Origin of the sequence: Reichenbachiella carrageenanivorans, from assembly GCF_025639805.1 — a bacterium.
GTDB classification, from domain to species: Bacteria; Bacteroidota; Bacteroidia; order Cytophagales; family Cyclobacteriaceae; genus Reichenbachiella; species Reichenbachiella carrageenanivorans.
The window spans coordinates 4749703-4807373 of record NZ_CP106735.1; the positions used below are offsets into that span (position 1 = coordinate 4749703).

The 57671-nt window shown below is 41.1% G+C and carries 45 protein-coding genes and 1 tRNA gene (2 of these 46 only partly in view); 21 read left to right on the plus strand and 25 right to left on the minus strand.

Annotated features, from left to right (window positions below):
* From N7E81_RS19025 to N7E81_RS19050, 6 genes are all read right to left on the minus strand, one after another.
* A protein-coding gene (locus N7E81_RS19025; RefSeq protein ID WP_263051183.1) for a DUF6443 domain-containing protein crosses the window boundary here: on the minus strand, positions 1 to 7032 show its 5' portion. It extends 153 nt beyond the left edge of the window; only the first 7032 of its 7185 coding nucleotides appear in the window; its start codon is at positions 7030 to 7032; the stop codon falls past the left edge of the window.
* A gap of 12 nt (positions 7033 to 7044) precedes the next feature.
* Positions 7045 to 10092, minus strand: a complete 3048-nt coding sequence (locus N7E81_RS19030) for an RHS repeat domain-containing protein (protein WP_263051184.1) — start codon at positions 10090 to 10092, stop codon at positions 7045 to 7047.
* 244 nt (positions 10093 to 10336) lie between these two features.
* A complete protein-coding gene (locus tag N7E81_RS19035; RefSeq protein ID WP_263051185.1) occupies positions 10337 to 12211 on the minus strand; it encodes a DNRLRE domain-containing protein in 1875 nt (624 codons plus the stop codon).
* Positions 12204 to 13019, minus strand: coding sequence for a hypothetical protein (locus N7E81_RS19040; protein ID WP_263051186.1), 816 nt, complete (start codon positions 13017 to 13019; stop codon positions 12204 to 12206). The genes N7E81_RS19035 and N7E81_RS19040 overlap by 8 nt, the downstream gene beginning before the upstream one ends.
* 9 nt (positions 13020 to 13028) lie before the next feature.
* On the minus strand, positions 13029 to 13970 hold the full coding sequence (locus N7E81_RS19045; RefSeq protein WP_263051187.1) for a hypothetical protein: 942 nt from the start codon (positions 13968 to 13970) through the stop codon (positions 13029 to 13031).
* A 526-nt stretch (positions 13971 to 14496) separates the two neighbouring features.
* Positions 14497 to 14964 carry a hypothetical protein gene (locus N7E81_RS19050; protein WP_263051188.1) on the minus strand — a complete coding sequence of 156 codons (468 nt, stop codon included), beginning with the start codon at positions 14962 to 14964 and terminating at the stop codon, positions 14497 to 14499.
* 198 nt (positions 14965 to 15162) lie between these two features.
* On the opposite strand from N7E81_RS19050, the gene ffh reads away from it, so the two are divergent.
* Complete coding sequence (ffh, locus tag N7E81_RS19055; protein WP_263051189.1) at positions 15163 to 16491, plus strand: signal recognition particle protein; 1329 nt, start codon at positions 15163 to 15165, stop codon at positions 16489 to 16491.
* Positions 16492 to 16494: 3 nt separating this feature from the next.
* Positions 16495 to 17181 (plus strand): class I SAM-dependent methyltransferase, encoded by a 687-nt coding sequence (locus N7E81_RS19060; RefSeq protein ID WP_263051190.1) that lies wholly within the window; start codon positions 16495 to 16497, stop codon positions 17179 to 17181.
* Here N7E81_RS19060 and N7E81_RS19065 read toward each other — a convergent pair.
* The 4 genes from N7E81_RS19065 to N7E81_RS19080 all read right to left on the minus strand — a co-directional run bounded on the left by N7E81_RS19065 (position 17168) and on the right by N7E81_RS19080 (position 20393).
* On the minus strand, positions 17168 to 18508 hold the full coding sequence (locus tag N7E81_RS19065; RefSeq protein ID WP_263051191.1) for an MATE family efflux transporter: 1341 nt from the start codon (positions 18506 to 18508) through the stop codon (positions 17168 to 17170). The two genes, N7E81_RS19060 and N7E81_RS19065, sit on opposite strands and share 14 nt — an antisense overlap.
* 56 nt (positions 18509 to 18564) lie before the next feature.
* Entirely contained in the window at positions 18565 to 19113 is a 549-nt protein-coding gene (locus N7E81_RS19070; RefSeq protein WP_263051192.1) for an NUDIX domain-containing protein, read from the minus strand.
* Positions 19114 to 19181: 68 nt separating this feature from the next.
* Positions 19182 to 19784 (minus strand): TIGR00645 family protein, encoded by a 603-nt coding sequence (locus N7E81_RS19075; protein ID WP_263051193.1) that lies wholly within the window; start codon positions 19782 to 19784, stop codon positions 19182 to 19184.
* 144 nt (positions 19785 to 19928) lie between these two features.
* Positions 19929 to 20393 (minus strand): RDD family protein, encoded by a 465-nt coding sequence (locus N7E81_RS19080; RefSeq protein WP_263051194.1) that lies wholly within the window; start codon positions 20391 to 20393, stop codon positions 19929 to 19931.
* Positions 20394 to 20432: 39 nt separating this feature from the next.
* On the opposite strand from N7E81_RS19080, the gene N7E81_RS19085 reads away from it, so the two are divergent.
* Entirely contained in the window at positions 20433 to 21449 is a 1017-nt protein-coding gene (locus N7E81_RS19085) for an SRPBCC family protein (protein ID WP_263051195.1), read from the plus strand.
* Positions 21450 to 21515: 66 nt separating this feature from the next.
* Here the strand turns inward: N7E81_RS19085 and N7E81_RS19090 are convergent, their stop codons facing one another.
* Both N7E81_RS19090 and N7E81_RS19095 read right to left on the minus strand, forming a co-directional pair.
* Positions 21516 to 22370 (minus strand): transglutaminase-like domain-containing protein, encoded by an 855-nt coding sequence (locus N7E81_RS19090; protein ID WP_317624056.1) that lies wholly within the window; start codon positions 22368 to 22370, stop codon positions 21516 to 21518.
* Positions 22371 to 22470: 100 nt separating this feature from the next.
* Positions 22471 to 24099 carry an acyl-CoA carboxylase subunit beta gene (locus N7E81_RS19095; protein ID WP_263051196.1) on the minus strand — a complete coding sequence of 543 codons (1629 nt, stop codon included), beginning with the start codon at positions 24097 to 24099 and terminating at the stop codon, positions 22471 to 22473.
* 413 nt (positions 24100 to 24512) lie between these two features.
* Here N7E81_RS19095 and N7E81_RS19100 point away from each other — a divergent pair, with 413 nt between their 5' ends.
* From N7E81_RS19100 to N7E81_RS19110, 3 genes are all read left to right on the plus strand, one after another.
* The gene (locus N7E81_RS19100; protein ID WP_263051197.1) at positions 24513 to 24920 is read left to right on the plus strand and encodes an acyl-CoA thioesterase; all 408 of its coding nucleotides are present in this window, start codon (positions 24513 to 24515) and stop codon (positions 24918 to 24920) included.
* Positions 24917 to 25879 carry a YihY/virulence factor BrkB family protein gene (locus tag N7E81_RS19105; RefSeq protein ID WP_263051198.1) on the plus strand — a complete coding sequence of 321 codons (963 nt, stop codon included), beginning with the start codon at positions 24917 to 24919 and terminating at the stop codon, positions 25877 to 25879. Before N7E81_RS19100 ends, N7E81_RS19105 begins: the two co-directional genes overlap by 4 nt.
* A gap of 90 nt (positions 25880 to 25969) precedes the next feature.
* A tRNA-Ser gene (locus N7E81_RS19110) sits at positions 25970 to 26054 on the plus strand.
* 101 nt (positions 26055 to 26155) lie between these two features.
* Here N7E81_RS19110 and N7E81_RS19115 read toward each other — a convergent pair.
* Positions 26156 to 28675 (minus strand): TonB-dependent receptor domain-containing protein, encoded by a 2520-nt coding sequence (locus N7E81_RS19115; protein ID WP_263051199.1) that lies wholly within the window; start codon positions 28673 to 28675, stop codon positions 26156 to 26158.
* A gap of 74 nt (positions 28676 to 28749) precedes the next feature.
* The gene (locus N7E81_RS19120) at positions 28750 to 29565 is read right to left on the minus strand and encodes an AraC family transcriptional regulator (RefSeq protein WP_263051200.1); all 816 of its coding nucleotides are present in this window, start codon (positions 29563 to 29565) and stop codon (positions 28750 to 28752) included.
* A 142-nt stretch (positions 29566 to 29707) separates the two neighbouring features.
* Between N7E81_RS19120 and N7E81_RS19125 the strand changes: the two genes are divergently transcribed.
* From N7E81_RS19125 to N7E81_RS19140, 4 genes are all read left to right on the plus strand, one after another.
* Positions 29708 to 31066, plus strand: a complete 1359-nt coding sequence (locus N7E81_RS19125; RefSeq protein WP_263051201.1) for a DUF1800 domain-containing protein — start codon at positions 29708 to 29710, stop codon at positions 31064 to 31066.
* Entirely contained in the window at positions 31060 to 32244 is a 1185-nt protein-coding gene (locus N7E81_RS19130) for a DUF1501 domain-containing protein (RefSeq protein ID WP_263051202.1), read from the plus strand. The genes N7E81_RS19125 and N7E81_RS19130 overlap by 7 nt, the downstream gene beginning before the upstream one ends.
* An 81-nt stretch (positions 32245 to 32325) precedes the next feature.
* Entirely contained in the window at positions 32326 to 32862 is a 537-nt protein-coding gene (locus N7E81_RS19135) for an RNA polymerase sigma factor (protein ID WP_317624057.1), read from the plus strand.
* The gene (locus tag N7E81_RS19140) at positions 32859 to 33647 is read left to right on the plus strand and encodes an anti-sigma factor (RefSeq protein ID WP_263051203.1); all 789 of its coding nucleotides are present in this window, start codon (positions 32859 to 32861) and stop codon (positions 33645 to 33647) included. The genes N7E81_RS19135 and N7E81_RS19140 overlap by 4 nt, the downstream gene beginning before the upstream one ends.
* A gap of 295 nt (positions 33648 to 33942) precedes the next feature.
* On the opposite strand, the gene N7E81_RS19145 is transcribed toward N7E81_RS19140, so the two are convergent.
* Both N7E81_RS19145 and N7E81_RS19150 read right to left on the minus strand, forming a co-directional pair.
* Positions 33943 to 34371 carry a PIN domain-containing protein gene (locus N7E81_RS19145; RefSeq protein WP_263051204.1) on the minus strand — a complete coding sequence of 143 codons (429 nt, stop codon included), beginning with the start codon at positions 34369 to 34371 and terminating at the stop codon, positions 33943 to 33945.
* Positions 34361 to 34618, minus strand: coding sequence for a DUF6364 family protein (locus tag N7E81_RS19150; protein ID WP_263051205.1), 258 nt, complete (start codon positions 34616 to 34618; stop codon positions 34361 to 34363). The genes N7E81_RS19145 and N7E81_RS19150 overlap by 11 nt, the downstream gene beginning before the upstream one ends.
* 1070 nt (positions 34619 to 35688) lie before the next feature.
* Here N7E81_RS19150 and N7E81_RS19155 point away from each other — a divergent pair.
* Both N7E81_RS19155 and N7E81_RS19160 read left to right on the plus strand, forming a co-directional pair.
* Positions 35689 to 36708, plus strand: coding sequence for an IS110 family RNA-guided transposase (locus N7E81_RS19155; RefSeq protein ID WP_263051206.1), 1020 nt, complete (start codon positions 35689 to 35691; stop codon positions 36706 to 36708).
* 199 nt (positions 36709 to 36907) lie between these two features.
* Positions 36908 to 38782, plus strand: a complete 1875-nt coding sequence (locus tag N7E81_RS19160) for an N-6 DNA methylase (RefSeq protein ID WP_263051207.1) — start codon at positions 36908 to 36910, stop codon at positions 38780 to 38782.
* On the opposite strand, the gene N7E81_RS19165 is transcribed toward N7E81_RS19160, so the two are convergent.
* The 4 genes from N7E81_RS19165 to N7E81_RS19180 form a co-directional block, all read right to left on the minus strand.
* Positions 38779 to 39456 carry a hypothetical protein gene (locus N7E81_RS19165; protein WP_263051208.1) on the minus strand — a complete coding sequence of 226 codons (678 nt, stop codon included), beginning with the start codon at positions 39454 to 39456 and terminating at the stop codon, positions 38779 to 38781. The genes N7E81_RS19160 and N7E81_RS19165 overlap by 4 nt on opposite strands.
* Positions 39453 to 39683, minus strand: coding sequence for a helix-turn-helix domain-containing protein (locus N7E81_RS19170; RefSeq protein ID WP_263051209.1), 231 nt, complete (start codon positions 39681 to 39683; stop codon positions 39453 to 39455). Before N7E81_RS19170 ends, N7E81_RS19165 begins: the two co-directional genes overlap by 4 nt.
* Before the next feature lie 996 nt (positions 39684 to 40679).
* Positions 40680 to 41036: a hypothetical protein gene (locus N7E81_RS19175; protein WP_263051210.1), complete on the minus strand. Its 357-nt coding sequence runs from the start codon at positions 41034 to 41036 to the stop codon at positions 40680 to 40682.
* A gap of 283 nt (positions 41037 to 41319) precedes the next feature.
* A complete protein-coding gene (locus N7E81_RS19180; RefSeq protein ID WP_263051211.1) occupies positions 41320 to 41991 on the minus strand; it encodes a hypothetical protein in 672 nt (223 codons plus the stop codon).
* A 1060-nt stretch (positions 41992 to 43051) separates the two neighbouring features.
* On the opposite strand from N7E81_RS19180, the gene N7E81_RS19185 reads away from it, so the two are divergent.
* Positions 43052 to 44596: a beta-N-acetylhexosaminidase gene (locus N7E81_RS19185; RefSeq protein WP_263051212.1), complete on the plus strand. Its 1545-nt coding sequence runs from the start codon at positions 43052 to 43054 to the stop codon at positions 44594 to 44596.
* A gap of 408 nt (positions 44597 to 45004) precedes the next feature.
* Here the strand turns inward: N7E81_RS19185 and tpx are convergent, their stop codons facing one another.
* The 4 genes from tpx to N7E81_RS19205 form a co-directional block, all read right to left on the minus strand.
* Positions 45005 to 45505 (minus strand): thiol peroxidase, encoded by a 501-nt coding sequence (gene tpx / locus N7E81_RS19190; RefSeq protein ID WP_263051213.1) that lies wholly within the window; start codon positions 45503 to 45505, stop codon positions 45005 to 45007.
* A gap of 141 nt (positions 45506 to 45646) precedes the next feature.
* Positions 45647 to 46984, minus strand: coding sequence for a M16 family metallopeptidase (locus tag N7E81_RS19195; RefSeq protein ID WP_263051214.1), 1338 nt, complete (start codon positions 46982 to 46984; stop codon positions 45647 to 45649).
* 4 nt (positions 46985 to 46988) lie between these two features.
* Complete coding sequence (locus N7E81_RS19200) at positions 46989 to 48362, minus strand: M16 family metallopeptidase (RefSeq protein ID WP_263051215.1); 1374 nt, start codon at positions 48360 to 48362, stop codon at positions 46989 to 46991.
* A 238-nt stretch (positions 48363 to 48600) separates the two neighbouring features.
* Positions 48601 to 49011, minus strand: coding sequence for a hypothetical protein (locus N7E81_RS19205; protein ID WP_263051216.1), 411 nt, complete (start codon positions 49009 to 49011; stop codon positions 48601 to 48603).
* 99 nt (positions 49012 to 49110) lie between these two features.
* Here N7E81_RS19205 and xerA point away from each other — a divergent pair, with 99 nt between their 5' ends.
* From xerA to N7E81_RS19240, 7 genes are all read left to right on the plus strand, one after another.
* The gene (gene xerA / locus N7E81_RS19210; RefSeq protein WP_263051217.1) at positions 49111 to 50289 is read left to right on the plus strand and encodes a site-specific tyrosine recombinase/integron integrase; all 1179 of its coding nucleotides are present in this window, start codon (positions 49111 to 49113) and stop codon (positions 50287 to 50289) included.
* A 37-nt stretch (positions 50290 to 50326) separates the two neighbouring features.
* Positions 50327 to 50944, plus strand: a complete 618-nt coding sequence (locus N7E81_RS19215) for a hypothetical protein (protein WP_263050244.1) — start codon at positions 50327 to 50329, stop codon at positions 50942 to 50944.
* A gap of 230 nt (positions 50945 to 51174) precedes the next feature.
* Complete coding sequence (locus N7E81_RS19220; RefSeq protein ID WP_263051218.1) at positions 51175 to 52194, plus strand: hypothetical protein; 1020 nt, start codon at positions 51175 to 51177, stop codon at positions 52192 to 52194.
* A gap of 379 nt (positions 52195 to 52573) precedes the next feature.
* Positions 52574 to 53191, plus strand: coding sequence for a hypothetical protein (locus tag N7E81_RS19225; RefSeq protein ID WP_263050244.1), 618 nt, complete (start codon positions 52574 to 52576; stop codon positions 53189 to 53191).
* Positions 53192 to 54113: 922 nt separating this feature from the next.
* Positions 54114 to 54404, plus strand: coding sequence for a hypothetical protein (locus N7E81_RS19230; protein ID WP_263051219.1), 291 nt, complete (start codon positions 54114 to 54116; stop codon positions 54402 to 54404).
* A 9-nt stretch (positions 54405 to 54413) separates the two neighbouring features.
* Entirely contained in the window at positions 54414 to 54845 is a 432-nt protein-coding gene (locus tag N7E81_RS19235) for a hypothetical protein (protein WP_263051220.1), read from the plus strand.
* Between the two features lie 212 nt (positions 54846 to 55057).
* Positions 55058 to 55441 carry a hypothetical protein gene (locus N7E81_RS19240; RefSeq protein ID WP_143520027.1) on the plus strand — a complete coding sequence of 128 codons (384 nt, stop codon included), beginning with the start codon at positions 55058 to 55060 and terminating at the stop codon, positions 55439 to 55441.
* Between the two features lie 272 nt (positions 55442 to 55713).
* On the opposite strand, the gene N7E81_RS19245 is transcribed toward N7E81_RS19240, so the two are convergent.
* Positions 55714 to 56610: a hypothetical protein gene (locus tag N7E81_RS19245; RefSeq protein ID WP_263049949.1), complete on the minus strand. Its 897-nt coding sequence runs from the start codon at positions 56608 to 56610 to the stop codon at positions 55714 to 55716.
* Between the two features lie 269 nt (positions 56611 to 56879).
* Here N7E81_RS19245 and N7E81_RS19250 point away from each other — a divergent pair, with 269 nt between their 5' ends.
* Positions 56880 to 57671 carry the 5' portion of a DUF4268 domain-containing protein gene (locus tag N7E81_RS19250; protein WP_263051221.1) on the plus strand. It continues 405 nt past the right edge of the window, so 792 of the gene's 1197 nt are visible here — the first part of the coding sequence; it begins with the start codon at positions 56880 to 56882; its stop codon lies beyond the right edge, outside the window.

The following is a 57671-nucleotide window of genomic DNA, read 5'->3' on the forward strand; positions in this document are numbered from 1 at the left end:
ATTAGGTTGCATGGGATCTTCCTGTAATTGCTGCCGTTGAACAGGGAATTGATGTGGAGTTTCAGTATGCTCGACCCAATCAGCAGGATTTCCTAGCGGATTTGAGATGTCCTCAAGCTTTGTGTCTCCAGTTAAAGTTAATAACGCCAATGGTGAGAATCTAAATACAGTAGCAGCTACTTCTATTCCTACTGCTTCCATAGCTGCACCAGCTCCAACATACCAAGGTAACGCTAAGGTAGAAGCCTCTTGAACATCACTCCCCCCATTTGTTTGTGTGACTTCCACCTGTTTATCTTCAACAGTCATTTTTGTTAACATGACCAATTGCTCTGTTCCATCACCCACATCTACCCAGTCATATGAATCCTGTGATTGACGTTCATACTTATACACTTTCCCTCCCTCTAACACTACTTCTGATTGTTGCACTCCGTATTTCTTTTCAAAAGTACTCCCACTCATTAGAAAGTAGTCTCTCGCTGAATCACTAAACTCATCGCTCCAATGATTACCCGACCCAGGAGTAATGTGTCCTACGCTTCCTCCTCCGCTTCCTCCTCCGCCTCCACTCAATATTCTACCTGCCTCAGTCCAGCCTTTAAACAGTCCCTGATACATCAGCCCTGTAGGGTCATTACCCATCACGGGATTGTTCCCAGCAAAATGACTTGGGGTCATACTACTATACATACTCGCCATAGCATCCACACCATGAAAGCGCCCGATACTTGGGTCATACTTTCTGAAAGGCGTACTGTACCAGCTGGTCATCTCTTCTAATTCGCTGCCTGCGTTGAACTTGAAGTTTTGCGCAGTCATTGCTGCTCTGCTGTAGGAACTAAATGACAAACCAAAAGGATAATAATCATCCTTCTGTACCACTGGACTATGGGTCTGGGTCACTGTAAAATCGTCAAAGAATACATCCACTGGTGTTGGGCTTTCATTCGAGAGATAAATATATACATATCCGGGTTTATCTATCAAGATCGTGTGACTCAATTGTTCGTGAGCCACATCTGTACCATTCTCTTCTGCTGCCGTACTGATCTGTTGGAAGCCTGTCTTCTCTACGATGAGTTGATAGTTTTCGTCAAACACAAAGTAGTTGAGGTAGGCTTCGGGGGCATCTCCAGTATCTCTATGGCCACTCAGGAAGTCCACGAAGGGCAAGCCACTAGCTGCATGGGCTGCTTCATAGACTACACCTGGCGCACCACCTGATATTTCGGATGCCACGGTATTGAGCAGGGCTGTCCAGCTGGCTGCATTGTCCTGCTCATAATACTTAGCAAAGACCTCCATGTCGATCACATCTCCTGGTTTTACCATGAGAGACTTGGCTAGTCCGATTTGCTTGTCGGCACTCCCGTCGAGCCATATCGCATAGCCCGTAGAGTCTGTGGTATGATCGAATAAGGCCGATTTGATTCTGGTCACCTCATCGTACTTCTCGAAGTACTCTGCTTCGGTGGCGGATTCGGCATCTTCTACCGTAACTAGGTATTCGTCCTCATCTATATCTGTCTTGAAGGTCACTCTCACATTGCCCAAATGGTCGGTAAGATGGTATTGGTATTCGAAGCCTTCGAATGTGCCTGTATGGTCGCGCGCTGCGACAATCCGTCCTTCGCCATGACCGATCAGCTGAAGGCTATCGTTTTCATAGATAAAGCCACCGATATAGTCGGTCACTTTTTCAATAGATCCGTCCACCAGTCGTTGGGAAACTTTCGATGCCCCTGCATAGGTGTATTCCATATATTTGTTGGCATCGTAGATCACCTTGGTCGGTTGGTTTAGGTGGTTGTATTCTATAGAAGTAATCCCTTTGTTTTTATCTTCGATCAGGTTGCCATTGGCATCGTAGGCATAGTCGTCGCCTTCGGTATTGCCATCGTCAAACCCACTAGACAGGCCAGAAGCATCCGTTACGCCTTTCAGACGGTTGGTATTTTCTTCATACATATAGGTGAGTTGATCTATGGTCTGATTGGTGGATAACTCGTGTGTCCCTTTCCTATCCAGTTTCAGGATATTGCCATTTAGATCATAGCTGATTGCGGACAAATCATGATCTGTGGCTTCGCCTGTACCTGTAGCAGAGGTGATACGGTTCATCTCGTCGTACTGATAGTCGAATCCATTGGCACTAGATTCGAATGGGTTTTTCCATACTACTTCGCCTATCGTACCGTCATACTTAGCATGTGTGGCATCTTGGTATTTAAACGCCATTTCGAATAGATGATCATCATCATCATTGGGATTGTTGATCTGAGTGATCCATCCTCGAATATTGTAGGCATAGTCGATTTCTTCAAAGCCATCCGCCAAGGACTTATTTTGCAGTTGCCCCAAAGAATTGTAAGTATAGCTGGCTATCGTTTGCGCTGGTTCACTATTGATTTGATGGGTGGTGGTCAGCGGCCTACCCATTCGGTCGTATGTGTACTTCTGCGTGATACTCAAGTTTCCAATTTGCGCATCAGGACTCTGGTGTTCTATGTAGGTTTTCATAAGTAGCCCCCGCCAATGATACTGAGCGGTCATACGGTCTGTGCCTCCTTTGTGGTTTTGGGTTACCGTTTGTACCACACGGTATTCATTATCATAAAAATTGACCGTACTTACAAACTGATCTATAGTACCTAAAATCTTAGTCAAAGTCCCTGTAGTGAGACCTTTCACACCAAGGCTGGTCTGATGAGGTATAATTTTATATTCGCTACTATCAAACACACCAGCCGGAAGCTGAAATGCTTCCATGCTGTGTTGATAGTGGTCGTAGTAAGTCACCAATAGTATATCCTCGATAGTAATGCCCGTGGGATAGGCATTGTTCGTGTATTTGACCAAACCACTGGCATCGAAGGTCTCAAACCATACGGTATTATTTGCCACTGCTTCGCGGATAGCTTCTAGCTCCCCCTCGATCACTCGCTCACCATTAATAATAGGCCTGTTGAGTTGATCATATTTTACAAAAGACCATTTGTTGCTTAATCGCTGATTAGCATTCTGGGTCAGTACCAGACGGTCTCGTTTGTCATAGACCATATATTCCCACCCAGCTCCTGGTACTCTCTTGGCAATCAGACGATGGCGGTGATCATATTCATATTGGAAGATTTGATCCAAAGAATAATTTTGTCTGACCCATGATTGAGGAGGCGTATCATCGAAAAACTGAATGTCAGCTCCTGCCTCTACAGTAGTTCCAGCATTGATCGTAACCGAACCAGTAGAAGTAAAGACTATTTTACCTCCTGTTTCATTTACTACATCGGCATAATCTACAGGAGTCGTCACTTTATAAAACCCTTCAGGAGCTGGAATACTTCCAAATTCACCAGAAGAGTCCTCAGTCAAAGCTCCGGGTGGCAATACATAACGTAGTCGGCCTTGTTTGTCATAGACGCTGTAGGTCTGCACCCAACTACCTGAATCCAACTTCACTTTTTTGAGCACTGTTTGACCTACTTTATTGGTGTAAACAATTGTCTCATGGTTTTCTTCATCAGTACTAGTGGTTTTATACAATTCTCCTGTAGTATAAATGCCTGTTTGTGTGAGTACATCATCTATCACTTGCCAAACAGCAAGTCCCTCTGCGGCAATATTGGTTTCGTAAGCAACTTCGCTCTTACGATCTTCGTCATACCACGCCTGCCCCAAACCCCGTTGACTTTTGACTCGATTTACTGGCGATGGTTCATAAACAGTCTCTGTATACGGTCTCGAATCATTAACATTTTCAAGCGTTTGGTAAAATGTCACCTGTTCGGCTTTAGAATCCGTCTTAAGTGCTCCATCAGTACCTGCTACATACGGCATATACTGTTTGGTCATTCGTCCCAAATTGTCGTATTCATAAAAACTCACTACATCTCGCTGGTCTGGGGATGCTTGCCTTACTACCGACTGGAGTGGCCTTCCGAAAACATCTGTATAGGATGTAGAAATAAGTGCTTCTTCTAAAGTAATAGGGTGATCGTCTGGATCTTCGGTTGGCACAATATAACTAGTAGATTGAGAATAATTCATTGTCTCATCAGGCTCTATCACTACAGTACCTACCATAGTGGTGGTACATGATCTACGATCGGCTACTACTTCATACTCGCCATTATCTACCATAACATATGATCTGGCAAAACCACCTGTCCCTTCGAAACTGGACACTAAACCTTCCCCAGACCGATACACCAAATAGGTTACATCTTTTTCAGATTCAAGCAAATGCATTTTACGATAGTTTATAGGGTCGTCAGCATATTCTACAGCTAGACCACGCAAAGTATCCGTTTTGGGATACGATATCACATCAGGGTCGAAAGACACAGGCTTACTCCAACATCCTTCGTCAGTCCGCGAGCGAATATAGTATGTACCCTTACTATTCATTTGGTAAGAATTAACAGCTGGATCAGAAATAGAAGTGGCTAATGAATCCTGACCCTGCCAAAAAAATTGTTGCCCACTAGGTACAACTTGTGTAGTCAATGCCGTCTTTGGCCCACAGTTATTTGAAGACAAGACAATTAAGCTTGTATCTGGTATCACTTGAAATGGCCCTGGGACAAGTTCCGTTGCATCTATTGTGATCGCCCGGCTCCAACAGGTTTCTCCCGATATTTCACCCTTTGCTTTGACATAATAGGTGTCTGGCTGGTTGATTATTGTACTAGAACCTATCAGTGGTGCATCAGGATAGTCCTGTGCTGTACCTATATGCCAAGTAATTGGGTAGTTATAATTATTAGGTGCTTCATTATCTCTTGAGATTATCCAATTTCCACAGTTTGGTTTTTCCCAAGATATGGAAATTGGTGCAGGTACCACTTTGATATTTACACTACCATGCATAAAATCAGAATAACCAGTGGATGAATTTATGGCTTGTACTTTATATTCACCAGCGATGCTATGCTCGCCGAAATTTAAGCTACTTCCCGTACCAGCTAACACACTACCTACAATCTGTCCATCACGCTTCAAGCGATAATAGACCCCAATTTCACTGGACTCTAGAGTGATCCTACTTCCGGCACATTTATCACCTGAATCGGTAATATTGAACTTGATTACATCGCCCAATGAAACATATACTGGAGAAGCAGAACTCCATAAATCCTGATTCTCATAATAGGCTCTGACATAATAAGTACCCGTGCTATACACCGTTATCCCAGCCGTAGTGAACAACTGATCATCATCGGCACTATTAGGATCTGTCCCTTGCCAATACCACCTATAGCCTGAAGTTGGATGAGGTTCTACTGATCCGCTACCGCCTCCTTCTCCTGAGCCAGGATGAATATCACCTGGCCCGCCATCATCGCCTCCATTTCCCGGATCAGGTTGACTCCCTGACACAGCAGCCACTATGACAGCACCACTCCCATTATCCGAAAGGGTATAAAAATTACCAGAAGGGCCGGCCAAAGCAGTATTTGCTGTAATGATTTGTGAATAAGCAGAATTATAATCAGGCCCTTTGGATTTTAGCTGATAATAATATTTTCTACCTGTTGGCAACCCCCAAAGTAAATGATTCGTGCTTGATATGATTTTGCCATTATAACCATCGATATGCTCATTAAAGTCAACACCATTTATAGATGTGACTCCATTGGCCGATACATACAATAAATAATCTGACACGCCACTTACTCCGATCCAATTGGCTTGAAATGAGCTCTCCGCTTGATGTGTATCATCTAGAGCTACGGGAGCATTGATGGCCGTACTGGCAGTAACCGTTGATGAGTATTGTGTAGTATACGCAGAACTATACGCTCGAACCCTATAGTAGTACTTTTTACCAGGTACTAGCCCTGTAACTATTTTACCAGGGCCAAATACTACTAGGTCGTCATATTCAGGCAATTTGGAACTAAAGGTGCTACTAGTAGATACATCTAAATAGTATGAATTAGCCCCAGTAACCATAGCCCAATTTGCAAAAAATGATGTCGTGGAGCCATTAGTCGATGCCGATACACTTGGAACAGCCATAGTTGTATTAGCCGTCACAACTCCCGAATAGCCCGTAGTGTAAGCACTACTTGTAGCCTTGATCCGGTAGTAATAATAGGTTCCTGGAGAAAGCCCTGAGACAACAGCAGTTGTTGCTGTTACCGTCTTTCCATTATACCCAGATACATGACTGCTAAAATCACTACTGCTTGAAACGTATAATTTATAGGATGTGGCACCAGAAACACTATTCCACCTAGCCCGAAAAGAATTAGGGATTTTACTATCTTCACTTAAAGAAGTAGGAGTAGACAATGTAGTGTTAGCGGTTATTTTCCCCGAACTATAAGATGTACAGCCATAGTCATTATTTCTCACCCTATAATAGTAGTTTTTGCCAGGACTCAAACCTGAAACCGTTATACTCGTACCTGTAACCGTCTTATTGTTAAACCCAGAAATTTTAGATGAGAAATTGATATCTGTCGCCACATCTATACTATATGAATCTGCACCAGAAACACTATTCCAATGTGCGCGAAAAGAAGAGGTCGTTTTGGAGTCTTCTTGCAATGCAGTTGGCTTATTCGGAAGAGGTTTGACATAAGATACAGTAAATGCTACATAACCTCCCCATATTTGATTATACATGTCGTATGCCCTCAAATAATAAGTACCTGTAGACGACACGTCATAAGAAGGGCTATTGTTTATTGTAGTACCGCTTGGGCTTGATTGCCATGTCCAATAAACCCCTGACGGAGGGTATGACGTCCTTGTTACTCTAGTACTTCCACAGTTGTTGGTAAACGTAAAGCTTGTTGAAGGAGACGCTGGAGGATAAGTCCCGCCACCCCCTCCGCCTCCGCCAGGCGGAGGGGCAGCTGCAGGAGCGGCCATCATGAGTGATTTAGCCGTTTTCTCAGGGTTTACATCAATTACTTTTTCTTGTGCATAAGAAATTTGGGCAAAAAAACATAATCCAATGATAAGCAGGTTGATGTTTTTAATACCAATTGGATGTTTGGCAGAATCTATTTGGTTCATAGAGGCTTAGGCTTATTGGTTAGAAACTTGGCTTTTATTATGGTATAGGCTTGCACTTCTTATATTGCCATCCTGATCTTTGACATATTTTACCCTACCTGACTCGTCATATTCATATGTCATGACTCGCCCGTTTGGGTCTGTGACCGACTCCACTCCATACCCTAACTTGTAGGTGTAGGAGGTAATAAAAGCAGCAGGTAATTCGCTTCTTAGCGCATCTACCTGATCTACAGACAAACCACCAGCACCAGCATTCAAATCACTACCTAAAAGTGGTAATATGCTCATTACATCTCCTACAGTAGCATTGGTAATATTAGCGACTACTAGCGTTTGATCATATCCCCTAATTATTGTGTTTACAACATCATCATGGGCACGCCAACTAATCACCTGACCGTAATTGTCACGACTCAGAATTTCTTGCTTTTTCTGATAAGAAGAAAAATTGACCCCATCGATAGACGCTGAAAACTGAGATCCACTATTCTCATAAGAATAAGCTGCATTAGGTACGATAGCCTCAAGGGTTGTATCATAAAGATATTGAGTAGCATTTGCTCCAATTATCTGGCCATTTACATCGTTAGTAATTTCAATAGGCACTCCTACAAGGTTTTTATTCATCATAGCTTCAATCACAGCACTAGCACTTTCATCATAATCCTGAGGATATTTATAACTGGTTGTAAATATCCCCTCTACACTTGCATCATTATCTTGTGAGGTAAGTTGGGCATGTTCTGGGTTGTCATAGTGAAAGTTCGAAATAACCACTATTGGATTTTGCCCATTTTCATCGTACTTAGTCGATTTTGTAGATTGTAAATAATACCAAAAGGAATGATTTTGATACTCAGCAATATCCACATTATCTAACGCCCTTGGTAAAACAATTTGTTCTCCAACATGGCCATAGCATGGAGGGGTATATGTCACCTTCCAAAAATTATCATTCCCCACAGCAGTGCACTCTTTGGTAGGTGCTAGATCATGAACATGATTCGCTCGACATATGATCATGAACCGTTGTTGGCTGTTTTCCTCTGTACATTGAACTTGCTCTGTAGGATTGCAATTGTTTTTTTCGTCTGTTCTTTGAATCACCGCACCCGGAACCATAGCATTTCGGAGGGGATCAGGAAAGTAAACATTCTCAACCTTGCTTAATGACAAAAAACTACCTTGACCGTTTTTCTTGAAAATTTCTACAGTTTTTAATAGTCCATTGTCCCACCCAACGTTATTAAGAGGAATGCCATTGATCCTTTCTCCGAAAAGTGGAGCTGAAGAGATATCATTCGAAACTATATATTCATATTCAGTAGCACCGTTCTCAAAATCATATCCTTTTGATACAGTCACATTGGAATATGTAATGCTATGTCCACTTGTATTATATAATGTATTCAATGAATTGGATTGTATTGAAGCATATGTATTCTCTATATATGAACATGAATCAGTTGAATGCTTAATACTATTAGTGAACTTTGAATAATAAGACCAAAAGCTAGGTTGATATTGTTGATGACCAGACGACTCCGTTAGGTTGGCCAACTTATTGTAATGATAGTTAGTCAAATCTTTCTGGCCTGAAATAGGATCAATATTGGATATTTTAGCCAATCGTAGCCCCCCAGTTTCTTTGTTATTGGATAACCTGTTAGGCTCATACTCAATCATTGTAATTGCCCCCCTCGGGTATACTACACTTTTGAGCATTCCATATTTTGCAAATTTTCCGTCTGGTTCCCTAGTAGTTCCTAAGTGATCGAAACAACCATTGTAATCACTAGAAACACCATCTATGCTGGCGTTATACTTTGGAAGTAACTGACCGTTGGACGAACCTTTACCGTTAAAATATCCGAAATGGTCTTGAGCATTTGATAATCTAGGCGGCAAAGAATGAATATTATAATAATCAAATGAATGAACCGCATCTTGATTACCGTTCTTGTCACATCCCTTTAGCAGAGCAAGAAACATTCTGTCACTGTTTGAATATTGATATTCCAAGCTTATACTTCTTTGTTTCTCATTATTCTTGTTCCTAACAATAAGACTATCTAATCTAATGTTTCCGACATCGACACGTTGAGATCCACTTAGCGTAATACTACCATACCGTTCGGACGAAATTTTGTTCAGCAATAATTCTTTAACTGTAATGTTCGTTTCACAAATAGAATATGAGTAATACTTTCCAGAGTAATTGTGATTAGAAGAGCTAGTACTAATAAAGTCATATACCGTCTGTGATTTTCCAGCTACATATGTGAATTCATTAGATTGATATTCAAAATCTACTTCATCGCCTAGCGGAGGGATTATTTTCTTTAAATACCACGACGTTTTAATGAAATCGTGATAGCCACCAGAGGCATTGCACTCATCACCACTATTCCATGATTTTGAAGATTCGATGGCACCTAATCCACCAAAAATATATTTTATCCCATCTGGAGTCGTAATATGAAAATAATCCAAACTGTCATTTGTTTCAAAATGAAGATTTTGATAAGGCATGACTTGCACTTCACCATTTGAATCAAAGACAAATGATCCAGAATAGCCTGAGAAATTAAATGAAAACATATCTGGTTCAGTATCAATATTTTGATTCGGGTCAAGAGCCCCCGCGATAAAATCAACTACTGAATTGCTCGAAAAATCATCTATATCTGAAGGATATGCCATACTCGCTATTTCATCTCTTTTGCCTCTAACAGTTCGGGTTATTGCTCCTCCAGCTTGCAAAGACCATCCAAGGCCAACATTTGAAGCCAATTGATCTACCTTGGTTCCAGTTGAGTAATAATATAATGAAAGGGGTACTGACAAATAATTAGTTGAAAAAACAGCTAGTGGAATAGACACACCAGTCATGCCGTGAGCTAACTCCCCAGACGATGCCCCGAGGACGCTTGCACTAGGAGAAGGTGGTAAAAAATTATTATAGCCAGTGCTGATCGACTGGCTGTCAGCTACATTGATATTGGTGAGGATTAAAGCTAAGCTCCAAATTCTCCAAATATATTTATTATCTATCATGGTATAAAGTTGAAAAAATAAACTCAAATATGATGAAACAGACTCCATACCTTCATTAGCTCAGAAAAAAATAAGCCATCAAAAATAAGAGAACGATTAAATTATTTAAAATACAAGCCAGTTATTATGGTTCACTGTTTTCCTTTCCTAAATATTCTAGACGATCAGACATAGTTTGATATTTGTTTTTGCATGTATTTTTGATACAAAGTCAGTTCCTCAATTTTCTTGAGTAAAAGCATATTCATTGTTCTAATACTTTTACACGCCCACCTTGCTCCACTATTACTTTGCTCTTTTGACCTTCATCTGAAGCACTTTCCGTTACTCTTAAATATTCATTCAATTCAAGATAACCGCCATCTTTAATCAGTAGTTGACTTGGCTGGCCATCTATGTTTTCACCCACTTCTAGGGATTGATTATTCACCTGGGTAGATAAAGTCACTGAATTTCCTACAAGTCTCACACGGTCATTTGGGCCTGGCACGACTCCTCCTGGCCAGATGTTAGGATCGTCCCAATTTCCATCTGTAAGTAAAACAATAGGACATGACACACTATATTCAGCACCAGAATCAATTGAACTGATTGCATTTTCAATGTTAACTTCTTGATTTTCATATATGAGCACGCATGATAATAGATCATTATCTATTACATCTAATAAGTTTAGAGCAGACAAGGCAGAAATATCTAATTCAATCAGCTCATTACTCGAACAATTCAGTGATGAAAGTTGAGTGTTTGCTGATAAGTCAAGTGCTTCGATATGATTATTGGATATATCCAGATGAGTTAATGCAATGAAATGTTCAATGCCGCCCAAATCATTAATACCCTTACCAGAAACATCTAATACAGTAATTGTATTAGCAATGTGCTCGAAAACTTTCCCATCTAGTTTAAAGTCATATCCCAGATCTTTCAGAGCCTGCTCAAAGTTATTATCCGCAATTGGCAAGGAAGGAGGTTCGGATATAGATAAATTATCAATAGCTATATCGCTTTTATTCCCAGTACCTGTTGTTGCTACAAATTGCAATCTGATCGGTGAAGAAATGTATTGGGATAGATCCAGACTGACCTCATTCCAACTATCACTCTGGTCTCCATTCATAACCCAAATTGATGACCAATTAGATAAACTATCAAGTTTTACTTCCAGTGACAAACTTCCCATGTCCCTACCATACATATGGTAGTTGAATTTTAATTCGGGTTTGCTAAATGTGTTCAAGTCATATATCGGGCTTGTCAATAGCCCCACTTTTTTTCTAGGAAAATCAGTATTACCCTCGATATAATAATACCCTACACCCTCTATTGCTTCTGTAGGTCCTGTCTTAAATGAAGGAGTCGGACCAGTTATATATGTCCAATCAACATGAGCACCGGATCTATGCCAATTCGAAGAGCCTTCAAAATTTTCCACATATGGCATCTGAGCCCAATCAAGTTCTGTAGCATAAGTAATATTTATAACAGGCCCATAATTATCATTGTCTACACTGCCATATTTCCGTACTCTTTTTGCTCCATCCATTTCATCTTCCAACAACATCATAAAACCATAATTTGTAGTTGGATTGCTTACAAATTCCTGAGTCATGTCGGTTATATCAACAATCCTAGTCTCATATTGATCATTAGTCTCCTCTACTATCACTCTATTCTGATCAGTTCGAGAAGGTTGATTGCTCCATATAACACTACCTAAAACCCATGGCTGGGTAATTTTTTCCAAATAAATGCTATTATCTAGTGTGGAGTCTGCGTAGTGATTCGCATTATTTTCTGACCAACTTTTGTCAGTTCTAAATGTAATTGTGGCGTAAAGCACTAAACTTTCAGGCGGGATGGATCTACAGTCAAATATCAATAAACTTCTAAAAATTCTAGAACCTCTACTGCTTAATGAAGCACTAATATGATCAGCTCTCCATTGTGGGCTATTACTTGCTGCCCCACTGGATTGAATGACGGTATCAAAAATTTCACTCTTTTTAGAGAGGGTTAAGGTTGTTTGTGCAAAATTTGAGTAACTACTCATTAAATAAAATAGTGTAATACAAATTTTGACTTTTGTCTCAGCACATGCTTTTATTATGTCAATCATGACTCAACCTTTTTAAATATTGGATCTCCTTTTGTTGCCTTCTTAACGTTTTCGATTGACTTTCTAGCTCCTTCTTCATCTCTTGATTTTCTTTATTCTGCTCAATCACATACAGTGTCAGCTCCTCAATTTTCTGAAGTAGCTTGGCTTGCATTTCTTGGAGATCAACTCCGTTGGCTCGGGCCTCTGATTCACTTGGAATATCTGGCAGATGATTGTTTTTTTTGATGTACTTTTCTACTTCTGAGAGTGGGGCAAGTCTATAGTCGTCTTCGAAGACATAATCGGCGTAGGTATTAGTATTGGAGATAAAGCGATTGGCACGTGCATCACCGTTGACATGGAGTTTGTAAGAGGGGGAAGTGGTTCCGATACCGACGTTTCCATTCGTAGCTACAATCAATTGTGGTATTCCTGGAGCAGCTTTTAATCCAATGTTTTCATATCCATTATTTTCTGGATTCGAAGCCATTATATAATTGCCATATGTTGGATTCGCTGTAGTTGGCCCTTCTGATTTTATTTTAATAATTCCTTCTTGAGATCTAAAAAGAGCAACCGTTCCTCCAACTTCTTGATATATATCCAATTTAGCCTCTGGATCAGAAAAACCTATCCCCACATTCCCATGCTCATCAATCGTCATTCGCTCACTGCCTCCTGTATAAAACCGTAAGAAGTTTTCTTCCACCACAATTCGGGTATTGGTGGCTTGCTGGTACTCAAGAGCTGAGGTAGGATCAGACGTGTTGGCCAGTGTAGCGAATGAGAAAAGCATAGTTAGGATGGATAAGCAATTAGTTTTCATCGATAGTAGTTATTGGTCTTTCAGTTTTTCAATTTCTTTTTGCTGAATTTTATTCTCTTTCTTCAACTCAATCACATACAATGTTAATTCTTCAATCTTCTGAAGTAGCTTGGCTTGCATGTCTACAATGTCTAAACCATTTTTTCTGACCTCTGCTGCACTGGGTACGTCTGGAAGATGATGATTTTCTTCAATGTATTTTTCTACTGCTTGTAGCTCATTCAATTCGTAGGTGTCTTCGAAGACGTAGTCAGGCCAGTTGGGGGGATTGGACGCTGAAAAAGTAGTAGCTCTAACCGTTCCCTCTACTTGGAGCTTATAAGCAGGGTCTGTCGTGCCAACACCTACATTTCCAGTATCTTCGAAACAAGCGATCATCTCGTTTCCAGCAAGTATCCTTAATTGATCATTATGATTTCCATCAAAAGAGGGTGTTAAATAAAAAACGTTTTCAATAAAGTCATTACTGGTTCGATCCAAGGTTATAAAATCTAAATAATTATTTGAGACTATATGTAATTTTGAATAAGGACTTGTAGTACCGACTCCTACATTTCCTGAATTAAAAAAAACATCTCCATAGCCTCTGATATTTACTGTAAGGTTCCCATTTTCATCCGTCACTCCCAAATAGCCTCCAGCTCCATTTACACCTAGTTTTGCAAATTGGCTATTTAACTCTGCCCGTACTTGTGAACTTCCTCCAGTATTAATATGTAAACTGTAATCAGGGTTTACTACCCCTACCCCCACATTCCCATGCTCATCAATCGTCATTCGTTCACTTCCTCCAGTATAGAATCTTAAGAAATTTTCTTCCACCACAATTCGGGTATTGGTGGCTTGCTGGTACTCAAGAGCTGAGGTGGGCACCTCACTACCCCAGGCAGAACACAGAGCAATGACACACAACGGTAGGAAAAGAAGGAATTTAGTTTGGACAGAAAGCATAGTGTTGAGAATAGACCCACTCCATTTAACCTCTAGTATTCTAGTTGAGGTAATAAAAAGTCAATCAGTGTATATAAATATTGGAAGAGCTTTTCGAGGTTTCAAAAAGCGACGGTTGCATTTGGTTAGTCTATATGGTTAGTGTTAAAATTCGTCTTAGTCAAAATAAAACTTGATAAGGAATTTTTCTCATTGTGCTACCGCAAGTGTACTCACAAAATCTAATTTCTCAAAAAAAACATTATTAATTACGGTTTTAAAGATGTGAAATTGTAGCCTTCCCCACTATTAAGTAAGCTTTGCATACAGCTCAAACATGTTGTATCTTTTTTGTGCCCCAAACTCTTCGTTCGGCTTAAATAATTGATTACAAATCAGATATAAAGTTTGTTTCTAATTCTAAATGGATCACAAAAAATCGCCGATAATACTGGCGGCAATTCATAGTTCGGAATGTATCATGTTATGACGGACACAGTCCAGTAGTGTAGCTGTCATCCCGATTTTGAGTTTGAAAGATCAGGGATCAATCTACACGAATCAAATACACAGAAGCCTCATCATCTAACGGACGACCATCTTCATAGACAACCAGTCTACCGTCTTCAAATATCAAATACTCCTCTCCATCCATCTGAAAAGAATCGGAATCGTCGATATACAACTTACCATCATCACTAATCTCCCAACGGGTATATTCTACCTCTTCTTCACCAAAAGCCGAGACATACACCCGACACTCATGATCATCTCTAAATTCTATTTCAATTGCTATTTCATCTAGTATGCCCTCCACCAAATTTCCTGCAGCGGCAAGTACAAGCCTCGCAAAGGCATTGTCCTCTCCCTTAATTTCTTCTTCTAAAATTCCATCTTCAAGTGATATTTTCATTTTCCAGACACCTGCTAAGTCTCTTTCTTTGACGCGGCCATTTTGAGCAATAGCCAACTGAAATCCGATCAATAGGCTAATCAATACAATAAGTTTATTCATGAGTTTATATTTTTTAAGTTTACTATTATGCAATACAAGGTACAAGCCTTTGTATCATACTGAATCAATCATCAAAAGGTTGCACATACCAGAAAGTTTCACATATAACACCCCTCAACCCTAACATTCAACAAATCCCTTTCGCTCATTGCAAGGGAATCATTAGCTTTGCGCAATATTTAATACGAATCAAGAATTATGTTTGATAATCTTAGTGTAAAGCTCGATAAAGCCTTTAAAAACCTAAAGGGACAGGGAAGAATTACTGAAATCAACGTGGCTACGACCGTGAAAGAAATCCGACGGGCGCTGATCGATGCCGATGTGAACTTCAAAGTAGCCAAAGATCTCACCGATACCATCAAAGAGAAAGCACTTGGACAAGACGTATTAATAGCCGTATCTCCGGGTCAGCTCCTCACCAAAATCGTATCTGAGGAACTCACCAACCTGATGGGCGGCAAAAGCGAAGACATCAACCTGAAAGGAGATCCAAATGTAATTTTAATCTCTGGTCTACAAGGATCTGGTAAGACCACTTTCTCTGGCAAACTAGCCAGACACCTCAAAGCACAAAACAGAAACGTACTTCTGGTAGCTTGCGACATCTACCGCCCCGCTGCAATCGACCAGCTAAAAGTACTGGGCGAGCAAATCGAAGTGGATGTATACGCCGAACCTGAAAACAAGGACGCATTAAAAATTGCTAAAAACGCGCTTAAGTACGCGAAAGAAAACAACAAAAAAACCATCATCGTGGATACCGCTGGCCGACTGGCTGTGGACGAACAGATGATGAATGAAATCGAACGTCTCAAAAAAGAACTCAATCCTGCAGAAACTCTATTTGTAGTGGATTCGATGACTGGTCAGGATGCAGTAAATACAGCCAAGACCTTCAACGACAGACTAAATTTTGACGGCGTAGTCCTCACCAAACTTGATGGTGATACGCGTGGTGGTGCCGCCCTAACTATCCGCAAGGTGGTAGACAAACCCATCAAATTCATCAGTGCTGGCGAAAAGATGGATGCGCTGGACATCTTCCACCCTGACCGTATGGCCAATAGAATCCTAGGTATGGGTGATGTGGTCTCTTTGGTTGAAAAAGCACAAAATACCTTTGACGAAGAAGAAGCCAAAAGAATTCAAAAGAAAATCCGAAAAAACCAATTCGGGTTTGATGATTTCCTCTCTCAACTAGAGCAAATCAAAAAAATGGGAAACCTCAAAGACTTGATGGGTATGATCCCTGGCGTGGGCAAAGCCATCAAAGACATCGACATAGACGACGATTCGTTGAAACCAATTGAAGCCATTATCAAATCTATGACACTCAAGGAAAGAGAAGAGCCGGAATTGCTCAACGGCAGTAGAAAGCAGCGAATTGCCAACGGAAGTGGCACTTCTATCCAAGAGGTAAACCAACTACTCAAGCAATTCGAACAGATGCGTAAGATGATGAAAACCATGAATAAGATGGGAGGAGCCAAACGTGCACTCTCTGGAATGAATATGTTTAAATAAGCCGTGAAAGACGTACACGGAGAAGCCATATTTGATTTTTACAAGGGCGACCACGATGTCGTCCTCACCACTTACAACTCTTACGGAGACCCTGAAGAAATGCCTGTAGAGGTTTTTTTTAGGGATCATCAAGACTTTACAGAATTAGAAAATCTAGCCATCACTTGCTGCGAAGGCAAAATCCTCGATGTGGGTGCTGGCGCTGGTGCTCATGCGCTATTCATGCAGGCCTTCGAAATGGATGCCACTGCACTGGAAAACTCCCCTGGCTGCATAGAAACACTTCGACACTCGGGTATGGAGAAAATCGTAGAAGAAGATTTTTTTGCTCATACAAGCCAATACGACACCCTCCTATTTTTAATGAATGGATTGGGGCTAGCGGGTAAGCTCGACAACCTCCCCTACTTTTTTAAACATTGCGGACAACTTCTCAACCCTGGAGGACAAATCATTATAGATTCGTCTGACATCTCATATTTATATGAAGATGATTTGCCCAAACCGGACCATTATTTTGGAGAAATCAGATACCAATATGAATACAAAGGGAAAAAAGGGGATTGGTTTGATTGGCTCTATGTAGATCAAGCTCACTTAATCAAAGAAACAAAAGCTTTAGGGCTACAGACAGAAATCCTGATGACAGATGAGTTTGACCAGTACTTAGCCAAAATCACTGGTTTTTAATTATATACCGCTTTGATAGCACATGGAATCTTGCCAAATGCAAGACAGCCGCCAGTGTCAGCCCAATGAGCAAAGCCACCCATATGCCTTTGGCTCCCCAGCCCAAATATATCCCAAATAAATAGCCCAAGGGAATAGCCATAAGCCAGTAAGCGAAAAGTGTCACCAAAGTAGGCACTTTCACATCGGCAATCCCTCTCAGCACTCCCAAACCCACCGCCTGCACACCATCAGAAATCTGAAAAAATGCAGCTATAATCAATAGGCTTCCAGCCATTTGGATCACATCAGGATCATTGATGTACCACGTAGGCAAATAGGTATTTCCAAAAATAAACCCCGTACCAAAGAAAGCCATCATCACTGCAGCCATAGCAAAACAAGTCATGCCTGCTGTACGTAGCGTCCGATAGTCCTTTCTCCCCAGTTGATTGCCCGTACGTATGGCGCCTGCGGCAGAGATACCTGTAGCTGTCATATAAGTGATCGCCGACAGATTAAGTGCGATCTGATGTGCGGCTAGCGCTTCGGCTCCAATCCAACCCACCATGACTGCCGCCATGCTAAAGGCTCCTATTTCAAAGATATATTGTAAGCCAGATGGCACGCCGATACCCAATATGCGTCGCATTACAAACCCACGAATTTTGATCTTGGACCATAGCATCACGTATCTGCGCAACCGCTTATAGCTCAATACAAACGTCACCATCGCAATAGCCATAATCACTCGTGAAATAAGGCTAGACCAGCCCGCTCCCACCATGCCTAGCGCTGGCATACCTAGTTCCCCATAAATCAACCCATAGTTGAAAATCACATTGAGCAAATTGCCCGACACAGAGATATACATGGCCTGGCGCGTCATGGATAGGCCTTCTGCAAATTGGCGAAAAGCTTGAAAAATCATCAAAGGAAACAAACTGAATACTAGCGTATAAAAGTAAGGCAACGCACCCGCCAGCACCGCAGGATCTTGATCCAACCATCCCATACCGCGCCCAACCAACAAGCCTACAAGCACCAGCATCACGCCAAGAATGGCGCTGAGATATACACCATGTTTGAAGAACTTGGCCCCCTGACGTTTGTCATTGGCGCCATCGGCAGCTGCGATAAGCGGCGTCATCCCATAGGACACACCAATGCCAAAAAGCATAATCACAGAAAACACGCTATTGGCTAGCGACACAGAGGCCAGCGGCACCGCGCCCAGCCGACCCACCATCATACTATCCGCCACTGCCACGAGGATATGCCCCATCTGGCTCAGCATCACTGGGTATGCAAGTGTGATATTGGTTTTATAATGTTCTTTTAGTGTCAAGGAGTGGGAATATCATGTTGATTTAAAAAACGAAATATAGCTTAAATACTTCGACTTCAGAGCTTGCCTTCGTCCAGCAAAAGCTTAGTCTTTAGTAATCCTGCAATACTTAAACTATCCGTTATTTCATTACTCATCACCAGCCTAACGGCTTCGCTCAATTTGAGTTTCCTTATTTTCAAATCTTCTGTATCGTCAAATGCTGTTTCACCTTGTGTGAGGTCTTTGGCTACAAAAACAAACCCTTCTTCGTCTGTCACAGAATTGGAAGTATGTATACGGAGTATGTTTTGCCAAGAGGCTGCGACCAAACCTGTCTCTTCCTTCAATTCTCGCTTGGCCGACTCCAAAACATCGACATCTATAAGCCCACCTCCCATAGGAATCTCCCAAGTATATTCATCTAGCGTATATCGGTATTGGCCTACGAGCCAAGTATTGAGCTCGTCGTCTAACGGAACAATACCTAATGCCTTATTTTTGAAGTGCACCTTTCCATAAATACCTTCATTGCCAGATGGGTTGATGATTTGATGCTCCTCGACTTTGATCCATGGGTTATCATAGATTTCTTTGTCTGATATTTTTTTCCACGGGTTTTTCATTGCTGCTACAGTATGACCATAAAAAAAGTCCCGATAAATCGGGACTTCAATATCTTAATTAGAAATCATTAAACTTCCTCTTTATGTTCTTTATGTTCATCCTCTTCGTGCTCCTCTTCATGGCCATGCCCTGTCAATCCATGTGGATAAGAGTGAATGATTTTCTCCGTATAACCCAACAATAGCGCAGAGAAGATGAAAACCATATGAATTACAATCTCGATAATAATACCTTCAGATCCTGCTTTCTCAGCAGCTTCTCTATAGTTTACAAATGTTTTCAAAAGCTGTACCCCAGAGATAGAGGCCAAAGATGTTGCCAACTTAATCTTCAACATACCTGCATCCAGCCCTTCTAGCCATAGGGGCTTATCATCGTGCATGTCTACATCGATCTTACTAGTAAAAATAGAGTAGCCACCAATTGTAACCATTATCACTAGGTTCATTACCATGGAAATGTCCACTAAGCTGAGTAAGGTCAGCATGACTTTGGATTCGATATCTCCACCGATCACTTGATGATACATATGTGCCAACTCTTGGAAGAACTTGACCATATACAAAAATGCACCGATGATCAATCCACCATACATTGGGGCTTGCACCCATCTACTCCAAAAAATAAATCCCTCAAAGAAATTTTCAAATCTATCAAAAAAGCTTTTCATACTTGATTAGTGCTTATGCGAATGGGTTTAACCAAATTATATCAAGTGCTAAAATTAAAATTAATTTCCGTACCGTATAAGGATTAGTTCACATTTTTTGTCGGCTTTCGTCTAATAATCAATTTTACCTGAGCCACTACCTATTTAGCCCCTATAAACCACGCATGTTTTCATCAACAGATCATGCAAGCCTCTTCGATCCGACCGAAAGTAGATCATGAAAAAACCGCAAAAAAAGAGCAGTAATGATACGTTTTTTAAAAGAATTCTTAAAAACGCTTGAGAAAAACTTAATTGATTGCCATGGCGATCGACCACTTGCAACTTTCCCATTCTCTTTCCTACTGTCCCTTGCCAAGAAGAACTTTCAAACCCCGCATGATACAAGCACCCTGTCACCAAAAAAACACACCAAAACACCCGATCATCCGCTATAAATAAGACCATGGGCACCAGTAGCACTAAAAAAATGGTAAGGTCAATATTGAAAGCCAATAATCGCTGAGCGAAGGTAGCATAAGACACTTGAGAAGGGCGGTTCATAATTATTTGTTTGTCTGCGGACAATTGCCAATACACATCATAAGTGCTATTGAATAGCATCTGCATATTTGGTAACTTGTCTTAACAAAACTAATACTCTAAACTATGAAAATACTAAAAAAGGTTCTTTTGGTGCTGGTCATACTGATCGCGCTAATTGCAGTAATTGGCCTCATGCTACCCAGAGAGGCTCGAGTAGAACGTACTACTACTATCAACGCTAGTCCAGCTTCTATCTATGAAGAGGTAAACAACCTCGAACGTGCCAATAGTTGGTCTCCTTGGTTTCAAATTGACCCTGAAGGCACGGTTTACACTTTTACTGGCCCTTCCTCTGGGGTAGGCAACAAGATGGAATGGAACAGCGATCACCCAGACGTCAAACAAGGCTCACAAGAAATCATTGAGGCAATTCCAAATCAAAAAACTCGCAGCGTCATGTACTTTTCGGAAGGTGGGGATGAACCAGCCTATGCTGAAATTATCCTCCAAGAAGAAGCAAATGGCACGCTGGTCACATGGACTTTCGAAGCCGACATGGGCGGCAACCCTATCAATCGGATCTTTGGAATGATGATGGACACCTTCATAGGCCCTTACTACGAAAAAGGATTGGCCAGCCTTAAGACGAGAGCAGAGTCTAAGCCTGTCTTTTCTATAGAAATCATTAAAATGGACACAGAGCCCATCAACTATCTAGCAATCCGAGAAACCTTCGATGCGACCAAACCTGAAGATATAGGTCCTAGAATGGAAGAAATCTACACCCAACTCATAGGATTCATCAATAAAAATGGCGTGATGGGTATGGGACAACCCATGTCTGTTTATCTAAACTATAACGAAACAGGCTACGAAGCAGATATTGCCATTCCGGTAGCAGATGCCAGCGGCGTAACAGACGAAACAATCTTGATAGGCCAAACGACTGGAGGTAAAGCCGTAAGAGGTGTACACATGGGAGACTATCACAAACTGGACGATACCCATAAGCAACTACAAGCCTATATACAATTCAACAATCTGGAAGCCAATGGCGAAGGATATGAGGTGTATGTGACTGACCCTACACTGGCAGATACTGCCCAATGGAGAACGGACGTATATTATCCAATCAAATAAGTTAATGAACAAGAGGCTGTTTAGAAATGACTTATTTTAAACAGCCTCTTGTTTATCATTGCCCATTCAATAGGTCATTTCGTCTACCGACTGAAGAAGCATTTTGATGTCGTCAGCCTTTTTATACTCTCCCAGTTTCTCGAATGAGGAAATCAAATTGCGCAGTGCACGCGCCACAATATCTACATGGCTACAAGGCTGGTAATAGATCTCATTTTTAGCCAACTTAAGTTGATCTATATAATTGTTGATATCCTCAGTGGTGAATATGATGCCGTTATTAAAGACATTAATATAAAACTGCGTCTCCTTGGTCTTATAGGTCAGAATGAACAAATTAGGCAAATTCACCCCATATATCGGCATCTTTAGTCGCTGTGCCAATAGCATATAGACCACACACAAACTGAGCGGATTGCCACGCTTAGACTCTAACACCACATTGATCATGCCGTTGGCTGGCGAATGAAAATTCTTGGCATTGGGCCTGAATTTCATCTTATTAAAAAAGACATCGTTGAGCACTTTGATTTGCTCCATGGGAGACAGCTCTTCTGAAAATTCGCGCCAAGCATTATGGTAATATTGCTCAAATTTTCTAGTTAAGAATTTGAGATTGAGATCAGGGTATTGATAATTGGCAACCAGCATCATACCCTCAAGAAGATCCTCTGCACCCGCCTCTTTCCAGGCTACCAATTTCTCACTTAGCAGGTCATATTGAAGGTTATGAATGATGTCTTCGATCTTTTCTCGTACACGAGGAATCAAGCTGTTGTTCATCCATTCCTTTTCCAAAAATGGGATCACTTCTGTACCCAGCGAGACCAATTTTTGCTCTACGTGATTCAGAATCTCATGATCATCGTCCTCTAGGAGTGAGATCAATGCGCTCAGTTCTTTTTCGTTTATTTTTTCCAATATTGTTCATTCAGAAATTGAAACACCAAAATAACAGGATGCTAAATTAATATACGAAAAAAGGCATCAAATTCATATCGAGCCTTTCATATTATTTGACTCAAGTCTGAATCACTCCCACGTTAAACGGACGCTCGATAGGGGCATGATCCGCAGCCTCGATCCCTACCGAAATGATCTTTCTCGTCTCTAGCGGGTCTATTACACCATCCACCCACAGTCGCGAAGCAGCATAGTAAGGGCTCAATTCTTCGTTGTACTTATCAGTGATCTCTGCCAAAAACTTCTTTTGTTCTTCTTCCGACACCTCAAGGCCTTGCGCCTTCATCGACGACACTTTGATTTGCAGCAAAGTCTTGGAAGCCGATGCGCCACTCATCACTGCCAGCTGCGATGTAGGCCATGCGTAAATCAACCTCGGGTCGTAGGCCTTGCCACACATGGCGTAGTTGCCCGCACCATAGGAATTGCCCAAGATAAAGGTAAACTTAGGGACGACCGAATTGGCCATGGCATTGACCATCTTGGCACCATCTTTTATGATTCCACCATGTTCGGCTTTGCTCCCTACCATAAACCCACTCACATCGTGCAGAAAAACCAACGGAATTTTACGTTGGTTACAATTCATAATAAAACGAGCCGCCTTGTCTGCCGAATCAGAATAGATGACTCCACCCATTTGCATCTCACCTTTTTTGTTTTTGACCACCGTACGCTGATTGGCCACAATACCCACAGCCCAACCCTCTACTCGAGCATACCCACACACGATGGATTGGCCATAGTCCGATTTGTACTCATCAAACTCAGAATCATCTGTCATGCGCTTGATAATTTCACGCATTTCGTAAGGTTTTACCCTATCTACAGGCAGTAATCCATAGATTTCCTTTTCATCTAGTTTAGGCTTCTTTGGTTGCTCTCGATTAAAACCTGCCTTGTTATAATCCCCTATTTTATCAAAAATCCGCTTGATAGCGTCTAAGCAATCCTGATCCGTATCATATTTGTTATCCGTCACTCCAGAAATTTCACAATGCGTGGCAGCACCTCCCAAAGTTTCGTTATCGATCGTTTCCCCAATGGCGGCTTTCACCAAATAACTACCCGCCAAGAAGATCGTCCCTGTTTTGTCTACAATCATGGCCTCGTCAGACATGATCGGCAAATAAGCACCTCCCGCCACACAACTACCCATGATAGCGGCTACTTGCACGATGCCCATAGAAGACATCATGGCATTGTTTCTAAACTGGCGGCCAAAGTGTTCCTTGTCAGGGAAAATCTCATTTTGCATGGGCAAAAACACACCCGCACTATCTACCAAATAAATAATGGGTAAGCGATTTTCCATTGCAATTTCCTGAGCTCTTAGGTTTTTCTTAGCCGTAATGGGAAACCAAGCTCCAGCCTTTACAGTAGCGTCGTTGGCTACGACAACGCACTGGCGACCCTGTACATGAGCAATCCCCACAACTACACCACCAGAAGGGCAGCCGCCCTGCTCAGCATACATGCCCTCTCCTACAAAAGCACCTATCTCTACAAAGTCTTTGGGGTTGTCGATCAAGTAATCAATCCGCTCTCTGGCCGTCAGTTTACCTTTGACATGCTGAGCCTCTATTTTCTTTTCTCCTCCTCCGAGTTTTACCTTTTTTGTCTTGTGCTGAAGTTGGGCAATCAGCTGCTTATAAGCATCTTCGTTTTTGTTGAATTCTAGGTTCATAAGGCATGTTGTTTAAAACAAAAATAGAAAAAGGATGGATTTAGCCATGGCATTACTCGACTTTTAAATCATTGGTATTCAATAGATAAAAATATTTATTAAGCAGCGATACCGAAGTATTTTCTATCTAAACCCTAGCAATCAAAATAATATGCTGTCATAAAAAACTGCGTCTACTGGATCAGTTGAATCCTAAGTCAATTCAAGAATAAGGTATTCAGAGAGATACCACATCGAGACTAGTAAAAAACTCCCCCATATCTCAATAATAGGACATCAGCAACATTGCTATCGTCTACTTTGAGAATGAAAAGCCTCCGCTTTTTGAAAGTAATTACCTCCAAATTGTTCACCTTTGTATTAGAAATATGCTATATATTTCTAACTCTAAAAACGAAAAACCAATAAACTAAATGTTTGAAGCTCAAACTAAGACTAGGGTAAGGTATGCGGAAACAGATCAAATGGGCTATGTGTATTATGGAAACTACGCCACGTACTATGAGATCGGCCGTGTGGAGACGCTTCGTCAACTTGGGTTTTCGTACAACGAAATGGAAAAAAACGGTGTGATGATGCCCGTCGTCAACCTACAGACCAACTACCTGCTACCTGGCCGATACGATGAGCTCCTCACCATAAAAGTGAGAATCCCTGCCTCCCCCAAGGCAAAAATCATCTTCGAATATGAGATCTTTAACGAAGCCGATCAACTAATCAATAAAGGAGAAACCACCTTGGTATTCATCAATATGAAAACCAACAAACCCTGCCGAGCACCAGAACAGTTAATGAAATTTTTGAAGCCTTATTTCGCATGAAAAGAAAGAATCTTCATAAGCACCTGCTCTACTATCAATGGTACTTGAGTCTTCTGAGAAAACTAAAACTGACAAAGCTCAACAAGCGACAAACCACGCTTTATAATACGCTTGATCTATTTTTAGAAAACACAGGAAAACACGGACTTATCACCAAAGCCAATGGTGTAGCTTTCAGTTTTACGCTGGCGATTTTTCCATCGATCATTTTTATTTTCACCCTGATCCCGTACATCCACTCGATCATTCCGCACATTGGTACGGAAAGCATTATGAATTTTCTAGCCTCTGTGATGCCCGAAGCGATGTACGAAGCAGCCACTGGCACCATCCACGATATCGTGAGCAACAAACGCCAAGGACTGCTCTCTTTTGGCGCCATGCTGGCGCTCATACTGGCTACAAATGGAATGCATGGCCTGATGAGTACCTTCAATAGCATTTACAAAACCAATGAAAAACGAGGTTTTTTTCGTACTCGACTAATCGCTACAGGCCTTACGTTGGTTTTGTCGTCCGTCTTGTTTTTTTCCATCATCTTGATGGTGATTGGCAAGATCGTACTCAACTTCCTCTCCACTGAAGGCTTCATTACGCAGGACTATATCATTTATCTCCTGACCATCCTCAAGTACTTTGTGATCGTGATCGCCTTTTTTATTGCGATATCTACTATTTACTATTTTGCCCCTGCTATCCATGATCGGTGGCGTTTTTTCTCAGCAGGCGCTGTATTTTCTGCGATAGCCTGTGTAGCCACTTCATATGCTTTCTCTTTTTACATCAATAATTTTTCTAACTACAATAAACTATATGGATCGCTCGGTATGCTCATTGCTTTGATGGTCTGGCTGTACTTACTGTCTCTGATTTTATTGGTCGGGTTCGAATACAATGCTAGCGTAGATAGAGCAGTCGTATCAGACAAAATCGAAAACACCACATCTATTTTCGACTAAGTGAAAATATTTTTCGACTGCCCCTTGTCAAAAAAAATTATTATTCTACATTTGCACTCCCATTCAACGGAATGGAAATAAAAACGACCTAGAGAAGTGGCAGAGTGGTCGAATGCACCGGTCTTGAAAACCGGCGTGCCGCAAGGTACCGGGGGTTCGAATCCCTCCTTCTCTGCAAGACAAAAGCCCAATGTTTTTACATTGGGCTTTTTGCATTTATAGGGATTAGAAAAATCTGGTGCAGAAATAATTTCCGCACCAACCCGATACAAGAATTTAAAATTCTTTCTCACCAAATTCGCTATTCACAAACTTGGCTTTATTTTTCAACTGATTGAATTTGAAACTCAAATTGATCATGATCATATCCACTTCATACACATAATTGGTAGTGGTATAAAAAGCTTTGCGCAAACCATCAGTAGCATCTACATAGTCCCCAGTAGTGGTGATTCTCTGTTCGTTGGTATCGAGTAGCCCCATGTCCATATTGAGCCACTGGGCGGAGAGCGTTAGTCTATTGTCCATAAAGGTTTTCTGAACAGTCAAATTCGGACTATAAAACTTAGAGTCTTTGCCTTGAGCAGTCACCCGCTGAGACAGGTAATTGAGCGACCATTGTGCACTCCATGTATCTGTGATCTGATACGTGGTATTGATATTGAATGAGCTTTGCCAAGCGCTAGTGTTAATCAGCTCGTTGTTGAACTTGCCGTCGATGCTGGCATAGTAGATATTGGCTCCAGCGTACAACTTCCAGCGATCCGTAAGTTGCAAATCTCCACTAAACTCCATACCTAAAGATTTGCCCGTACCTACATTGGTATAAATTCTATTCAAAACAGTATCACTATCCACTGTATTCACTCGATTGATCAGGTTTTCAGTGTTTCTAAAATAGGCCGTAGCCGAAAAGGAATGTGCATCTATATCCTTGACCACTCCTACCTCTATCAAATCTACAAACTCAGGCAGCAAATTGGCATCTCCTTGTTCGAGTGTTTCAGAGTGTTCTCTTTCCTTGAAAGGATTCATTTTGAATGTCGTAGTACGTTGTACGCGCTTGCTATAAGCCGCCTTCAATCTCAATTCGTCGTTGACCATATATTGCACATTGGCCGAAGGAAATAATTTGAAATAGTCATAACCCAAAGTTTCCTGAACTGCCCCTGGTGTGGCGCCTAGATATTCCAACGTACGATCCATCATTTCTGCTCTCAAGCCACCACCGAATGTCCAAGCTTCTATTTCTCCCGTCCACATGACATAACCCGAATGTATACTTCGTTTGAGGTTCAGTTCGCTAGAAAATTCAGGGACTATTTCCCAATCATCTCTATCATTGATATTGTCTGTGGTTTCGTTGTATCTGCGATAATCAAAGTCTCCTTGGTGATCTAGGTTTCTAAATTGATAGCCCACTTCCCATTGGCCAATCTCCCCTGGCTGGAGGGCATAGTCCAAATTGAATCGTGTACCATAGAGTGGATTTTCATTGGTATTGTATTCCAGCTGGTAGTAGGCAGTCGTCTGTTGCCAGTCATATGGCAGATTGTAATTTTCTGTAGGGCCACCCAACAGGGTATATTCATACAAAAACGAAGTGGACAGCTTAGACTCATTAGCAAAAGCATGAGCAAAATCGATACTTCCCAGTAGAAAATCACCTGTTCTGGTTCTCAGGTTGTGATTGTAATAGTCGAACGACCCCGTTTGAGCACCGTCTGGCAAATGATAGGTTTTATTATTGTAATAAATATCAGCTAGCCTATCTTTTTGATGTTTTCCTCCATAAAACCCCACGTTGATATCTGTCCTTTCACTTGGGTGAAACCCTACAGATGCCCGCCCTGAATAGTTGATTTCATCAAAACTTCTTTCTCCATCCGAAGGAAATTCAGTACGCTTATCGTCGATCTCAGTCCACACATCTCCTTCTCTACGGCCTGTTTTGTCATTTCTCAAATAGCCCGCTCCTAATGACCAATCCCATTTGTCTTTTTGATAGTTGAGCGTAAAGTCTGCTCCGTACCGAGTGGCGGCATTTTCATTGTCATATGTCTGAATACTAGGCAACCCACCCTTCACATTGACTTGGGCAAACATGCCATCTGTAGCATTTTGTGTAGTTACGATATTGACAATACCAGCCTTACCTTCAGAGTCGTATTTTGCTGATGGAGCAGTGATGACCTCCACATTTTGAATGGCATTAGCTGGCAGCTGATCCAAGAGCATTTTAACATCCGACTGGATCGGTTTACCATTGAGTAACACCACAAAACCGTCTGTGCCACGTACCGCCACCGTACCTTCTGCATTGATACTCACCGACGGCATATTTCTAATCACGTCAGTAGCGGTTCCGCCTTGGCTATTTTTGAATTGCCCGGCGTCAAACACTTGCCGATCGACCTTGTGCATGGTAGTGACTTTCTCTCCTGAGACCACAAGCTCTTCAAGCAATTCGTCATTGGGTTTGAGCGTGATAGTGCCCAGATCGAGGGTTTGTTTTTTATTGAAATTTAAATTTGGCAGTACCAATTCCTCAAAACCCATAAATTGGACTTGCAAATAATATGCTCCGGTTTTAATTTTTGTGATTTCGAAAGAGCCATCCGCCTTAGAAATAACCCCACCTATTAAACTACTGTCTGAGGATTGGTAAAGTGCTACGCTCGCAAATTCGATAGCCGAACGCTCTGTATTCTCAACCAAAACTCCTTTCAGGATCGACTGTGCCGACACGCTCCAAGGCAGTAAGAATAGAAAGGGTATGAATATTTTTTTTCTCATTGATTTATTTTAAAAATTTTATAATCGAAGCAAAAGTAGTCTTGTGTATCGTCTACGCTTTGGTCTATTTGAAATTAGTCTGGACTATCTAGCAATATTCTTCTGTAGTCCTGAGGCGTTACTTGTGCTCGTCTCTTAAAATACTTTGTGAAATGAGAAGGGTCTTTAAAGTTTAATTCGTAGGCAACCTGAGCAACCGAATAAGAAGTATAATCCAATAGCCTTTTGGCTTCACTGATGATATATTCGGCAATCACTTCTGAAGCAGACACTCCTGCTTGCTTTCTGCATATTTGACTTAGATTTTGAGGACTGGTGTGTAGCCGCTCTGCATAATGCGCTACCTGATTCACAATAGGCCGTGAATTTTCAAGAAGTTGGATGAAATGTTGAAACAAACCTGAATATGGCACCGACGTAGAATTGGCATCTATCAAACCAACAGACTTGATCAAAAAGGACTTGAAGAGTGCAGACACCAGAGCCGTCTGAGAAACGTCTTCTTTTTGGTACTCACTCAGCAGCAGTTTGAAATAAATATCAATCGTCGGGTCTGTGGCTGGCAAGCACGTAGCTCGTGAAAGCTGGAGCATATACTTGCGCAACTCAAGATGCTCATCGATGTAGTTGTTTTTAACTAAAATCACATACCCCTCTGGCTCCGAAGTAATATCCCAACAGTGGATCTGATCTCTCCTCATAAAAAACAGCAGAGGAGCATCAATAAGGTAAGTAGAGTGATCTATCGTATGCGATCCAGATCCTTTGGACAAGTAAATGATTTCAAAATAATTGTGATGGCGATGCGCAATGGTCTTTCTGATATGTTTTCGGAAAGGAGCGATTTTCAACCCATTCGTTCCTATCAATTTGTCCTTGGAAGGAATCATAAATACACCTTTTCTCTTTTGATATAAAAAACGCTAATTTCATACAACTCCTAAATAAGTACTACTTCATACTTACTTTTTTATTATTCATTATTAGAAAATAAATTAAACCTTCCATTACACTTAGTATCTAAGTCATCATATGAAATTGAATCAACAAGAGGTACAACACCTCCTACTCAGGGCAGGGTTTGGAGACAACAGGCAGGTCATCGGAAGCTATATAGGCCAATCGCCCGAATTGATCCTACAGAAGCAGTTTGAGCTATGCAACAAAAACACTCCTGTACAAATAAAGCTGCCTAAATATGAGCCTACTCCCTACAAAGAACTGTCTGAAATAGAAAAACAGGCCATAAGAAAAGAGGCTCGCGAACAAGTGAAAGCGCTCAACATCGAATGGATCAAAACCATGGCCAGTGCCCCTTCTAGTTGTCAAGACAAAATAGCAATGTTTTGGCACGACCATTTTGCCTGTAGCGCAGCCAATGGCGTCTTTCTACAATCCTACCTCGATACCATTCGTGGTCACGCCTTAGGCAACTTTGGCGATATGCTCAAAGCAGTATCTAAGGAGCCTGCCATGCTACAATACCTCAACAATCAGCAAAACAAAAAATCAGCTCCCAACGAAAACTTTGCCCGCGAAGTGATGGAACTTTTCACACTAGGCAGAGATCAGGGCTATACCGAAAAGGACATCTCAGAAGCTGCTAGAGCCTTTACTGGCTGGGGATTCGACCGCACGGGGAATTTCAAATTCAGACAAATGGTCCACGACAACAATAGCAAAGTGGTCTTTGGGCAAACTGGCAACTTCGATGGAGACGACATCCTTGACATGCTTTTAGCCAATAAACAAACAGCTCATTATATCAGTCAGAAATGGGTACGCTACTTCGTGCACTCAGAGGGTAATGAAAAGTTAGAAAAAAAAGTAGCCGATGCCTTTTACAGTTCCAACTACGACATCAAAACCGCCCTAACGGCACTGTTCACCTCGCCTGACTTTTACGACAAAAAAAACATAGGCCAGCGCATCAAATCTCCGATCGAACTGATTGTGAGCGTGCAACGCCAGCTACACTTGAAAATAGAAGACCCTAGCAGCCTACTCTACTTGCAACGTATGCAAGGGCAAGTACTATTCAACCCGCCCAATGTGGCTGGGTGGCCAGATGGGCAAGACTGGGTAGACAGTGCCACCCTCCTGTTTCGCCTCCACTTGCCACAGCTTATTTTCAAGTCTGCGCTGATTCAAAACCACCCTGACAGTTCGTTCGACGACAATGATGCATTTGCCATAAAGGGTCGACTTCGGGCTTTAAAAACCGATCTAAATTTGAATGAACTGGAGAATGATTTCAAAAATAAAAGTGCCGATGATCTGGCGCTATTTCTAATCCAAGGAAAATGGTCAGTAGATGCATCGGCCTACCCCACTGACTTTATTGATCAAATCATATTTCTCACATCCAAACCTGAGTATCAATTATGCTAAAGTCCACACACAGCCGAAGACAGTTTCTCAAGCAGTCGTCCTGCATTACTGCTGGCACATTACTATTGCCTTCTTTTTTGCAAGCTGGCTTAGCGCCAATGACTCAAGACACTCGTCTGGTCATCGTACAGCTTTCTGGCGGCAACGATGGTCTCAATACGATCATCCCATACCAAAATACAGATCTACTCCGACTGAGACCTAACCTCCTTTCGAGTGACCGTCGACTACTCAAGATCAACGATGAGTTGGCTTTCAACGCTGGTTTTTCAGGATTCAGAGATTTGTACAACCAAGGAGACGTCTGTATCCTCAACAGCGTGGGCTACCCCAACCCTAATCGGTCGCATTTCCGATCGATGGATATTTGGCAATCTGCCAGCCCATCGGACGAATACCTTTCTACAGGATGGATCGGTCGCTATCTCGACCAAGAATGTGGCTCAGAGGCCAATATAGGAGCCATCGAAATGAGCGACGTACTCAGCCTAGCACTCAAGGGACAAAAAGAAAAAGGGACACCCCTGACCAATGTGGGGCAGTTTTATCAAGCCACTAAACAGGTAGAGTTAGACCCAACACCCCATGTACACAGCCCTACGGCCGACTTTCTCTACAAGACCGCTGCCAACACCCAAAACAGCGCCCAGTACTTGTATGAGAAAAGTAAAATCTACCGCTCGAAACATAATTATCCCAATCACAAGTTTGGGTCAGACATGAAAGAGATCAGTGAAATGATTAGTTCTGGAGTAGACGCCCCTATTTACTACGCAAGCCTAAGCGGATTCGACACGCACAACAATCAGCTGGGTCGGCAAGAGCGGCTGCTTCAGATGTACAGCGAAACCATGAGAATTTTCGCCGATGACTTAAAAAGTTCAGACAGATGGAAAAACACATTGGTGCTTACCTTTTCGGAATTTGGCAGACGTGTCACCCAAAATGGGAGTCAGGGAACTGACCACGGCAAAGCCAATAATCTATTCCTCATGGGCGGAGGACTCAAAAAACAAGGGCTGTACAACCCACTCCCCAACATCAACCAGCTAGATCAAGGCGACCTCAAACATGAGATAGATTTCAAACAGGTCTATAGTACGGTACTCAACGACTGGCTCAAAACCGATGCAAGAGCCATCATCAAAGGAGATTTTAAATCATTGAATTTTATTTAAACCCCATACCACATGGTTCACTTGCGTTAGCAGATATTTTCATTAACTTATCCATTCATTATCTGCCAACGAATAAGAAAATTGCAAATTCAGGAAATGGAATTGGTTCGTCTGCTTCGCCGCAAAGACGAAAAAGGCTTCGAGTACTTGTACACCAATTACGCTGGTGCCTTGTATGGTGTGGTGTCTAGGATCGTAATAGACCGAGACATTGCCGACGAACTCCTGCAAGATGCTTTCCTGAAGATTTACAATAAAATAGATTCATTCGATGCCTCGAAAGGAAAACTATTTACCTGGATGCTCAACCTGACACGAAATCTGGCCATCGACAAACTTCGATCTAAGGAAATGAGCCAGCGTAGAAAATCCGATAATGTAGGAGACTCCGTATATAAACTGGATCGTGAAAGCACCCCTTCACAAGAAGATCACATTGGGGTTCGTGAGTTGTTGAATCAATTGGATGAAAACCAAAAGCAAGTGATGGAATTAGTTTATTTCGGGGGATTTACACAAGCAGAGGCTGCAGATGAACTCCAGTTGCCACTAGGCACCGTGAAAACTCGCGTACGATCTGCACTCATTTATTTCAGAAAAACACTAGACGTCAGATGAATATCGAGGAATACATAGCGTCCGGTATTTTAGAGCTCTATGTGCTCGACGAACTGCCTGCAACAGAGCGGGCAGAAGTAGAACAAATGTGCGAAGTACATAAGGAAATCCGCCTCGAACTATCGCTAATAGAAAACACAATGGGCACACTGGCACTACATACCGCGGTAATGCCTCCTCCTGCCCTGAAAGAAAAAATCAAAACACAAATATCCGCATCAGCTCCCAAAGCCATTGAAATGCCTACTGTAGCGCCAGAACGGCCATTCAATTTTGCGGTGGCTGCGTCTGTGTCTGTAGCGATACTGGCTTCTGCACTGGCCTTTTACTTCTACAGCCAGTGGCAGTCTACCCAAGGACAGCTAGAAGTATTGATCGCGCAAAATCAGGAAGTGGCCGACAATTATCAGTTTGTAAACAAACGACTGCAAGGACTAGAATCGGATCTCGATATACTGAGCAGCCCAGACTACGCACGCATCGCAATGAACGGCACCGAAAACTCACCTCAATCCCTAGCCACAGTATACTGGAATAGCCATACAGCAGAGGTCTATCTCAAAATACAAAATCTAAAATCTCTGAGCGAGCAACAGCAATACCAGCTCTGGGCCATCGTAGATGGCGTACCTGTAGATATGGGTGTATTCGATACTAGTACAGATTTACTCCAAATGAAATCTGTATCAGCGGCAGCGGCCTTTGCCGTGACCATAGAGCCCAAAGGCGGCAGCGAAAATCCAAGCCTAGAAACCATGCAGGTGGTAGGTACTACTGAGGTGTAAGGGGATTGCTTCTAAAACCACCTTGACCTTAAACTTTGAGGTATAGACTGGGCTTCCCACTTTTTTCGTGTCATCAGTAAATTCAACATTCTATTTTAAGTGCCTCTCATGCCCCACAACGTCTCTGTATGAATCGTGCTGAGAGACGCTGATTTTGTTTCGGTTACAATATAGCCAAATCTCTGATTTGGTCTATACATTTTCAATTGAGATAGATCAAGTCAGAGATATGGCGAGGCGGGGGAAAGCAGAATGTTTCAAGCCGCACTATCACAGCATGATTTTATACAGCATGTTATCCCTCTTTTAATGCCATTTTCACATATGTTTCAGTATTGAAGACTGGGATTTGAGATTTTTTGTAGTCTTTGGTGTTTCTGGTGACTATAGCGGAAATTTCTTTGCCACCTAGTGCTACTGAATGCTGAATCGCATCTTCGAAATCTTTGAATTCGCTGTTTACTGCATTTTCAATGTCTTTTCCGGAGACGCTAAGAATTTCAACTAATTCTAGAATTTCACCTATGATTGTTCTTGTTTTCTTGTCTCCAAGTTCTTTTCGTACGATGTAATGAACGTTGTTGAGGCAAATTGACGATGCGAACAGTTTAAGTTTTTTCTTATCAGCCAAATCAAATATTATAGATGCGGCATCAGCATGTGGTTGTCGATCAATTAAGAGATCAATGATGACGTCAGTATCAACAAATATTTTAGATGCCATGTTTGCTGTCTTTTGCTTCGTTAAGGTTGTTTTTGTAGCTGAATGAAGAGCCTGTCTTAAGTACACCTCTTAGTTTTTGGACTCTAGGAGATAGCTGTTTTTCTGCGACTGACTGCATTTTAGACTCTGTTATGTATCTGAAATAGTTTTCTACCATTTCAGATAAGCTGCGGCCTTTGTTTGAAGCATATTTTTTTGCTTGCTCTATAATTTCCTTTTCAAGCGTAAGAGTTAATTTGGTATTCATGACACGTGTTTTTTTGTTATTAGGTTGTACGTGCAAATTAACCAATGGTTTTCGAAAAATCCTAATGAGGGATATCGCCTGTGTAGGACGATGTGCCCTCACAGTTTAATTAAGGCAGAAAGATAACCGATCCGCGCACAACCGCAAAAGCTTGTTTAGCCATTAACGCAAGTTTGGAGCGACAAAATAACCACGAATGCGTTCTCGGCATTCTGCATATTCCGCGCGGAGCGGTGGTACTGATTCTGGCATTGATTCGAAAAGCTCGCAAGGGCATTCGTGCCTACACTATATTACCTCGCGTCTTTTCGCATTGGTTTAACCGTAATCAGTCTTCTAGTTCCGATGATCCCTCGCTTTATAAGAATGTTCACCAGCCATAGAATTGGCCAGAAAAGAAGATAAGTTAGACAGCCCAAGTCACCTCCAAACTCTGTTAGGATTCGATTCTTTCGTTCAGGGAGTTCGAAAGAAGTTCGCTTTAGGGTTTTGCCAAAAAGTTGCAACTCTTCACCAGTCCAACCCAATTCAGAGGAACTTTCAAGAAGTTGTTAAGTCTCTCCACGTTCTCCGAAGTTAGTTTGCCAAATTTCTGAGGGTTAGGCCCGATAGATTCACCAGACCAAGCAGTTGTTTCGGAACTGTAATATTGTACATCTTCAATTTCATTCCAATCGTTACTTAGCCAAATGAATGAAATCCAACAAGTTGAAACGTTCGATTTAATGTCAAATAAACCAAATTTTTCGTTGGTCTTATCTTCAAAGGTGAATTCGTCCCCGTTGAAATTTTTATTTATGTAATCTTTCCAGTTCGAGTACTCCATTATTTCTCAAAGGGACTAATGCGAGGTAACCTTTAGCTTTCCTGTCTATAATTAATCAAAGAAATAAAGGTTTTACTTTTAATAGTAAAAGAAAGCAAGCCAGAACTACGCGCTAACCAAGTTACCCAGACTTATCGGGCGATTCAGGGCTTGCTTTCCATTGTTAAATGTTCAGATAGATATTCAGGGATCCCGATCCGTCGAGATGCCCTAACATCAAGGTTTTGAACTTAATATTGAAATTATGGAAAATACCACCCCTAAACAAATCTTCTACCCACATATCGTGGGTATAGACATTAGCAAAATGAGTATTGATGTGGCTTTGATTAACAGCTCATCGATGAAGTGCAACAATGGCTTGTTTAGTAATGATAGCGAAGGCTTCCAGAAAATGAAAAGATGGCTTAAACAACATGGCAATGACTGTGGTGAGGACATCCTTTTCTGCATGGAACATACCGGTATCTATACCAGAAACATTGTCAAGTATTTGCTCAAAAGAGGATGCAAAGTTTGGCTGGAATCCTCCCTGCACATCAAAAGAAGCATGGGACTAATCAGGGGTAAGTCAGACAAAATCGACGCTGAAAGAATTGCCAATTTTGCTTTTGATCATCAACGTGATGCCAAACTGGTCAAACTCTCACATCCTACCTTAAACCGCCTCAAAGATCTAATGAAAACCAGAATGAGGCTTCAAAAAAGTTTACACAGTCAGCAAATTGCTGTAGATGAGTTGACCAAAGTAGACCCAAAAGCAGGACGTGAAATCGAAAGAATCAGTAGGTCAGCTATCAGTGGGTTAAAAAAATCTTTAGATAAAGTTGAAGCCAAAATGGACGAATTGATTCAGATAGATAAACACTTAAAGACCCTCTACGAATTGGTCACTTCGGTGAAAAGTGTAGGCAAGGTTTTGGCCGTGGATCTGATCGTTTATACAGAAGGATTTACTCGCATGTTGGACAACCGAAAGCTGGCTTGTTATTGCGGTGTAGCTCCTTTCGAATACAGTAGTGGAACCAGCATATTTGCCAGTCCAGGCACATCAAGTTTTGCCAACAAACAACTCAAATTTCATCTACACATGTGTGCGATGAATGCCATCAAATGTCACAAAGAACTTCGAGGATATTACCTTCGGAAAACCGAAGAAGGGAAAAGTAAAATGAGTGCACTCAATGCAGTGAGAAACAAACTACTCCATAGAGTAGTCGCCGTAGTAAAAAGAGGAACTCCTTATCAAGAGAAATTGGATTAAAAAAAGACCAATACGCTTGTTTTTACCATAGATATCGTCTATGTATGGTGAGTGCGCTTACACTCTCTAATACCACTAAAGTATCGAATTGCAGATACAGTTGAAAATATCTCAAAAGCGCATTCACTATACATTTTGTTGGGTGTAGTTTTTCATTATCTTTGTCATGTCGTGCAATGATACTTATAATATTCAAAATATGCAGAGCTTACAAAAAGATCTAATTTTCCCATTGAATGATAGAGATGATTACTTGAAGGTGTTCAAGGAGATATATTATCACCTTTATTCTAACAGTAATGTTAGTAGGGCAGAGGTGTTAATTAAGGATATCTCTAAAGTTCTTTTGTATTGTTTATCAAATACAGATCAGAAAAAGAGCGATTCTGATACCATATTTAAAGTTCTTAAAAAACAGTATCCAGACATTGAAATGTTTATTACCCCTTTTGAATTAGAAAAAGAGCACATTGAATTTGTGTTCGATAAGCTAATTGATATCGATATCCAAAATGCACCCGCACACATAATTGGGGATGCTTTTCAATCATTAGTTGGACCGAATTTAAGAGGTGATAAAGGACAGTTTTTCACACCTAAGTCAGTTGTTTCTTCGATGGTACAGATTTTATCGCCAAAGGAGTCAGATGTAATATGTGATCCTGCATGTGGTACAGGAGGTTTTTTAGTTGAAGCATTTACGTCTTTCGCAAACAATAAGAAGCACTTCTGTGGACAATTGATAGGTATTGAGAAAGATGAATTCTTGTCAAACACAGCGACTTCAATATTGGAAATCTATTCCAAAAGTAATTTTAATATTATTAATAGGAATTCACTTGATTTAAGAGATAAAGATTTAGCTCGCAATCTAGGAGAAGTTGATGTGATATTAACTAATCCACCGTTTGGAGCAAAAATTGGCATCAAGGATAAAGAAATTCTTGGTCAATATGAGTTTGGTCATAGTTGGTCTTATGTTAAGAGCGAGGATAAATGGTTTAAATCTAATCAGCTATTAAATGAGCAATCCCCACAATTGCTCTTTCTAGAATTATGTTTTAAACTTTTGAAAAAAGGAGGAAAAGCAGGAATAGTCCTTCCAGAGGGAATTTTCGGAAATAAAAGTTTGGGATACGTATGGGATTATATTAGGTCTCAAGGTCAAATAATTGGAATGATTGATTGTCCAAGGACGTTGTTTCAACCCAGTACAGATGTTAAAACTAATATTCTTTTTTTTGAAAAGGGAACGGAATCTAAGAATGAGTTTCTAGTTGCTGTTGCCGAAAATTGTGGTCATGATAAAAGAGGCAGAAGCCTGTCTAGTAAAGGTGAAAAAGTTAAGGATGATTTCGATTTACTCGGAAAATCATTTAATAATGGACTTCAAAATTGGAGTTCAGCCTGTGTGAAGGATAAATATTACGTTGTTCCAAGATATTGTGTGAAGGAAAATAATTGGAAGAATAAGCAAATATTCGAGTTTGATGTAAAAAGTTTTATATCAATTAACGAGTTGGTTGACTCTAATCAACTTGCTATAAGGAAAGGAAATGAAGTGGGTTCGGAAGCATATGGAACTGGAGATATTCCATTTATCAGAACTTCTGATTTGATCAACCTAGAAATCAACTATGATCCTACTAAGTCAGTTAGTGAAGAGGTTTACTCAAATTTCAAGAGTCTACAGAGTATAGAAGAAAATGATATTCTCATGGTAGCTGATGGTAGATACAGGATTGGTAAAACATCTATGATATTGAATGGGATGACTAAGTGTGTTGTTCAAAGCCATGTGAAAATAATTAGAGTACTAAAATCATCAATTTATTCTCCTTTCGAATTACTCTATATATTCAATCAAAAACCTGTTATTCAACAAATTAGGAGTCTCATTTTTATACAATCTACACTTGGGAGTATTGGTAATAGATTAAATGAACTAATCCTGCCTATTCCAGAAAAGAATGATTCATGGAATTTAATGATCCAAGATTTCACAGAAACTCTTGTTGAGAGGAATAGGCTACTACATAAGTTGAATGACAACATTATAGATGATGTTTTTTAAGTGTTTTTTGACCTAGTGAGAATAGCAGCAATCCACTCATAAAACTCATCTAATGTTTTATTTCCTTGAGCAATATTGCATTCTCGGTGTCCAAATCCAACATTCATTGGGTCATGCATTCGTGGGTTTAAATGGCATGTTTCTAGATTCGCTTTTCCTCTTTGTGCTGTATGGAATAAATCGAATCCGATCTTGTCAAGGCAAATTGCACAGGTAGTTATATTTGACATTTCGCCAAAGTGTGACTCTAAATATTCTTTTATGTTATCGGGACATTTTGGAGCTCCCTCCATTTGATAAACTAACCATGTCAACTTAATTGCTACTTGAATACAAGAATCATAGTCAGCAGCTTTTTCTCTAAGTTTTGCTACAACTCCATCTTTTAGGTTTTCCATGTTAATGCCAAACTTTTTCAAATTTTCATCTGATGCAAGCATTACCCACCTCAAAATCCTGTTTGGCCCAGCATCCTCACTTTTCCAGGCAGCTCCTGTAGTCATTGTAGAATCTCTTTTAATCTTATCAGAAATTCGTTTAAAGTTCTTGGATAGGTGTTCTAAAAATGGAAACTCTGAACAACTACCAGTATGCCCCATTTCTAGATGACATTTTTTGATTTGTAATTTATCATATTTAGATCTACTAGAAATCTCCTTATAGCAATACTTCATATAGGTTTGTCAATTTTTTCAATTTCAATGAAAAATTGACTCGGAGAAACCTCTAGTGCATTACAAATTGCATCAATGTTTACAAGGGAAAGATTCCTTTCACCTCTTTCTATACTTCCAATGTAGGTTCTATGAAGCCCACATTTGAACGCAAAATCTTCTTGTGATAATGATTTTGAAATTCTTATTGATCGAAGTACTACCCCAAATTTTTCTTCAATTGTCATTGAATATTATTTTGGAGTAAAATTAGCTCTATGAATACTATGAGTCTACAGACTATAAGTAGCGTTTATTACACCCAACGACCATGTATGTGTCGTGCGATTCGTAATTGATGTAGACGAAGCTAGTGATTTTTACTTTGTCAGCCCAACAGCAGACCTTCAAAGACAGCCTGACTGATTCTACTCTAACGAGAATGCAGCTCGTCTTGGCTGGCTAGTGGAGCAAGTAAAAATCACATGCTATACATCAGCTGTTTACCAGAAACCACTGGTGATCCGTCTGTGCGCATGACAGCATACAACATGTTGTCTTTTCGTTATTTTTTCGTTCCGTTCCGGGATGTTCGATAGTGCTCGATACTTTTTTCTTGATAAAAAAGTAACCAAAAAATCAAGGCTGTGGATCATTTAGCTAAAATTCGCTGCCTTCCGCTGAAAAGAAACAAACTCGACCGACCCTTCGCTCGTCCAACCCTTCGGCCTCAAACAGTGTTTCTTTTTTAACCGCTCCTGTCAGTGAATTTCTTAACGCTAAATCCTCCAATGCCGAAAAAAAAAGGTGCTGATTTTGGCCAGAGGAATGGTTTTCAGCCTGCAGCTTCACTATTTTCATTGCTTCCGCCCCTGCGCTACCTACTTAAGCAAGCTTCCTGCGTTCCCAACGTTTAAGCATGAAACCGTTCACCTACTGGCTGAAAACAATCGAATTCCCTCAAAAGTCCCCGTTTTCTTTGGCTCTGCGTATAGTTATGATTTTTAGAAAGGCAATGAAAGACAACGCCCGCATATAGCGATGTGCCCATGCGGATTCTAAAAGCACTAAAGTAGCCGAATCACTCCAAACCGCCAAAGCCAGTCTGGTCGCTCAGTCTCACAGGCGCCTATCGGCATACGAATGACCATTCCTCGGCATTCTACCGCTTCCCGAGTGAATCGGCGGAGCATGTTATGGCATTGATTCGGTCACACAGCTATGGGCATGCGCTATATGCATTGTTAGGCATTTTTTTCTTCCATTCGGTTCAGAAAATGATTGTTGATTCGTTTTGCTGCAAATTGAACTCCCAGTGTCATAAATAGAGCATCTATAGCCACTGTAAATGCAATTACTCCATAGATTGCTTCGTCAAATCCCGAAGTTGATTCGAAACTGACGTAGTACCATAATGCCCAGAGTTCACAGATAACTGCCCAAAGAGTTAAGAAGATAATTAGTTTGATTTTTTCGGCTTTGTTGAAATGTCGACCAAAGTTTTTAGTGAAGTGCCAGCATATTGGAGTTAGGGTAGCATAAACGATTAGAAATAGCCCGAACATTCCTAGTCGTTTTCCTGGTGCAATTGCGTCCAACACGAAACCAAATGTTAGCCAAAATACTGGTAGTACTAAAGAATATAGAAATAGGTTTGGTGTTTTAGATGATTCGTTCATGTTCAAGTTTAATAATGCCTAACGCCACTGTATCAATCGTGGCGTGTGACTTAATTTAAGTTTCGGCTACAAGATAGCCAAATCTCTGATTTGCGCTATCCCTTTTGATTCCATAGTGCCAATCTGAGATATGTCGGGGCTTCCAGAAAGCAGAGGACTTTCGTTCACAGCTGAACCGCCATGATTTGATCACAGCTTGTTAGCATCATTTTCGCCAGATTTCCTTCCACCCTGATTTTAGGCTGAATGATTCTCCGTTCATTACATGTTTTGTTAATGGAATAATGTTAAGAAATAAGAATGAAAACCAAATTGCCGCACAATAGAGCCATGTTCTTGTTAAACCGCACCAAATATTATTTATTAAGCCTTGACTAAATACCACTTCTGTTTCTGAATTAGCCGTTCTAGTTAGTTGACGGTATACAGGATTTCGAATCTCATATTTGACTCCATTTTGATCGACATATAGTTCCGGTTCGTTCCATTGATTCGATAAGCTTATCAGTTGCACTGAATCTAACTTTGCATCTCGAAAGTATTGAGTAGTTAAAGGCTTCTTTAATTTACCTATTGACCATCGGTTCTCGGATTTGGGATTCCCCTGTTCATCTATCCAGAAGAGAAAACCCTTGTTCAAACTATTAATTTTCCAATTTTTAATATGGCTTCCTGATAGGTCAAATTCTTGAATAACATCATAATCACCTAATCCTATGAGGATTAGATTATTAGAAACGACTATTCCTTGTATGTTCGCCAATGGAAGTTCATTAGATGGCGAAATGACATCTAATTTCACGAAAATATTCCAAAGTAGACCTATTGCCTCAAACGCTAATAGTGATAATAGTATTAATGAAAAAAATCTTCGCATTTAGATTGTTGATGCTAACGCCTGTGTAGGCGGCGTGCCTACAGCGGTTGTTTGTGATGGCAGTGAAGTTAGCCGATCCGATCTAAAACCGCAACAGACTGTTCGCCAGTTACACAAGACAGGAACGTAGTTCGACCGCACTGCTGATTCCTCGGCCCGCTGACCCTCCCCGATCGGAACGGCAGTTCCGATAGCACCAACGCCCACGGACAACCGCCACAAAAGGCATGAGCGACCTACACCATGTTGTCGACCGTTTTTTTGTTCGCCAGCAACGCAGATCGACCGCCACAAGTAGCGAAACACAAGTCAAAAAAGTTCATCCAGGGCAGTGCCGCCACGCACCAGCAGGTTCAGGCTCATAGCAGCCCGCCAGTTCAGACGTAAAACAGATAAGCGCAACCGCAAAGGCCGCTCGTTCGCTCGAAAACTAAGATGGAAAAAGGCAGTAAAGTCAGCGTCTGGTAGATGGCCGACTGTTCCGGTACGGCGCACAGATCAAGAGCCACAAGGCAAAAGCGCAATGCACAAAAGCCATGGTCGACAACATCCGGATATCACACACTAGTGGTTGATATATCCATTGTGTTTTTATCCAAATCTAGTGGATTAATTATTTGTTTGAAACTCGAATTGGTACCAAGCAGCTAGATACTTCCTTTAGTTTAGTGGGCTGTATTTCTCGATAGCGCCCCCTGCCCTGTTTGTTTAAGAATACGATGCCACACTCTGCCAGTATTTTGATATGCTGATAAATGGCTGGTCTAGTCATCTCAAAATTGTAGGGAATCGCAATCAAATTGATGACCTCTCCTTGTGTGGGTCAACTATCGCCTGAAATATGTCTCTTCTCATGTCATGAGAACCTTAGTTTGCTTTACATTAATGTATTATTATGGTTCTTATAAATCATTGAAATTTCAACTAAGAATAAATATTAAATTAGTTGTGATACGCAACAAATTTGATGAGATTTAACCCTGAAATTGAATTGACCCCTCCATTTCAAACCCTCCCCAAAACTTCTAATTCTATTTTTTCACTAAAATGAATCAAATTCATGAATTTAGAATCGAAGTATTCCTATGTCCTTGGCGTGCTATTTATTGGTAGTTTGGCCTATTTTTCATCTTGCACATCACCTTCGGGGCCTACTGGTTTGTCCGACCACACCATCATCCCTCACCCCGTAGCTATTACTACAGCAAATGGACACTTTACACTATCTACCACCACTCAGGTGGGTACCGATGAGGAGTCGCTAATAGCCGTTGCGCAATATTTAGTTTCTCAATATGAACCTTTGAGGTTTTCAGCAAACACGGACGAATCAACTATACTACTCTCCCTCCATGCTAAAGACAGCCTCTTAGGAACTGAAGGTTACTCCCTTCAAATCCAAGAAGAGCAAATTCATCTTTCGGCCCAAACCCCAAGAGGTATCTTTTATGGCATCCAAACTCTTCTTCAACTACTCCCTCCTGCCCAAATAGAGACCTCAGTAGAAATCCCAACAGGCACGATCCTAGACTACCCACGCTACAGCTACAGAGGTTCTATGCTCGATGTGTCGAGGCATTTTTTTGGTGTAGATGTAGTCAAAAGGTACATCGATTTCATAGCTGCATACAAGCTGAATACCCTCCATCTCCACTTATCAGACGATCAAGGCTGGCGGATAGAGATCAAATCCAAACCTAAGCTCACCAGTATAGGGTCTACTACCCAAGTAGGCGGTGGCAAAGGGGGCTATTTCACCCAAGCGCAGTACCAAGAGATTGTGCAATACGCTGCGGACCAGTTCATCACCGTGATCCCAGAGATCGATTTGCCAGGGCATACACAGGCGGCTTTGGCTTCCTATCCAGCGCTAGGTTGTACAGGGGAGCAACAAGACTTGTACACGGGCAAGGAAGTGGGGTTCAGCACACTCTGCACGGACAATGAAGCCACTTACGAATTTGTAGACGCTGTACTCAAGGAAATAGCCGAGATCACACCAGGCCCGTACTTGCACATAGGCGGCGATGAGTCGCATGCCACAAAAAAGGAAGATTACATCTACTTTATAAATCGCATACAGCAAATTGTAAACAAATATGGCAAAACCCTCATCGGGTGGGATGAAGTAGCCGAGGCCAACATAGCTCCTGAATCTATCGTGCAGCAATGGAAAAGCGCAGGCAATGCCTCCAAAGCTGCCGAAAATGGCAATCGCATCATCCTCTCCCCTGCTACTCTCTCTTATATGGACATGAAGTACGACACCTCCACCCGAATAGGCTACACTTGGGCAGCATTGATAGAAGTAGATCAAGCTTATAACTGGGACCCAGACACCATCACCATGATATCCTCAGATATGATACTGGGTATAGAGGCCCCCTTATGGACGGAGACTATCGAAACGATAGAAGACATCGAATACATGGTATTCCCTAGACTGCTAGGCTATGCAGAGATTGGCTGGTCGCCGCAGTCGGTCAGAGACTGGGCCAACTATAGGCTCCGACTGGCTGCACAAGAAAAGCGTTTCGAAGAGCAGGATATCCACTACTATCGCTCTCCCGTCGTACCTTGGCTGGCACAAGACTCGATTCGGTAAGCACGTATTTCTTGGGATGCTATATGCATTGGCGATAAGCCAATACTAACGAAAGCGACAACCTCCTTTCACTAATTGATCCGCCACAAAAAAAGAAATGTCGCTACTCGAAAGTAGCGACATTAAAAGGCATGATAAATGGGCTTAGACTCCCATTTGTCATACGCAAGTTACGCACAACTAAGAGCTTGGTTGTTATTAGAGTGTTATTTTTAATGAAATTCAAAATTGAAAAGCCAAATTTCGATACCGAAAAATATCAAAAAACAGGACTTGAAAATAACCGACTGACCTCCCCAACAAACACATCATAAGGAGTCAATAAAGAAAGGAAATTGTATTCAAACCACTCCCAGTGTAACTTCCGTCCATGAAGATTACATCAGGAGTGGTATTGTATGAGTTGCTTTAAGACAAAGCAGCTAATGCTTTGTCAAAATCAGGGTCTTGCACGATCTCTGGCACTTGCTCTGAGTATATCACTTGATGATTTTCGTCTAAAATTACAATAGCTCTTGAGTGAAGATGCGCCATAGGACCATCGGCAATCGCTACACCATAGGCTTGCCCGAATCCACCCGTTGCAAAATCAGAAACTGTGTCTACACTATCGATCCCTTCTGCTCCGCAGAACCGCGCCTGAGCGAAAGGCAAATCTCTCGAAACACATAAAACTTTAGTATTGTCTAGTCCAGCAGCTTTCTCATTGAACGTACGCACAGATGCCGCACAGATGCCTGTATCTATACTTGGGAAGATATTCAAAATCACTCTTGAGCCTTTGAAATCAGCCAATGACACATGTGACAAGTCATTTTTGATCAAATCGAAATCTGGCGCTTGAGTGCCGTTAGCAGGCAAGTTGCCCACTGTATTTATAGGAGTACCTTTTAATGTGATAGAAGCCATTGTTCGTTAATTTTAGGATTTAAAAAAGTAAATATAAGTAGAGCAAAAAAGAGAACAGTCGTACATCTAGAAAAAGAATAAAGGACGCCCTACCTCCTGCCTAGTACCCAGGCTCCTATCTCCTTTCGTAGGTGTTTTCGTTTACTTTGTGCTTTCTACTTTGGCATCGGCAGGGACTTTGCTCGGCTGCAAAAAGTCCTCTTCACTCACCATATCTGCTTTGCCCAGATAGGTCCAACTGATGATATCCGAGTACTTGTCGATCACCCGATTGATATCCTCTAGCGTGACGGCATTTACCCTCTCGGTAAAGTTTTCGGCCATTTCCCAACCACCTTTGAGTTCGTTGGTCCCGAGGCTCTGCGACTGCGAATCCAGGGTCTCTTGCCCCATATAAAACTGTGTCAGGTACTTCTGTTTTTTATTTTTCAGTTCCTTCTCACTAAAACCTTCCTTTTTCAATTTCGAAATTTCATCCACCATCACTTGGATCGACTGCTTAGGATCTGTGGTAGAGATATAAATCAAGTTGAAGGGGTTGGTCACTTTGCCGTTGTCATAGTAGGCATAGGGCGCGTAGGACAGGCTTCGCTTGGTTCTTAGCTCCACGAAATACCGTTCGCTCAATATACTCATAGCGATCATCATGGCCGTGCCATCCTCAGATGCAAGGGTAGGTGCACTCATGATTCCCGCCATATAGTTGGTGGCTATGTCGCGATCCTTGATCTTGTTGGATATCTCCCCGAGCATGTTTCTATCTTCGACTGGTGGCATGGTTCCTTTTGGTAGTTTGGATAGCGAAGCAGCTATTTTCTTTTTCAAGGCGTTGACATCCAAATCCCCAACGATCACCAAAAAGCTCCTCTCCTTGCCTACGGTTTGGGTGTAGTATTTTTTCAAATCCTCCAAGCTCAACTGTGCCAAAGACTCGGCATGACCACTGGGATTTTTTTCATAATTTTTCCCTGCAAACACATTGGCCATAGCCGCCTGTATCAGGCTTTCATCTGGGTCGGATTCGTTTTGCTTGGCCTCAGCAATGAGCTGATCTTGGAGCAATTGGTACTGCTGCTCATCAAAAGCTGGGTGCAGTATAGTCTCTACGAACAATGTCCATGAAGCGTCCCAATTTTGCTTGACGCACTTCATGCTGATCTGCCCATAGTCGTAAGCGGTACCAGCACTGATGGTGGTTCCCATCTGCTCAAGTGCTGTAGAAAATGTCAGCTTGTCCATACTCGTAGTACCGCCAGTCACCGCCAAGCGAAAAGCAAAATCCTCGATACCACTCTGCTCCAGAGGATAGTTGGCCGTGCCTCCTTGCACAAAGAGCCTTGCACTTACGATTTGCTTAGGTACAGCTTTGTAAATCACCTTGAGGCCCTTTACGTCAAACTCCTGCGTCTGTGCGAAAACAGACATACCCCAGATCATACTGATGATTAACGCACAATTAATTTTTATTGATTTTTTCATGGTATTAGTTGTTTAGGTAGGTTTCTAATGAGTTGATTTTTAGATCCTCTTTCATCTGTGGCGACACCAATATACCTGTGACATGAGGCTGGTTTTTGATGTAAGTATTGACATATTTTTTAATATCCTCTCGAGTCACTTTGTTTAGATTTTCTACATAGCTGGTATAATAGTCTATACTGGCAGAAGCCCACCAGTACGTGACGGTATGGATAAACGCCGAAGTCTTCTCTTTGCTGTAGGCATCATCTATGGCAAGCATATTTTTGGCTGTAGCCAATTGCTCATCGGTAAAATAATCGTCCGAATCCCACCGATCTATTTCGGCTTGGAGTGCTGCATAGGCTTCGGTGATTTTTTCAGGATTGGGCACCATAAAGACATGAATAGGCCCTACGTATTTGTTGGTAGCGTAGCCTACGTTTACATTCATGGCCAGCCCGCTTTCCACTAGGTTTTGTTGTAGCTGCGACGATCGCTGCGACAAGATAAAACTAAATACATCGGCAGCATAGGTAGATGGGATGTCTTTGCGGGTATCAGGACCGTGGTAACGCATCAGTACGATGGGTGTTCTGGCATTTTCGTTTTCGGTGATGTAATAGGTCGTTTCTTTGAGTGGTGCAAATTCGGGAATGGGATACTTCTCAAACGGGTCGAAACCAGATGGCTGCCAGTCGCCAAATATGGCTTTGGCTTTGGCCAATACGTCCTCATGCTGCACATCGCCTGCTACCACTAATATGGAGTTGTTGGGGTGGTAATATTTGCCTTGCACTGTTTTCATCTTTTCGGTGGTGGCGGTCAGGATCACATCATGGTCGCCGATCACATTTTTGCGACTATATAGGTCGCCCCACATTTTTTTATCACTATCCTGAAGCAGGAAAAAAACGGGGTTTGACTCTGCCCGCTGAAATTCCCCATCTACCACGGGGTTTTCGTTTTTCATTTCCTGCTCGTCGAAGAGCGGGTAGCGAATAGCGGAGTTCATAAACGCCATACCTTGGGCTAGTTTCAAATTGCTCAAGGTCACAAAATAGTTGACCCGCTCGCCAGAAGTGGTGCCATTGAACACGATACCCAGTTCTTTGGTACGTTCTAGGAAAGCTTCCTGAGACGGCAAGTCTTTGTTGGCTTTGAAAAACATGTGCTCGTAGAGGTGCGACAAGCCATCGTACTCTGGGGATTCGGTATAGCCGCCATTACGCACGGTGATTTCGATGGTAGCCAGCGGCACGGTGTTGTCCTCTATGGTGAGGACCTGTAAGCCGTTGGTCAAGGTTTCGAAATGAAAGTTATCAGGGAGTTTTTGTTGTGCGATGATCGGCGCTGTTGCTAAAAACAAACCTAAGGTTAGGGATTTTAATTTTTTCATGGATTTTAGGTTTTATGATTTTGTTTAATACGTTTAGAGTCCCGCTGGTCGCAAGTGGCTAAACCTACCTAGAGCTTTACCCAATCAAGGTAAAGACTTATGCACGAAATAATGAATATATATACATGGGTGGATAATATCTGATTTTAATCTACCCTATAGCTATTCGAAAAATGTGAATAGCAGTCGTCCACCAAAGAGAGCCCATGAAATTGATGGCCGAGCAAGCATAAAAAGCTCAGCTTTTCCATGGATCAAATTTCCCTTTCATATGATCTTGGTACTGAATGATCAAAACTTTGGCGGTGAGCTGGCCGTCGGTTCGGGAGGGTTGCATTATTGGGGCAAACCCATACTCATATGAAAAATAATAAGGCACCGTTCCTTCTCGATAAATAGACGAAAAGTATTGGAATGAAAACCCGAGATCGAGCAGTCGCTCTCGACGTACAGTGGCCTTGCCTTCTGGGCAAAATTGCTTTAGGATGTTTCTGTTTTTTCTGAGCTGGCGGTTGACTGCCGCGATCACCCGTTCGTGTTTGCGTTTGTGCTGGTTGTGGTAGGTGGATCTGCAGTGGTCGTCGCAGTACTGCTTGTCCCAACGCCCCGTCAGGGCAGCTCCGCAACATTTACAATGTTGGTTTTCCATGTATTAGGTAGGTTTTGGTCTGTTAATAAATATACGTGTTTAAACGGAAATACACGTTTATAAACACGGCTATTGTTTTTTCATCAAGGTGATTTGCTTATGACTTCACAAACCAAATACCGACAAATCACTTTGAAGCATTTGCTTATCGCCAATAAGAAAATGATTGGCATTCAATTTTACCCTGACAAGGTGTTGCAGGCTATGGTTAAATCGCTCCCTGGTATCAAATGGAGTACACGGTATCAAATGGCTATTTTGCCAAACAACAGCCAGCATCTGACGAGAATTTTCAACACCTTCAAAGATGTGTGTGGAATCAATTGCCATTACTTTTTTTTCAACCGCCCAGTGAGCCATAGCAGCACTCCCTTGTCTGTGGATCAATTCAGGAAAAGACCAGTAAAAGGCAATTGGCGACACTGTCCTGATGACTTTTATCAAAAACTAGAAATCAGAAAATATGCCTTAAATACGGCTAGGAGCTACATTCATCTATTTGAGAGATTCATCAACTACTACCGAGAAGAGACTGATCTAATCAACATTCACGAATTCAAAATCAAGGCTTATTTGCAAACGCTCGTGCAGGCAGGCAAGTCCGATTCGTATATCAATCAATCGATCAATGCCATTAAATTTTACTATGAAGTAGTCAAAGAAATGCCTAACCGATTTTATGCTATTGAGCGTCCTATCAAGAAGGAAAGTTTGCCCAAGGTACTCAGCAGAGGCGAAGTACTCCAAATGATAGCCACCACGCCCAACCTCAAACATCGGTGCATCATTAGTCTACTCTACTCAGCAGGACTCAGGCGCGGGGAGCTACTCGACCTCAAAATAGAAGACATAGAAAGCCAGCGAGGCATGATAAAAGTAACAAATGGCAAAGGTGGAAAAGACCGGTACACGCTACTCAGTCAAAATACACTACAAGACCTGAGGGCGTACTACCGCACCTACCAGCCGAATACTTACCTATTCGAAGGCTCTGCAGGGGGGAAATATAGTGGCACGAGTATAGCAAAAATAGTGACCAGAGCGGCCAAAAAGGCCAAGATAAGATGGCGAGTGACCCCTCATGTACTTCGCCATTCGTTTGCCACTCACCTGCTCGAGGCGGGCACGGACATCCGCTACATTCAGCTCTTGCTGGGTCACAACTCCACAAAAACCACAGAAATTTACACGCACGTAGCCAATTCGAGTTTCAAACAAATAATTAATCCACTAGATTTGGATAAAAACACAATGGATATATCAACCACTAGTGTGTGATATCCGGATGTTACCACCCATGCGATAATTACTAAGTATGCAATTCAAATTAACTGAGGAAATTCTAAAACTTAGTGAATCCAAAATTTGGAATCAGGCTAAAAACGAATGGACTTTTGAATATGCATACTCTAGTGAAGAGCTTCAATCCTGCCTTTGCGGACATTATCCAATAAAAAACATCTGTGTTCTTAATAATTCCGAGAATAACAACACAACAGAAGTTGGTAACTGTTGCGTAAACAAATTTCTAGGTATTGAAGACGGGAATAAGATTTTCACTTCTATAAAGAGGCTAAAGGAAGATTTGACCAAATCAATGAGCTCAGAAGTATTGGAATTTTTGTTTAGCAAAAAAGTAGTTTCTGAATTTGAGTACAAGTTTTATTCTGACACAATTCGGAAAAGAAAACTCTCAACTAAGCAAGAAACTATAAGGGAAAGGATAAATCAGAAGCTGCTAGACTTTACGAGTGGCGAAGCGAACACACAATTCTCCAGAATTAATCTTGTCTTGAAATGGGCAGATCAGAATACTTGGTTTGATACAACTTTTGTGAAATCACTAAATGAGAGCTGTAAACGAAAAGGGAAATTAACTGACGCTCAAAAAGGATCTCTAGAAAAAATAATCTTTAAATGTAAAATTGAATAACGTGTGGTAACATTCTGTATCAAATCATGGCGGTTCAGCTGTGAAAGAAAGCTCTCAGCGTTCTGGAAACCCCGCCATATCTCAGATTAGCTCTATGGAATTAATAAAAGGGATAGACTGCGCGTCCCGGCCCAAATCAGAGATTTGGCTATCTTGTAGCCGAAACTTAAACTAAATCACACGCCACGATTGATACAGTGGCGTTATGTGGCATTACTGCAAACTCGCCAATGAAAAAGCTAATCGTAATTTTTGGACTAATCTCATGGACTGCTTCTTTCGCACAATTGAACGAAGAACTATGGAACTACTACCTGTATGAAAATCAACTGACTGATAATAAGGTGAAGCTGATTATCGTGGAACGTGGTGATATTGTCAACCTTCATATTCGACCAGATGGCAAAACTCAGCGGATTGTCCTTGCCAATTCTGACAAGTCCTTTTTCGGGGAGGATAAATTCTATTACTATGGCGACACCCTAGCTGAAGTTCTCGGTTACAGAAAGGAAAACCTTTACATCAACAAAGAATACAAATACACGGATGGATTTCTGGAGCAGGTAGATGTTTACAACAATAAACTTCTAACCAAAAAGTTCATCTATGGCACTTATACCAATGGCTGGATTAACTTCATCACTGAACACGTTATGAGAGGTTATCAGGAGGAACAGACATGGACAAAAAATGTCAAATATTATGAAGACGGTTTCATTAAGGCCATTGATTACAGAAGAGGTTTCAGCTACCATAGTAAGTTTTACGTCTACAACAAGGAGACGGAATTCATCGAAAAAGAAAAAATCAGAATATTTGAAAACAATCAGGAGACCGATTTCAGAGAAATACAAACCTCAACCTACGATAACGGTCTAACCAAATCCATAACTATTGACGGGTATACTCAAAATATTTCATATCAATTCTTTACCGATAACGAGTTTACAAATGCCTTAGATAGCTTGAATTTAGTTGAATCAGAAATCAAGAAATTTGAAGTCAAAAAAACAGACTTGAAAAAACAAATTGGAACGGAATATGAATTCATCACGAAAGAAATCATTTCAATTCATTCAGGCTACAAGCGAAAGATAAAGGAAGCATTTGAGAGTAGTGAAAAACTCCAAATTTTGACAGAAGCGGTTACTGAACTCAATAAATATGCTGCTATGGATGATAAGGAACTCAAAAAATTGAACCGAGAACTAAAAAAGAAATATGGAACCCAAAACGGATTCAACTGGTAACAAATATTTGGAAATCCCTCTTGGATGGGATGACCCAGAGGCCAAGTTACGCTTAACCTATGTGAGCAGCTTGCGAACAGTCAGACTTAACAAAATTGACTCGTCCAACCACGTATTTCCCGGGCCTGAATTTGAACTTCAATATGTCCATGAACTAATAGAAGCATTAATCAAGACGTATAACGAAAACAAAGCCACATAACAATTGCTATGAATGAATGGGGTTTCATCGGTCAAGAAATATTCGTGGGGATTGGAAAGTCCGCCACAAGTATTAAATTTAAATCAAGGCGTGGCTATGTGCGAGAGGAGAGGTTAGTGCTTTCTAATCCCCACTCATCATAGCTGGTCGTTACCACCCATGCGATAATTACTAAGTATGCAATTCAAATTAACTGAGGAAATTCTAAAACTTAGTGAATCCAAAATTTGGAATCAGGCTAAAAACGAATGGACTTTTGAATATGCATACTCTAGTGAAGAGCTTCAATCCTGCCTTTGCGGACATTATCCAATAAAAAACATCTGTGTTCTTAATAATTCCGAGAATAACAACACAACAGAAGTTGGTAACTGTTGCGTAAACAAATTTCTAGGTATTGAAGACGGGAATAAGATTTTCACTTCTATAAAGAGGCTAAAGGAAGATTTGACCAAATCAATGAGCTCAGAAGTATTGGAATTTTTGTTTAGCAAAAAAGTAGTTTCTGAATTTGAGTACAAGTTTTATTCTGACACAATTCGGAAAAGAAAACTCTCAACTAAGCAAGAAACTATAAGGGAAAGGATAAATCAGAAGCTGCTAGACTTTACGAGTGGCGAAGCGAACACACAATTCTCCAGAATTAATCTTGTCTTGAAATGGGCAGATCAGAATACTTGGTTTGATACAACTTTTGTGAAATCACTAAATGAGAGCTGTAAACGAAAAGGGAAATTAACTGACGCTCAAAAAGGATCTCTAGAAAAAATAATCTTTAAATGTAAAATTGAATAACGTGTGGTAACATTCTGTATCAAATCATGGCGGTTCAGCTGTGAAAGAAAGCTCTCAGCGTTCTGGAAACCCCGCCATATCTCAGATTAGCTCTATGGAATTAATAAAAGGGATAGACTGCGCGTCCCGGCCCAAATCAGAGATTTGGCTATCTTGTAGCCGAAACTTAAACTAAATCACACGCCACGATTGATACAGTGGCGTTGTCTTTCATTGCCTTTCTAAAAATCATAACTATACGCAGAGCCAAAGAAAACGGGGACTTTTGAGGGAATTCGATTGTTTTCAGCCAGTAGGTGAACGGTTTCATGCTTAAACGTTGGGAACGCAGGAAGCTTGCTTAAGTAGGTAGCGCAGGGGCGGAAGCAATGAAAATAGTGAAGCTGCAGGCTGAAAACCATTCCTCTGGCCAAAATCAGCACCTTTTTTTTTCGGCATTGGAGGATTTAGCGTTAAGAAATTCACTGACAGGAGCGGTTAAAAAAGAAACACTGTTTGAGGCCGAAGGGTTGGACGAGCGAAGGGTCGGTCGAGTTTGTTTCTTTTCAGCGGAAGGCAGCGAATTTTAGCTAAATGATCCACAGCCTTGATTTTTTGGTTACTTTTTTATCAAGAAAAAAGTATCGAGCACTATCGAACATCCCGGAACGGAACGAAAAAATAACGAAAAGACAACATGTTGTATGCTGTCATGCGCACAGACGGATCACCAGTGGTTTCTGGTAAACAGCTGATGTATAGCATGTGATTTTTACTTGCTCCACTAGCCAGCCAAGACGAGCTGCATTCTCGTTAGAGTAGAATCAGTCAGGCTGTCTTTGAAGGTCTGCTGTTGGGCTGACAAAGTAAAAATCACTAGCTTCGTCTACATCAATTACGAATCGCACGACACATACATGGTCGTTAGGTGCAATTACGAATTATGATAGTCACTGATAAAGAAGATAGATTTTGGTTTTTCCTTGAGGATGGAATAGACTTTTACATTGATGTGAACTGTAATGTATCAGCATTCGGATTCTCAATGCTAATAAAGTTGAATAAAGAAGAATCTGAGAGCTATAGAAAATCAGGACATGATTTTTTAAAAGAGCTAGCTCGTGATATTCAATATTATTCTCAATCCAAATATAAAGACCGACACACCTCGGGTGAAATCGGAAAAATTGCACATAATGCAATAATGGCTTTTAATAAAAAAAACAGACCCTAAAATTCATTAATGAGAGAGGAAATATTCAATGACATTAAAGAAGGAATTGAGCTTCAAAACGGAACTCATATACATTGGGACAGTCTGCTTACCGACTTAATCCCAAAATCAGAATCTCATAATATAACAGGAAATTATCTATCTATGAGTTTTGGAGTTGTTGAAATTGCTAAAGGATTAAAAATAAAACTTACAGCTACCTACTCACCGTTTGAAAACAAGACCCTTGATTATCTCAAAGGAAGTGTCAAAGATGAAAAAGAAGCATTAGACTTGATATCTCAGCTAAAAAAATATTTAGGAAACCCTGATAGTGATGAAATTGGTGAGTGGGGTATTTGGACTCATTGGGAAAATGAAAAACATAAAATAGGAATCAGAACACGAGACCATCATGGAGGTAGTTGGTTCGAATATTATATAGAATTAAAAAGCACCTAACACGGTATATAGCAAATAGGGAGCCTAGTGGCTTACGAAAGTTCAGTACTATTTACAAACACCGCCAAATCGTTGATTTGGCTTTTAAAATGAATAAGATAAAAACAAAATACAACGATTTGGCTCAGTGCAAACTTGAAAGATTATCGCTTTCTACTGCCCTACTTGCCATATACTAAACGTTAGAGCCCATCAGAGCAACTCGTAAGGTCATGAGGATAATCAAACTTTTAGCCGTTTTATTTTCTATTGGTATCATCGGTTACCTTGGATATGTTGCATACTTCGTATTTAGTCCTGAAATTGAGAACTTCAAGAACAGAACCGAATTCAACTCCGAACTTTGGAAGAACTGGGAAGATACGGAAGCAAGCGCCTCTTTAAGATGGGACATGACTCATAGCCTAACCACGAACTTCGAACTCATTGGAATGTCAAGCGAACAGGTAATTGAACTTCTTGGTCAACCCTCGGGTAGGAGCAATTCTGAACTAAGATACTATCTGGGAATGTCAAGACATTGGATAGACACTGGATCATTAGTATTGGAACTTGAAGAAGGCAAGGTGGTCAACTACAGAATCTGGCACGGTTAAACTCCAACGAACGAATAAGCAAGACGAAAATAAACGGGCTCTAACATAGCGTGATAGCGAATGCCCATGCTGCGTGACCAATGGTGTGCGGGAAACAGCACCGCCGCGCCGCTCAGGAATCAATAGAATACCGAGGAATGGTCATTCGTGACTCAAGCTGTCTCGATCAACAGGAATGGCTAAATAGACTTTTGTAGTTTGTCGCGATTCGGCTACTTTAGTGCTTTATCAAACCGTGTGGGCACATCGCCATACGCGGACGTTATCTTCCACTAATCTTCTAAATTTAATTGCTCGGCTCGGAGTATTCTTTTATGAACTTTAGTGACTTTGTATTCCTTGTTTTCGTACGTCCCTGCAAACTCATTGTATACTTGTTTTATGGCTAAGTCACAAACAAGAATATCCCCATTAGAGAAACTCATACTGCCTTTAACGACTTTTATCAAGTAGTCATTATCCTCTATTTCAGCATTAATCTTAATCCCCTTGTAATAAAATTGCCACTTAAACCCTTTTGAAAAGACCACTTTGAATATATTCAAGTTAGCAAATTCGATAAGTTTATACTTTTCTCTTTCAATCCCTTCCGTATCCTCAAACAAATTGTCTTTCACGTCGAAATACTCAAACTCATTTTTTAGTATAGAAGATAACTCCTCATTCGAACTATCTAATAACTGAATACTTTCAACATCATCATCTTTATCTACTTTGTCAAATACATTTTTCAACTCAGACTGTATGTTAGGATTGCTTTTAATTGCGCTATAAATAGAACTATCAATCACAAAAACATCACCTTTAACGTTATAAATATTAGTTGTATTATTTTCTCCTATCTCCTCTTTAGAAGATTTCTTCCCTTTTAGATGCTTATAGAGCTCTATAATTACCACAACAGACCCAGCAATACCTCCTACATTATTTAGAATATCTTGCCCTGAGGTAATCAAATTTGTTACCTGTTTAAAATCTATAAACAGTTCAATTGGAAAGCTAGCAGGTGGTAATGCTCGTAGTTTTATTTTAAGGTCATAGTCTGGAGCTAAGCTGTTCTTAACTTCACGTATGAACTCAGCAAAATGTAATTGGCTGGTATACAGGGTATCAAAATCAATATATTCTAAATCACCCCTGTATTTGAATGTGAACTTTTCTGCTTCCATTAGGTTAATCAGGTTTCTCATCGCAATATATTATTTAATTAAGCATAATCTAAAAAAAGGAAGATAACATGGTGTATAAGAGTCATGCTATGTAGATTGTTGAGTGAGTTTTTCTGCTTTCTGGAAGCACCGCCATATCTCAGATGTGATCTATTTGAATCAAAAATTGTATAGACCAAATCAGAGATTTGGCTATTTTGAATCCGAAGCATTATCTTCACCAAAACGCACGATCTATACACAGGCGTTATGGGTAACAGAATTGTAATATGAAGAAAACTGCTTATGGAACTCCATTCCTTATCAATAATCAGAACGAAAGAGTTCCATTAGAAAAAGAAGCTGCAATTGATGAACTGTCAATTCAAACCTTGATCTTCGAAGAGCCCGACTGCCTTCCAATAAGTGATATTGACGAATCCTATAATCCTGTCATTCCTGTATGTACGGAACTTAACACTCCTGTTGGCCCCTTGGATGTACTCTTAGTATCTCCCAACGGTGAGATAACAATTGTAGAAACGAAGCTGTGGAGAAACCCAGAAGCCAGACGGAAAGTTGTAGCCCAAGTTCTGGATTATGCTAAGGAACTTTCCAACTGGTCTTACGAAGACCTTCAAAGAGAAATAAACCGAAAATTAGGCACAAAAGGCAATACTCTTTATGAATTGGCAAAATCTAAAGACCCAAATTTGACTCCATCTGAACCCGATTTTATTGATTCAGTGAGTCGAAATTTATCAAGAGGGAAATTTTTGCTTCTTATAGCTGGAGATGGTGTACGTGAAGGCGCAAAAGGTATTGCTGAATTTCTCTCGAACGCTGGTCATTTGAATTTCACATTTGCGATGGTCGAACTCAGTATTTTTAAGGCTAAGGGTTTAGGTACGTTGATTTTACCAAAAACCTTGGTAAAAACTATCGAACTTTCAAAGTTGACAGTTGAAATACCCAAAGGGCTAATATTGGCACAAAATGATGATTTTGATGACAGATCAACAGATCCTGTTGTAATTGACTCTAAAAAGGAAATAGAGCGGAATTTCTACATTAAGTTCTGG

What these genes read in the sequence shown, in the direction of transcription:
- N7E81_RS19030 (WP_263051184.1), bottom strand. Translation starts at nt 10,092, where the DNA reads ATGATAGATAATAAATATATTTGGAGAATTTGGAGCTTAGCTTTAATC.
- N7E81_RS19035 (WP_263051185.1), bottom strand. Translation starts at nt 12,211, where the DNA reads ATGATTGACATAATAAAAGCATGTGCTGAGACAAAAGTCAAAATTTGT.
- N7E81_RS19040 (WP_263051186.1), bottom strand. Translation starts at nt 13,019, where the DNA reads ATGAAAACTAATTGCTTATCCATCCTAACTATGCTTTTCTCATTCGCT.
- N7E81_RS19045 (WP_263051187.1), bottom strand. Translation starts at nt 13,970, where the DNA reads ATGCTTTCTGTCCAAACTAAATTCCTTCTTTTCCTACCGTTGTGTGTC.
- N7E81_RS19050 (WP_263051188.1), bottom strand. Translation starts at nt 14,964, where the DNA reads ATGAATAAACTTATTGTATTGATTAGCCTATTGATCGGATTTCAGTTG.
- ffh (WP_263051189.1), top strand. Translation starts at nt 15,163, where the DNA reads ATGTTTGATAATCTTAGTGTAAAGCTCGATAAAGCCTTTAAAAACCTA.
- N7E81_RS19070 (WP_263051192.1), bottom strand. Translation starts at nt 19,113, where the DNA reads ATGAAAAACCCGTGGAAAAAAATATCAGACAAAGAAATCTATGATAAC.
- N7E81_RS19075 (WP_263051193.1), bottom strand. Translation starts at nt 19,784, where the DNA reads ATGAAAAGCTTTTTTGATAGATTTGAAAATTTCTTTGAGGGATTTATT.
- N7E81_RS19080 (WP_263051194.1), bottom strand. Translation starts at nt 20,393, where the DNA reads ATGCAGATGCTATTCAATAGCACTTATGATGTGTATTGGCAATTGTCC.
- N7E81_RS19085 (WP_263051195.1), top strand. Translation starts at nt 20,433, where the DNA reads ATGAAAATACTAAAAAAGGTTCTTTTGGTGCTGGTCATACTGATCGCG.
- N7E81_RS19095 (WP_263051196.1), bottom strand. Translation starts at nt 24,099, where the DNA reads ATGAACCTAGAATTCAACAAAAACGAAGATGCTTATAAGCAGCTGATT.
- N7E81_RS19100 (WP_263051197.1), top strand. Translation starts at nt 24,513, where the DNA reads ATGTTTGAAGCTCAAACTAAGACTAGGGTAAGGTATGCGGAAACAGAT.
- N7E81_RS19105 (WP_263051198.1), top strand. Translation starts at nt 24,917, where the DNA reads ATGAAAAGAAAGAATCTTCATAAGCACCTGCTCTACTATCAATGGTAC.
- N7E81_RS19115 (WP_263051199.1), bottom strand. Translation starts at nt 28,675, where the DNA reads ATGAGAAAAAAAATATTCATACCCTTTCTATTCTTACTGCCTTGGAGC.
- N7E81_RS19120 (WP_263051200.1), bottom strand. Translation starts at nt 29,565, where the DNA reads ATGATTCCTTCCAAGGACAAATTGATAGGAACGAATGGGTTGAAAATC.
- N7E81_RS19125 (WP_263051201.1), top strand. Translation starts at nt 29,708, where the DNA reads ATGAAATTGAATCAACAAGAGGTACAACACCTCCTACTCAGGGCAGGG.
- N7E81_RS19130 (WP_263051202.1), top strand. Translation starts at nt 31,060, where the DNA reads ATGCTAAAGTCCACACACAGCCGAAGACAGTTTCTCAAGCAGTCGTCC.
- N7E81_RS19140 (WP_263051203.1), top strand. Translation starts at nt 32,859, where the DNA reads ATGAATATCGAGGAATACATAGCGTCCGGTATTTTAGAGCTCTATGTG.
- N7E81_RS19145 (WP_263051204.1), bottom strand. Translation starts at nt 34,371, where the DNA reads ATGGCATCTAAAATATTTGTTGATACTGACGTCATCATTGATCTCTTA.
- N7E81_RS19150 (WP_263051205.1), bottom strand. Translation starts at nt 34,618, where the DNA reads ATGAATACCAAATTAACTCTTACGCTTGAAAAGGAAATTATAGAGCAA.
- N7E81_RS19155 (WP_263051206.1), top strand. Translation starts at nt 35,689, where the DNA reads ATGGAAAATACCACCCCTAAACAAATCTTCTACCCACATATCGTGGGT.
- N7E81_RS19160 (WP_263051207.1), top strand. Translation starts at nt 36,908, where the DNA reads ATGCAGAGCTTACAAAAAGATCTAATTTTCCCATTGAATGATAGAGAT.
- N7E81_RS19165 (WP_263051208.1), bottom strand. Translation starts at nt 39,456, where the DNA reads ATGAAGTATTGCTATAAGGAGATTTCTAGTAGATCTAAATATGATAAA.
- N7E81_RS19170 (WP_263051209.1), bottom strand. Translation starts at nt 39,683, where the DNA reads ATGACAATTGAAGAAAAATTTGGGGTAGTACTTCGATCAATAAGAATT.
- N7E81_RS19180 (WP_263051211.1), bottom strand. Translation starts at nt 41,991, where the DNA reads ATGCGAAGATTTTTTTCATTAATACTATTATCACTATTAGCGTTTGAG.
- N7E81_RS19185 (WP_263051212.1), top strand. Translation starts at nt 43,052, where the DNA reads ATGAATTTAGAATCGAAGTATTCCTATGTCCTTGGCGTGCTATTTATT.
- tpx (WP_263051213.1), bottom strand. Translation starts at nt 45,505, where the DNA reads ATGGCTTCTATCACATTAAAAGGTACTCCTATAAATACAGTGGGCAAC.
- N7E81_RS19195 (WP_263051214.1), bottom strand. Translation starts at nt 46,984, where the DNA reads ATGAAAAAATCAATAAAAATTAATTGTGCGTTAATCATCAGTATGATC.
- N7E81_RS19200 (WP_263051215.1), bottom strand. Translation starts at nt 48,362, where the DNA reads ATGAAAAAATTAAAATCCCTAACCTTAGGTTTGTTTTTAGCAACAGCG.
- N7E81_RS19205 (WP_263051216.1), bottom strand. Translation starts at nt 49,011, where the DNA reads ATGGAAAACCAACATTGTAAATGTTGCGGAGCTGCCCTGACGGGGCGT.
- xerA (WP_263051217.1), top strand. Translation starts at nt 49,111, where the DNA reads ATGACTTCACAAACCAAATACCGACAAATCACTTTGAAGCATTTGCTT.
- N7E81_RS19215 (WP_263050244.1), top strand. Translation starts at nt 50,327, where the DNA reads ATGCAATTCAAATTAACTGAGGAAATTCTAAAACTTAGTGAATCCAAA.
- N7E81_RS19220 (WP_263051218.1), top strand. Translation starts at nt 51,175, where the DNA reads ATGAAAAAGCTAATCGTAATTTTTGGACTAATCTCATGGACTGCTTCT.
- N7E81_RS19225 (WP_263050244.1), top strand. Translation starts at nt 52,574, where the DNA reads ATGCAATTCAAATTAACTGAGGAAATTCTAAAACTTAGTGAATCCAAA.
- N7E81_RS19230 (WP_263051219.1), top strand. Translation starts at nt 54,114, where the DNA reads ATGATAGTCACTGATAAAGAAGATAGATTTTGGTTTTTCCTTGAGGAT.
- N7E81_RS19235 (WP_263051220.1), top strand. Translation starts at nt 54,414, where the DNA reads ATGAGAGAGGAAATATTCAATGACATTAAAGAAGGAATTGAGCTTCAA.
- N7E81_RS19240 (WP_143520027.1), top strand. Translation starts at nt 55,058, where the DNA reads ATGAGGATAATCAAACTTTTAGCCGTTTTATTTTCTATTGGTATCATC.
- N7E81_RS19245 (WP_263049949.1), bottom strand. Translation starts at nt 56,610, where the DNA reads ATGGAAGCAGAAAAGTTCACATTCAAATACAGGGGTGATTTAGAATAT.